General features: G+C 61.0%; 59 protein-coding genes and 1 pseudogene (1 of these 60 cut by a window edge). 40 read left to right on the top strand and 20 right to left on the bottom strand.

Translation table 11 applies throughout. The features are described from left to right. Positions 1 to 56 precede the first annotated feature (56 nt). Positions 57 to 566 (top strand): annotated as a pseudogene (locus AB5Y98_RS09730) (N-acetyltransferase family protein). An 82-nt stretch (positions 567 to 648) separates the two neighbouring features. Beyond that, the gene (locus AB5Y98_RS09735) at positions 649 to 831 is read left to right on the top strand and encodes a DUF5363 family protein (protein WP_005305116.1); all 183 of its coding nucleotides are present in this window, start codon (positions 649 to 651) and stop codon (positions 829 to 831) included. On the opposite strand, the gene tppF is transcribed toward AB5Y98_RS09735, so the two are convergent. Then, a complete protein-coding gene (gene tppF, locus AB5Y98_RS09740; protein WP_005305113.1) occupies positions 800 to 1,417 on the bottom strand; it encodes a type IVa pilus pseudopilin TppF in 618 nt (205 codons plus the stop codon). The two genes, AB5Y98_RS09735 and tppF, sit on opposite strands and share 32 nt — an antisense overlap. Before the next feature lie 38 nt (positions 1,418 to 1,455). Between tppF and AB5Y98_RS09745 the strand changes: the two genes are divergently transcribed. From AB5Y98_RS09745 to deoD, 7 genes are all read left to right on the top strand, one after another. After that, positions 1,456 to 2,244, top strand: a complete 789-nt coding sequence (locus AB5Y98_RS09745) for a TatD family hydrolase (RefSeq protein ID WP_065018779.1) — start codon at positions 1,456 to 1,458, stop codon at positions 2,242 to 2,244. Between the two features lie 213 nt (positions 2,245 to 2,457). Next, positions 2,458 to 3,732, top strand: a complete 1,275-nt coding sequence (locus AB5Y98_RS09750; protein WP_010636138.1) for a NupC/NupG family nucleoside CNT transporter — start codon at positions 2,458 to 2,460, stop codon at positions 3,730 to 3,732. Positions 3,733 to 3,856: 124 nt separating this feature from the next. Beyond that, complete coding sequence (locus AB5Y98_RS09755) at positions 3,857 to 4,027, top strand: XapX domain-containing protein (protein WP_005305103.1); 171 nt, start codon at positions 3,857 to 3,859, stop codon at positions 4,025 to 4,027. A 390-nt stretch (positions 4,028 to 4,417) separates the two neighbouring features. Continuing rightward, on the top strand, positions 4,418 to 5,191 hold the full coding sequence (deoC, locus tag AB5Y98_RS09760; protein WP_010636139.1) for a deoxyribose-phosphate aldolase: 774 nt from the start codon (positions 4,418 to 4,420) through the stop codon (positions 5,189 to 5,191). Positions 5,192 to 5,301: 110 nt separating this feature from the next. Then, on the top strand, positions 5,302 to 6,633 hold the full coding sequence (gene deoA / locus AB5Y98_RS09765; protein ID WP_139399160.1) for a thymidine phosphorylase: 1,332 nt from the start codon (positions 5,302 to 5,304) through the stop codon (positions 6,631 to 6,633). A gap of 14 nt (positions 6,634 to 6,647) precedes the next feature. After that, complete coding sequence (locus tag AB5Y98_RS09770; protein ID WP_043171436.1) at positions 6,648 to 7,856, top strand: phosphopentomutase; 1,209 nt, start codon at positions 6,648 to 6,650, stop codon at positions 7,854 to 7,856. 77 nt (positions 7,857 to 7,933) lie between these two features. Next, positions 7,934 to 8,650: a purine-nucleoside phosphorylase gene (deoD, locus tag AB5Y98_RS09775; protein WP_005305092.1), complete on the top strand. Its 717-nt coding sequence runs from the start codon at positions 7,934 to 7,936 to the stop codon at positions 8,648 to 8,650. Between the two features lie 69 nt (positions 8,651 to 8,719). Here the strand turns inward: deoD and AB5Y98_RS09780 are convergent, their stop codons facing one another. Beyond that, a complete protein-coding gene (locus AB5Y98_RS09780; RefSeq protein WP_368231823.1) occupies positions 8,720 to 10,966 on the bottom strand; it encodes a PAS domain S-box protein in 2,247 nt (748 codons plus the stop codon). Positions 10,967 to 11,026: 60 nt separating this feature from the next. Beyond that, positions 11,027 to 11,635, bottom strand: coding sequence for an AhpA/YtjB family protein (locus AB5Y98_RS09785; RefSeq protein ID WP_005305087.1), 609 nt, complete (start codon positions 11,633 to 11,635; stop codon positions 11,027 to 11,029). A 120-nt stretch (positions 11,636 to 11,755) separates the two neighbouring features. On the opposite strand from AB5Y98_RS09785, the gene serB reads away from it, so the two are divergent. Together serB and AB5Y98_RS09795 are read left to right on the top strand one after the other, a co-directional pair. After that, a complete protein-coding gene (gene serB / locus AB5Y98_RS09790; RefSeq protein WP_368231824.1) occupies positions 11,756 to 12,766 on the top strand; it encodes a phosphoserine phosphatase SerB in 1,011 nt (336 codons plus the stop codon). A 50-nt stretch (positions 12,767 to 12,816) separates the two neighbouring features. After that, the gene (locus AB5Y98_RS09795; RefSeq protein WP_017765771.1) at positions 12,817 to 13,722 is read left to right on the top strand and encodes an alpha/beta fold hydrolase; all 906 of its coding nucleotides are present in this window, start codon (positions 12,817 to 12,819) and stop codon (positions 13,720 to 13,722) included. A 115-nt stretch (positions 13,723 to 13,837) separates the two neighbouring features. On the opposite strand, the gene AB5Y98_RS09800 is transcribed toward AB5Y98_RS09795, so the two are convergent. Further along, positions 13,838 to 16,216 (bottom strand): PilZ domain-containing protein, encoded by a 2,379-nt coding sequence (locus AB5Y98_RS09800; RefSeq protein WP_368231825.1) that lies wholly within the window; start codon positions 16,214 to 16,216, stop codon positions 13,838 to 13,840. Between the two features lie 100 nt (positions 16,217 to 16,316). Between AB5Y98_RS09800 and radA the strand changes: the two genes are divergently transcribed. Beyond that, the gene (radA, locus tag AB5Y98_RS09805) at positions 16,317 to 17,681 is read left to right on the top strand and encodes a DNA repair protein RadA (RefSeq protein ID WP_005305075.1); all 1,365 of its coding nucleotides are present in this window, start codon (positions 16,317 to 16,319) and stop codon (positions 17,679 to 17,681) included. Between the two features lie 78 nt (positions 17,682 to 17,759). On the opposite strand, the gene AB5Y98_RS09810 is transcribed toward radA, so the two are convergent. Together AB5Y98_RS09810 and AB5Y98_RS09815 are read right to left on the bottom strand one after the other, a co-directional pair. Beyond that, positions 17,760 to 18,140 carry a PilZ domain-containing protein gene (locus AB5Y98_RS09810; protein WP_005305070.1) on the bottom strand — a complete coding sequence of 127 codons (381 nt, stop codon included), beginning with the start codon at positions 18,138 to 18,140 and terminating at the stop codon, positions 17,760 to 17,762. A 101-nt stretch (positions 18,141 to 18,241) separates the two neighbouring features. Further along, positions 18,242 to 18,727, bottom strand: a complete 486-nt coding sequence (locus AB5Y98_RS09815; protein ID WP_025201162.1) for an Rsd/AlgQ family anti-sigma factor — start codon at positions 18,725 to 18,727, stop codon at positions 18,242 to 18,244. Between the two features lie 97 nt (positions 18,728 to 18,824). Here AB5Y98_RS09815 and AB5Y98_RS09820 point away from each other — a divergent pair, with 97 nt between their 5' ends. From AB5Y98_RS09820 to AB5Y98_RS09830, 3 genes are all read left to right on the top strand, one after another. Further along, positions 18,825 to 19,010 carry a hypothetical protein gene (locus AB5Y98_RS09820; RefSeq protein WP_128830359.1) on the top strand — a complete coding sequence of 62 codons (186 nt, stop codon included), beginning with the start codon at positions 18,825 to 18,827 and terminating at the stop codon, positions 19,008 to 19,010. Positions 19,011 to 19,068: 58 nt separating this feature from the next. After that, positions 19,069 to 19,341, top strand: a complete 273-nt coding sequence (gene hupA / locus AB5Y98_RS09825) for a nucleoid-associated protein HU-alpha (RefSeq protein WP_005305063.1) — start codon at positions 19,069 to 19,071, stop codon at positions 19,339 to 19,341. Positions 19,342 to 19,442: 101 nt separating this feature from the next. Beyond that, on the top strand, positions 19,443 to 19,868 hold the full coding sequence (locus AB5Y98_RS09830; protein ID WP_010636148.1) for a hypothetical protein: 426 nt from the start codon (positions 19,443 to 19,445) through the stop codon (positions 19,866 to 19,868). A 75-nt stretch (positions 19,869 to 19,943) separates the two neighbouring features. Here the strand turns inward: AB5Y98_RS09830 and AB5Y98_RS09835 are convergent, their stop codons facing one another. Next, positions 19,944 to 20,093: a hypothetical protein gene (locus AB5Y98_RS09835; RefSeq protein ID WP_010636149.1), complete on the bottom strand. Its 150-nt coding sequence runs from the start codon at positions 20,091 to 20,093 to the stop codon at positions 19,944 to 19,946. A gap of 2 nt (positions 20,094 to 20,095) precedes the next feature. Continuing rightward, a complete protein-coding gene (gene dusA, locus AB5Y98_RS09840; RefSeq protein ID WP_019838911.1) occupies positions 20,096 to 21,082 on the bottom strand; it encodes a tRNA dihydrouridine(20/20a) synthase DusA in 987 nt (328 codons plus the stop codon). Between the two features lie 138 nt (positions 21,083 to 21,220). Between dusA and zur the strand changes: the two genes are divergently transcribed. The 3 genes from zur to AB5Y98_RS09855 are packed head-to-tail and all read left to right on the top strand — an operon-like array spanning position 21,221 to position 22,362. Further along, positions 21,221 to 21,679, top strand: a complete 459-nt coding sequence (zur, locus tag AB5Y98_RS09845; RefSeq protein WP_005305041.1) for a zinc uptake transcriptional repressor Zur — start codon at positions 21,221 to 21,223, stop codon at positions 21,677 to 21,679. Further along, a complete protein-coding gene (locus AB5Y98_RS09850) occupies positions 21,669 to 22,130 on the top strand; it encodes a chemotaxis protein CheX (protein WP_005305039.1) in 462 nt (153 codons plus the stop codon). Before zur ends, AB5Y98_RS09850 begins: the two co-directional genes overlap by 11 nt. 4 nt (positions 22,131 to 22,134) lie before the next feature. Beyond that, positions 22,135 to 22,362 carry a hypothetical protein gene (locus AB5Y98_RS09855; RefSeq protein ID WP_368231826.1) on the top strand — a complete coding sequence of 76 codons (228 nt, stop codon included), beginning with the start codon at positions 22,135 to 22,137 and terminating at the stop codon, positions 22,360 to 22,362. A 64-nt stretch (positions 22,363 to 22,426) separates the two neighbouring features. Here AB5Y98_RS09855 and brnQ (AB5Y98_RS09860) read toward each other — a convergent pair whose 3' ends face one another. The 3 genes from brnQ (AB5Y98_RS09860) to AB5Y98_RS09870 all read right to left on the bottom strand — a co-directional run bounded on the left by brnQ (AB5Y98_RS09860) (position 22,427) and on the right by AB5Y98_RS09870 (position 26,306). After that, on the bottom strand, positions 22,427 to 23,704 hold the full coding sequence (brnQ, locus tag AB5Y98_RS09860) for a branched-chain amino acid transport system II carrier protein (protein WP_368231827.1): 1,278 nt from the start codon (positions 23,702 to 23,704) through the stop codon (positions 22,427 to 22,429). A gap of 393 nt (positions 23,705 to 24,097) precedes the next feature. Further along, positions 24,098 to 25,405: a branched-chain amino acid transport system II carrier protein gene (brnQ, locus tag AB5Y98_RS09865; protein WP_005305030.1), complete on the bottom strand. Its 1,308-nt coding sequence runs from the start codon at positions 25,403 to 25,405 to the stop codon at positions 24,098 to 24,100. A 190-nt stretch (positions 25,406 to 25,595) separates the two neighbouring features. Next, positions 25,596 to 26,306, bottom strand: a complete 711-nt coding sequence (locus AB5Y98_RS09870; RefSeq protein ID WP_368231828.1) for a tRNA1(Val) (adenine(37)-N6)-methyltransferase — start codon at positions 26,304 to 26,306, stop codon at positions 25,596 to 25,598. Between the two features lie 128 nt (positions 26,307 to 26,434). Here AB5Y98_RS09870 and srmB point away from each other — a divergent pair, with 128 nt between their 5' ends. Then, positions 26,435 to 27,658, top strand: a complete 1,224-nt coding sequence (gene srmB / locus AB5Y98_RS09875; protein ID WP_117405567.1) for an ATP-dependent RNA helicase SrmB — start codon at positions 26,435 to 26,437, stop codon at positions 27,656 to 27,658. A gap of 176 nt (positions 27,659 to 27,834) precedes the next feature. Here the strand turns inward: srmB and yaaA are convergent, their stop codons facing one another. From yaaA to tapT, 3 genes are read right to left on the bottom strand one after another with little or no spacing between them, the layout of a single operon-like run. Continuing rightward, entirely contained in the window at positions 27,835 to 28,608 is a 774-nt protein-coding gene (yaaA, locus tag AB5Y98_RS09880; protein ID WP_117405568.1) for a peroxide stress protein YaaA, read from the bottom strand. A 31-nt stretch (positions 28,609 to 28,639) separates the two neighbouring features. Beyond that, positions 28,640 to 29,749, bottom strand: coding sequence for a type IVa pilus ATPase TapU (gene tapU, locus AB5Y98_RS09885; RefSeq protein WP_368231829.1), 1,110 nt, complete (start codon positions 29,747 to 29,749; stop codon positions 28,640 to 28,642). 28 nt (positions 29,750 to 29,777) lie between these two features. After that, entirely contained in the window at positions 29,778 to 30,812 is a 1,035-nt protein-coding gene (gene tapT, locus AB5Y98_RS09890; protein ID WP_005305010.1) for a type IVa pilus ATPase TapT, read from the bottom strand. A 39-nt stretch (positions 30,813 to 30,851) separates the two neighbouring features. On the opposite strand from tapT, the gene AB5Y98_RS09895 reads away from it, so the two are divergent. The 5 genes from AB5Y98_RS09895 to AB5Y98_RS09915 are packed head-to-tail and all read left to right on the top strand — an operon-like array spanning position 30,852 to position 33,767. Continuing rightward, positions 30,852 to 31,553, top strand: coding sequence for a YggS family pyridoxal phosphate-dependent enzyme (locus AB5Y98_RS09895; RefSeq protein WP_368231830.1), 702 nt, complete (start codon positions 30,852 to 30,854; stop codon positions 31,551 to 31,553). Positions 31,554 to 31,613: 60 nt separating this feature from the next. Then, the gene (gene proC / locus AB5Y98_RS09900; RefSeq protein ID WP_368231831.1) at positions 31,614 to 32,438 is read left to right on the top strand and encodes a pyrroline-5-carboxylate reductase; all 825 of its coding nucleotides are present in this window, start codon (positions 31,614 to 31,616) and stop codon (positions 32,436 to 32,438) included. 40 nt (positions 32,439 to 32,478) lie between these two features. Further along, positions 32,479 to 33,030, top strand: a complete 552-nt coding sequence (locus tag AB5Y98_RS09905) for a YggT family protein (protein ID WP_368231832.1) — start codon at positions 32,479 to 32,481, stop codon at positions 33,028 to 33,030. Further along, a complete protein-coding gene (yggU, locus tag AB5Y98_RS09910; RefSeq protein ID WP_011707385.1) occupies positions 33,030 to 33,329 on the top strand; it encodes a DUF167 family protein YggU in 300 nt (99 codons plus the stop codon). Before AB5Y98_RS09905 ends, yggU begins: the two co-directional genes overlap by 1 nt. Positions 33,330 to 33,347: 18 nt before the next feature. Then, positions 33,348 to 33,767: a DUF4426 domain-containing protein gene (locus AB5Y98_RS09915; protein ID WP_005304995.1), complete on the top strand. Its 420-nt coding sequence runs from the start codon at positions 33,348 to 33,350 to the stop codon at positions 33,765 to 33,767. Between the two features lie 62 nt (positions 33,768 to 33,829). Here AB5Y98_RS09915 and AB5Y98_RS09920 read toward each other — a convergent pair whose 3' ends face one another. Together AB5Y98_RS09920 and AB5Y98_RS09925 are read right to left on the bottom strand one after the other, a co-directional pair. Further along, on the bottom strand, positions 33,830 to 34,141 hold the full coding sequence (locus AB5Y98_RS09920; protein WP_005304992.1) for a hypothetical protein: 312 nt from the start codon (positions 34,139 to 34,141) through the stop codon (positions 33,830 to 33,832). A 120-nt stretch (positions 34,142 to 34,261) separates the two neighbouring features. Then, positions 34,262 to 35,866, bottom strand: a complete 1,605-nt coding sequence (locus tag AB5Y98_RS09925; protein ID WP_368231833.1) for an ABC transporter substrate-binding protein — start codon at positions 35,864 to 35,866, stop codon at positions 34,262 to 34,264. A gap of 168 nt (positions 35,867 to 36,034) precedes the next feature. On the opposite strand from AB5Y98_RS09925, the gene AB5Y98_RS09930 reads away from it, so the two are divergent. After that, a complete protein-coding gene (locus AB5Y98_RS09930; protein WP_368231834.1) occupies positions 36,035 to 36,742 on the top strand; it encodes a ParB-like protein in 708 nt (235 codons plus the stop codon). A 40-nt stretch (positions 36,743 to 36,782) separates the two neighbouring features. On the opposite strand, the gene AB5Y98_RS09935 is transcribed toward AB5Y98_RS09930, so the two are convergent. Next, the gene (locus tag AB5Y98_RS09935; RefSeq protein ID WP_368231835.1) at positions 36,783 to 37,442 is read right to left on the bottom strand and encodes a CatB-related O-acetyltransferase; all 660 of its coding nucleotides are present in this window, start codon (positions 37,440 to 37,442) and stop codon (positions 36,783 to 36,785) included. A gap of 290 nt (positions 37,443 to 37,732) precedes the next feature. Between AB5Y98_RS09935 and AB5Y98_RS09940 the strand changes: the two genes are divergently transcribed. After that, entirely contained in the window at positions 37,733 to 38,161 is a 429-nt protein-coding gene (locus AB5Y98_RS09940; protein WP_025201166.1) for a DUF2753 family protein, read from the top strand. A 3-nt stretch (positions 38,162 to 38,164) separates the two neighbouring features. Here the strand turns inward: AB5Y98_RS09940 and AB5Y98_RS09945 are convergent, their stop codons facing one another. Next, a complete protein-coding gene (locus AB5Y98_RS09945) occupies positions 38,165 to 38,914 on the bottom strand; it encodes an enoyl-CoA hydratase-related protein (protein ID WP_368231836.1) in 750 nt (249 codons plus the stop codon). 89 nt (positions 38,915 to 39,003) lie between these two features. Between AB5Y98_RS09945 and AB5Y98_RS09950 the strand changes: the two genes are divergently transcribed. The 3 genes from AB5Y98_RS09950 to AB5Y98_RS09960 all read left to right on the top strand — a co-directional run bounded on the left by AB5Y98_RS09950 (position 39,004) and on the right by AB5Y98_RS09960 (position 40,913). Continuing rightward, complete coding sequence (locus tag AB5Y98_RS09950; RefSeq protein ID WP_010636187.1) at positions 39,004 to 39,444, top strand: copper chaperone PCu(A)C; 441 nt, start codon at positions 39,004 to 39,006, stop codon at positions 39,442 to 39,444. Between the two features lie 93 nt (positions 39,445 to 39,537). Further along, positions 39,538 to 40,167, top strand: coding sequence for a TIGR04219 family outer membrane beta-barrel protein (locus AB5Y98_RS09955; RefSeq protein WP_010636188.1), 630 nt, complete (start codon positions 39,538 to 39,540; stop codon positions 40,165 to 40,167). A 65-nt stretch (positions 40,168 to 40,232) separates the two neighbouring features. Further along, positions 40,233 to 40,913: an SDR family oxidoreductase gene (locus tag AB5Y98_RS09960; protein WP_005304962.1), complete on the top strand. Its 681-nt coding sequence runs from the start codon at positions 40,233 to 40,235 to the stop codon at positions 40,911 to 40,913. Between the two features lie 92 nt (positions 40,914 to 41,005). Here the strand turns inward: AB5Y98_RS09960 and AB5Y98_RS09965 are convergent, their stop codons facing one another. Further along, on the bottom strand, positions 41,006 to 42,730 hold the full coding sequence (locus tag AB5Y98_RS09965; protein ID WP_017787582.1) for a proline--tRNA ligase: 1,725 nt from the start codon (positions 42,728 to 42,730) through the stop codon (positions 41,006 to 41,008). 135 nt (positions 42,731 to 42,865) lie between these two features. Continuing rightward, the gene (locus AB5Y98_RS09970; protein WP_368231837.1) at positions 42,866 to 44,875 is read right to left on the bottom strand and encodes a methyl-accepting chemotaxis protein; all 2,010 of its coding nucleotides are present in this window, start codon (positions 44,873 to 44,875) and stop codon (positions 42,866 to 42,868) included. 237 nt (positions 44,876 to 45,112) lie between these two features. Here AB5Y98_RS09970 and ruvA point away from each other — a divergent pair, with 237 nt between their 5' ends. The 11 genes from ruvA to tolB all read left to right on the top strand — a co-directional run. After that, complete coding sequence (ruvA, locus tag AB5Y98_RS09975) at positions 45,113 to 45,727, top strand: Holliday junction branch migration protein RuvA (RefSeq protein WP_017765794.1); 615 nt, start codon at positions 45,113 to 45,115, stop codon at positions 45,725 to 45,727. 8 nt (positions 45,728 to 45,735) lie between these two features. After that, complete coding sequence (ruvB, locus tag AB5Y98_RS09980; RefSeq protein ID WP_005304949.1) at positions 45,736 to 46,746, top strand: Holliday junction branch migration DNA helicase RuvB; 1,011 nt, start codon at positions 45,736 to 45,738, stop codon at positions 46,744 to 46,746. 935 nt (positions 46,747 to 47,681) lie between these two features. Further along, positions 47,682 to 49,238, top strand: coding sequence for a cytochrome ubiquinol oxidase subunit I (gene cydA, locus AB5Y98_RS09985; RefSeq protein ID WP_005304948.1), 1,557 nt, complete (start codon positions 47,682 to 47,684; stop codon positions 49,236 to 49,238). Between the two features lie 12 nt (positions 49,239 to 49,250). Then, entirely contained in the window at positions 49,251 to 50,387 is a 1,137-nt protein-coding gene (gene cydB, locus AB5Y98_RS09990; RefSeq protein ID WP_005304945.1) for a cytochrome d ubiquinol oxidase subunit II, read from the top strand. 14 nt (positions 50,388 to 50,401) lie between these two features. Next, positions 50,402 to 50,518 (top strand): cytochrome bd-I oxidase subunit CydX, encoded by a 117-nt coding sequence (cydX, locus tag AB5Y98_RS09995; RefSeq protein ID WP_005304933.1) that lies wholly within the window; start codon positions 50,402 to 50,404, stop codon positions 50,516 to 50,518. Then, complete coding sequence (locus AB5Y98_RS10000; RefSeq protein ID WP_041203624.1) at positions 50,505 to 50,816, top strand: cyd operon YbgE family protein; 312 nt, start codon at positions 50,505 to 50,507, stop codon at positions 50,814 to 50,816. The genes cydX and AB5Y98_RS10000 overlap by 14 nt, the downstream gene beginning before the upstream one ends. Before the next feature lie 105 nt (positions 50,817 to 50,921). Beyond that, positions 50,922 to 51,329: a tol-pal system-associated acyl-CoA thioesterase gene (ybgC, locus tag AB5Y98_RS10005; protein ID WP_005304924.1), complete on the top strand. Its 408-nt coding sequence runs from the start codon at positions 50,922 to 50,924 to the stop codon at positions 51,327 to 51,329. Beyond that, positions 51,319 to 52,008: a protein TolQ gene (gene tolQ, locus AB5Y98_RS10010; protein ID WP_005304921.1), complete on the top strand. Its 690-nt coding sequence runs from the start codon at positions 51,319 to 51,321 to the stop codon at positions 52,006 to 52,008. The genes ybgC and tolQ overlap by 11 nt, the downstream gene beginning before the upstream one ends. After that, a complete protein-coding gene (tolR, locus tag AB5Y98_RS10015) occupies positions 52,008 to 52,454 on the top strand; it encodes a protein TolR (protein ID WP_005304918.1) in 447 nt (148 codons plus the stop codon). Before tolQ ends, tolR begins: the two co-directional genes overlap by 1 nt. Before the next feature lie 5 nt (positions 52,455 to 52,459). Beyond that, a complete protein-coding gene (gene tolA / locus AB5Y98_RS10020; protein WP_017765796.1) occupies positions 52,460 to 53,617 on the top strand; it encodes a cell envelope integrity protein TolA in 1,158 nt (385 codons plus the stop codon). A 94-nt stretch (positions 53,618 to 53,711) separates the two neighbouring features. Then, a protein-coding gene (gene tolB, locus AB5Y98_RS10025) for a Tol-Pal system beta propeller repeat protein TolB (RefSeq protein WP_010636193.1) crosses the window boundary here: on the top strand, positions 53,712 to 54,076 show its 5' end (the start). The gene runs 961 nt beyond the window's last position; the window shows 365 of its 1,326 coding nt (coding positions 1-365); the start codon lies at positions 53,712 to 53,714; the stop codon falls past the right edge of the window.

Below are 54,076 nucleotides of genomic sequence, written 5' to 3' on the forward strand. Positions count from 1 at the left end.
GTCGTTTTTTTATGGCCGTGGATCGGCGCAACCACCAGGCAGGGAGAGCGAGGGTGATGATTCGTTTGGCGAGTGTGGAGGATGCGGTGGCGCTGGATCACTTCTTTGGGCAACTGGACAGGGAGACCCGCTTCATGCTGTATGAGGCGGGGGAGCGCCCCTCGGACATCGAGGGGCAGCGCCAGCGGCTCGAGGCCATGGCGGCGGCTCCCAATCAGGCCATGTGGCTGCTGGTGCTGGCCGGCGAGGTGCAGGGCTTTGCCGTGCTCATCGGCGGTGGCCTGGCGCGCAACCGCCACTGCGCCCTGGTGGTGATGGGGTTGCGGTCGAGTGCACGCGGGTTGGGATGGGGTGAGCGGTTACTGCGCACCCTGATCGCGGGCGCCGGCGAGCTAGGGATCCAGCGGCTGGAGCTGGGGGTGATGGCCCACAACGAGGTGGCGCACGCCCTCTATCGCTAGTGCGGCTTCCGGGACGAGGGGTTGCGGCGACAGGCCTATCGGCTGGACGATGGCTACGTGGACGAGATCAGCATGGGGTTGCTGCTGTCGCCCGAGGCGCCATGATGCGGCGGGCCCGGTTTGCTTCTGGCGGCGAGCGGGGATATGACGGAGCAACCGTCGACTTGATGAAGAGGGGAACGCGCGGATGAAAGGTATCTTGTTACGCTGGCTGGCTCGCTACGATGGCTGGTGCGAGGAGTGGGGGCTCACGCCGGAGAACCGGCGCTGCTGCGTGCCGGTGCGCCGGGAACAGGATGAGGCGCCGCAGGCAGAGCCGCAAGCCGAGTCGGAGCCGCTCACTGGAAATTGCGGGTCACGGCACCAGTGACGCTGTTGTAGTCGAAGGAGAGACCGTCGGGATAGGCGGGGAAGCGGCCGATGGAGTCGCGCAGGGTGTAGCGGCAGTTGCTGTGCGGCTCTCCCTCTTCATCTATCTGGTTGGCGGTCAGTTCGCTGGACAGGTAGTCGGCGTTGAGTTGCTGATCGGGATCCTGATCGACCGAGGCGACGGTGTAGCTGCTGTCCAGCAGCCCCTGAAACAGCAGACGGCAGTCTGACTGGTTGCTCACCGAGATGTAGTCGCCCTGACCTGCGACATAGGGTTCGTCGATCCCCTTGCGCCCCTGATCTTCGTCCGTACCGGCGGGCCAGCCATAGCGGTTGATGTCGAGATTGCGTTGCCCCATGCTGCCGAGATTGTAGAGCGCCTGATCCTGCGCCTTGACCGCCCAGCCGGCATGAGCCAGCTGGACCGCGCTGGCAAAGCTGGCCGCCGTTGCCGCGACCGTGCTCTTTAATGCGTCATCCTTGAGATTGATGAAGCGGGGCAGGGCGGTCACGGCCAGGATCCCCAGCACTATGATGACCAGCACCAGTTCTATCAGGGTAAAGCCGTGGCTTGTGCGTTTCATCATGATATGGACCCATTAATTACGACAAACAGGTGAGTGACATGCAATTGATCGACACCCATTGCCATCTCGATTTTCCGGTCTTCGATTCCGATCGGGCGGCGCTGCTGGCCGAGTGCCGTCAGCTGGGGGTGGGCGAGTATATCATTCCTGCGGTGGGAGAGGAAAACTGGGGTCGGGTGATGGCGCTGGCGGCAGAACATGACGGCATCTCCTATGCCCTTGGCGTGCACCCTTGGTATGTGGGCGGTCAGACGCCGGCGGTGCTGACCCGGTTGCAGCAACGGCTGGCGGAGCGCCCCCGCGGGTTGGTGGCGGTGGGCGAATGCGGGCTGGATCTGCGCTCCCACGTGCCGCAGGAGGGACAGCTCGAGATGTTCGAGGCCCAGGTCGAACTGGCCAAGGAGCATGAGTTGCCCCTTATTGTCCATTCGGTGCGTGCCAACGACACGGTGGCCAAGATCCTCAGACGTCTGCGCCCGGCCTGCGGGGGCGTCATCCACGCCTTCAGCGGCTCCCTGCAGCAGGCAGAAGCGTTCTGGCAATTGGGATTTCGGCTCGGCATCGGCGGGGTCATCAGCTTTGAGCGGGCCAACAAGACCCGGGAGGCGGTGCGCGACATGCCGCTGGAGGCCCTGCTGCTGGAAACGGACGCCCCCGACATGCCGCTGCAGGGTCAGCAAGGGGCGCCCAACACCCCTGCCAATCTGCCAATCATTGCGCAACTGCTGGCCGATTTGCGGCAGCAACCGCTGGCACATGTTGCCTCGGTGTTACATGAATCCACTCTGCGTACCTTCCAGTTGGGCAAGTCGAAAATTAACACCTGATTAACTGTTGCTAGCGACATGATAAAAAATGGGGGGAGTAAAAATCGTTTGCGGTCTAATTTGACGACCTCTAGCGCATTTCATGCTTATAAAATGTGACCAGCGTTCTACTTTGTCGCACCGTAATTAGTATAATGCGCACCCTTGATTGATGGCTTTGAGATACAAGTTGTTAACAAGCTGGAAGGTGCTACTAAAGAGGAAGTGTAAATAATGAATCTAATAATGGGTCTGGTAGGGATGGCAACGCTCGTCCTTATCGCGGTGCTGTTCTCCAGCAATCGCAAAGCAATAAGAGTGCGCACCGTTGCCGGTGCCTTTGCAATCCAAGCTGGCCTGGGTGCCTTCGTGCTGTACGTCCCGGTTGGTCGTGACATCCTGGTGGGTGTATCCGATGCTGTTTCCAGCGTCATCGGTTATGGCCAGAACGGCATCGAATTCCTGTTCGGTGGTCTGGTCAGCAACAAGATGTTCGAAGTGTTCGGTGGTGGCGGCTTCATCTTCGCCTTCCGCGTACTGCCGGTCATCATCTTCTTCTCCTCCCTGATCGCCGTTCTCTATTATCTGGGCATCATGCAGTGGGTCATCAAACTGCTGGGTGGTGGCCTGCAGAAAGTACTGGGCACTTCCCGTACCGAATCCCTCTCCGCCACTGCCAACATCTTCGTGGGTCAGACTGAAGCGCCGCTGGTTGTGCGTCCCTTCATCTCCAAGATGACCGACTCCGAGCTGTTCGCCGTCATGTGTGGTGGTCTGGCTTCCGTCGCCGGCTCCGTACTGGCCGGTTACGCCTCCATGGGCGTCAAGATGGAATACCTGATCGCCGCCTCCTTCATGGCTGCCCCGGGTGGTCTGCTGTTCGCCAAGCTGCTGGTGCCGGAAACCGAGACCCCGAGCTACGACGAGAGCAATGCCGATGGCGATCTGGAAGACAAGCCTGCCAACGTGATCGATGCCGCCGCTGCCGGTGCCTCTGCCGGTCTGCAACTGGCCCTGAACGTCGGCGCCATGCTGCTGGCCTTCATCGGTCTGATTGCCATGATCAACGGCATCTTCTCCGGTGTGGGTGGCTGGTTCGGTTATCCGCAGCTCTCTCTGGAACTGCTGCTGGGCTGGATCTTCTCCCCGCTGGCATTCCTGATCGGTGTGCCCTGGAGTGAAGCCGTCGTTGCCGGTTCCTTCATCGGCCAGAAGCTGGTGGTCAACGAGTTCGTGGCCTACCTGAACTTCGCCCCGTACCTGAAGGATGAAGTGCTGATCAATGGCGTGGCCATGTCCGACCACACCAAGGCCATCATCTCCTTCGCCCTGTGCGGTTTCGCCAACCTGTCCTCCGTTGCCATCCTGCTGGGTGGTCTGGGCTCCATGGCACCGAACCGTCGTGGCACCATTGCGAAATTTGGTCTGAAAGCCGTACTGGCCGGCTCTCTGTCCAACCTGATGTCTGCGACCATCGCAGGCTTCTTCCTGGCGCTGTCCAGCATGTAATGTCAGCCTGACTGACAGCTATAACCACGAACGCCACGGCATCTGCCGTGGCGTTCGTGTATGGAGCGGTGACAACCGTTTTCCTTTCTAAACTAATAATAAAATGAGTCAAATCGGAGGTTATATGAATGAAGTGCTACTGGCGATGGCAGCCGGCTTTATCGTTGGCTTGTTGTTTTCTTTCCTCAAATTGCCGATCCCGGCCCCGCCCGTACTGTCCGGGGTAATGGGGATCGTTGGAGTCTACCTGGGGGGCCTGGCATACTCCTGGATACTCACCCGTTTCTTCTCTTAACGCACTTTCCAGTACCGGATTTGCCAGATGTGAGGTACCTCTGAAAATGGCAAATCCGGCTTGCAAACAAGGGGTATCTCGGCTGAAATAGGCATTGCCAGCAGGGTGCTGGCATTGACTAATGCCCGATGAAATCGGGTGTTGGCGGTCAAATGGAATTGATTGGGAAGTCGGGTCAGACCTTGTCTGCCTTTCTCAAGTCTTCATGGAACCAAGTCCGCACTTTTGTAAGAAAGTGACAGGGCTCTTGCCTTATTTGCAGCCTATTGCCCGTGCAGTTGCGCTGCAATTCCATTCCCGTTTTTCCGGGAGTCGCGTCTTGCCGGTTGCGTTGCGACAGGCAGCACCATGCCCTGGAATTCGGACTACATCGAGACTTTGGAGAACAGAATGACTGATCTGAAACTGGCCGCCCAGCGCGCCCTGAATCTGATGGACCTGACCACCCTGAACGATGACGACACCGATCAGAAGGTGATCGACCTGTGCCGCAAGGCCAAGTCTCCGGCCGGCCTGACCGCCGCCGTCTGCATCTACCCCCGTTTCATCCCCATCGCTCGCAAGACTCTGCGTGAGATCGGCGCCGCCGACGTGCGCATTGCGACCGTGACCAACTTCCCGCACGGCAACGACGACATCGAGATTGCCGTGGCCGAAACCCGCGCCGCCGTGGCCTATGGTGCCGACGAAGTGGATGTGGTGTTCCCGTACCGCGCCTTCATGGCCGGCAATGAACAGGTCGGCTTCGATCTGGTCAAAGCTTGTAAGGAAGCCTGTGGCGCCAACGTGCTGCTGAAAGTGATCATCGAGACCGGCGAGCTGAAAGAGGAAGCGCTGATCCGTCGCGCCTCTGAAATCTCCATCGACGCCGGTGCCGACTTCATCAAGACCTCCACCGGCAAGGTGCCGGTCAATGCGACCCCGATCGCTGCCCGCATCATGATGGAAGTGATCAAGGCCAAGAACCCGAAAGTGGGCTTCAAGCCAGCCGGTGGCGTGAAAGACGCCGCCGTGGCGGGTGAGTACCTAGCCATGGCCGAAGAGATCCTGGGCAAGGATTGGGTATCCGCCCGCACCTTCCGCTTTGGTGCATCCAGCCTGCTGGCCAGCCTGCTGGCCACGCTGGGGCATGGCGACAAGCCGGCCAACACCAGCGGTTACTAATAGGTTGATGAGAGGGCGGACCGCTGTCCGCCCTGTTGCGCCCCACCCGTGTGGGGTGCGGGCAAGGATTCAGACTTGTGTAACGCCAGCAATGGCGGAGGGAATGAAAGATGTTTTTGCCTCAAGAAATCATTCGCAAGAAGCGCAACGGTGAAGCGCTCAGTACCCAAGAGATTCAATTTTTCGTTCAGGGCATTACCAACAACACCATCGGCGAGGGCCAGATTGCGGCACTGGCGATGGCGGTCTACTTCAAAGACATGACCATGGATGAGCGGGTTGCCCTGACCTGTGCCATGCGCGATTCCGGCATGGTGCTGACCTGGGATCACCTCAATCTGGGCGGCCCCATCGTCGACAAACACTCCACCGGCGGCGTGGGTGACGTCGTCTCCCTGATGCTTGGCCCTATGGTCGCCGCCTGTGGCGGTTTCGTGCCGATGATCTCCGGCCGTGGCCTGGGCCACACCGGCGGCACCCTGGACAAGCTGGATGCCATCCCCGGCTACCAGACCTCGGTCGACAACGACCGTTTCCTGAAAGTGGTGAAAGAGGCCGGTGTCGCCATCATCGGTCAGACCGGCGATCTCGCCCCGGCCGACAAGCGTATCTATGCGGTACGGGACATCACTGCCACTGTCGAATCTATCGCCATGATCACCGGCTCCATCCTCTCCAAGAAGCTCGCCTCCGGGCTGGAAGCGCTGGTGATGGACGTGAAAGTGGGCTCCGGTGCCTTCATGCCGACCTTCGAAGCTTCCGAAGAGCTGGCCAAGAGCATAGTTGCGGTGGCCAACGGTGCTGGCTGCCGTACTTCAGCGCTCTTGACCGACATGAACCAGGTGCTGGCCTCCAGCGCCGGCAACGCGGTGGAAGTGCGCGAAGCGGTGCGCTACCTGACCGGCGAATACCGTAACCCGCGCATCCATGCCGTCACCATGGCGCTGTGTGCCGAGATGCTGATCTCCGCCGGCCTGGCCAGCGACGACAGCGATGCCCGCCACAAACTGCAGGCGGTGCTGGACAACGGCAAGGCGGCGGAGATCTTCGGTCGCATGGTGACTGGCCTCGGTGGCCCGAGCGACTTCATGGAGCGCTACGATCATCACCTGCCCAAAGCCGCCATCGTGCGCCCCGTCTATGCCGCCAACAGCGGTTTCGTGACCGCCATGGATACCCGCGAACTGGGTCTGGCCGTGGTCGCCATGGGCGGTGGCCGTCGCGCTGCCGGTGACAAGCTTGATTATGCCGTCGGTCTGACCGACTTTATCCGCCTGGGTCAAAGTGTTGAGGCAGACAAGCCGCTCGCCCTGATCCACGCTCAAACTGAAGAGCAATTTGCTCAGGCCGCCAGCATGGTGCAGGCTGCCGTCAAGATCGGTGATACCCAACCGGAGGCGCTGCCCGAGGTTTACCGTCGCATCGGTCTGGCTGATTTGTAACAAGGGGAAGTCCCATGAAACGTACCTTTATTCTGATGATGGACTCTTTCGGCATTGGCGCAGCCGCCGACGCCGACAAGTTCGGCGATGTGGGCGCCAATACCCTTGGCCATATCGCCAAGGCCTGTGCCGCCGGCGAACTCGAGGGTCGTGGCGCCCTCAATCTGCCGAACCTCAGCAAGCTGGGTCTGGGCCACGCGGGTGAACTCGCCAGCGGCACCTTCCCGGCTGGCCTGAACAAGGACGTCGAGGTAGTCGGTGCCTACGGCTTTGCCCAGGAGCTCTCCTCCGGCAAGGACACCCCGTCCGGTCACTGGGAAATTGCCGGCGTGCCCGTGCTGTTCGAGTGGGGTTACTTCCATGACCACCACAACAGCTTCCCGCAGGAGCTGCTGGACGCCATCGTCGAGAAGGCCGGTCTGCCGGGCTATCTGGGCAACTGCCACGCCTCCGGTACCCAGGTGCTGGATGATCTGGGCGAAGAGCACATGCGTACCGGCAAGCCGATCCTCTACACCTCCGCCGACTCCGTGTTCCAGATCGCCTGCCACGAAGAGACCTACGGCCTCGAGAAGCTCTATGAGCTGTGCCACATAGTGCGCGAGCTGTTGGAGCCCTACAACATCGGCCGTGTCATCGCGCGTCCGTTCGTGGGCAGCGGCAAGGGTAACTTCAAGCGCACCGGCAACCGTCACGACTACTCCGTACTGCCGCCGGCGCCGACCGTGCTGGACTACATGAAGGAAGCGGGCGGCCAAGTGGTTTCCATCGGCAAGATCGCCGACATCTATGCCCAGCAGGGCATCACCAAGCAGGTGAAAGGCACAGGTCTGACCGAGCTGTGGGACAGAACCCTGGAAGAGGTGAAAGCGGCCGGTGACCAGACCATCGTCTTCACCAACTTCGTCGACTTCGACTCCTCCTATGGTCACCGTCGCGACGTGAAGGGCTACGCCGATGCGCTGGAGTACTTCGACTCCCGCCTGCCGGAGCTGTTCGAGCTGATGCAGGATGGCGACGTGGTGGTGCTGACCGCCGACCACGGCTGTGACCCGACCTGGAGCGGCACCGACCACACCCGCGAGTACATCCCAGTGCTGTTCTACGGCAAGCCGGTCAAGGCCGGTTCCGTCGGTCGTCGCGAGACCTTCGCGGACATCGGCCAGAGCATCGCGGCGTACCACGGTCTGCCCAAACTGGCGTACGGTACCAGCTTCCTGTAAGTTACCCGCCCGTCGCCTCGGCGGCGGGCAACCAATAAAGACAATAAAACTCAACCTAGTGTGAAGGAATCAAGAGAATGGCAACTCCTCATATCAATGCGAAAGATGGCGCCTTTGCTGACACCGTGCTGATGCCGGGCGACCCCCTGCGCGCCAAGTACATCGCCGAAACCTTCCTGGAGAACGTCGAACAGGTGTGCGACGTGCGCAACATGTTCGGTTTCACCGGCACCTACAAGGGTCGTCGCATCTCCATCATGGGCCACGGCATGGGCATCCCGTCCTGCTCCATCTATGCAAAAGAGCTGATCACCGATTACGGCGTGAAGACCCTGATCCGCGTCGGTTCCTGCGGTGCCGTGCGTGAAGACGTGAAACTTCGTGACGTGGTGATCGGCATGGGTGCCTGCACCGACTCCAAGGTGAACCGTCTGCGCTTCAAGGATCACGACTTCGCCGCCATCGCCGACTTCGATCTGGTTGCCAATGCCGTACAGGCCGCCAAGAACAAGGGCGTTGCCGTGCGCGTCGGTAACATCTTCTCCGCCGACCTGTTCTACACCCCGGACCCCTCCATGTTCGACGTCATGGAAAAATACGGCATCCTGGGTGTCGAGATGGAAGCCGCCGGCATCTACGGTGTGGCTGCAGAGTACGGTGCTCGCGCACTGACCATCTGTACCGTCTCCGACCATATCCGTACCGGTGAGCAGACCACCTCTGAAGAGCGTCAGCTGACCTTCAACGACATGATCGAAATCGCGCTGGATTCCGTCCTGCTGGGCGACAACTAATCCTCTTCGCGCATGAATAATGACAACGGCGGCCCTCGGGCCGCCGTTTTGCATTTCAAGGAGGGAAGATCAGAGGTCGAGGGCGAAGCGCCCCTTGCCGGCCTGTTTGGCCCGGTACATGGCGCTGTCGGCCCGGTGCAGCAGGTCGTCGATGTGACAATACTGGCCCGAGTGGCAGATGGCTCCGCCGATGCTGCCGGCGAGGGGCAACAGGTGGCCGGCCACGTCGGCCGGTACCGCCATGGCCGCCAGCAGCCGTTCGCACAGGGCGGGCAGCTCCAGCTCCGGCTGGCGCAGGGCCGGCAGTATGATGGTGAACTCGTCGCCGGCCAGGCGCGCCACCATGTCACCGGGGCGCACCTCGGCACTGAGCACGCCTGCGAAGCGCTGCAGCAGGGCGTCGCCGACGTGGTGGCCGAGCTGATCATTGATCTGCTTGAAGCCGTCGAGATCGAGAAACAGCAGGCCCAGGGTCTCGGCATTCTGACGCACCCGCTCCAGCTCCCGGGAGAGACGCAGGGTGAAGGCGCGCCGGTTGGGCAGGCCGGTGAGGGGGTCGTGGGCCGCCTCGTGCTCCAGCTGGTTCTGCAGCGCCTTGAACTCGGTGATGTCGCTGCCGAGGATGTAGACCCCTGGCTCGTCGCCCCGGCTCGGGATCATGGTGATCCTGAGATCCCGTGGGCCTATGGGTAGCGCGAAGCGGTTCTCGAAGCTCACCTGCTCGCCGGCGAGGGCCCGCTCCAGATGGGCGATGGCCCGGCCGTAGGCCGCGTCGCCGATCACCTCCCGCACGCTCATCTCCCGTATCCGCTCGGGATCCAGCCCGAAGTAGCGACAGTAGGCCTGGTTGGCAAACAGGTAGCGCCCCTCGGGCGAGACCATGCTGATGGTGACCGGCAGACCGTCGGTGATGGCCCGCAACCGGGCCCGCCCGCGCTCGATTTCCGCCAGCACCTGGCGGCGGGCGCTGATGTCGTGCAGGAACAGGGCGAGGCGCACCTTGCCGTCGAACTGGTAGCGCTCGGCGCTCACCTCGACCGGGACCTGGCGGCCGCTGCGGGTGCCGATGTCGCACTCCAGACGGCGCTGCGCGCGCTCGGGATGGGTCAGCAGCACCAGCAGAGGGTGAGCGCTGCCGAGCAGGGCGGGCAGGGTGCGTCCCAGCATCTCCTCGGGGTGCCAGCCGAGCAGGGTGGTGGAGGCCGGGTTCCAGCCGGTAATGACCAGCGCCTCGTCGAGCTCGAGGAAGGCGTTGCTGGTGTGCTCCAGCATGTGCTGCAGCCGGCGCTGCTCCTGCCACAGGCGTTGCTGCACGGCGCCGCGCTCCTGCATCTCTCCATGCAGTTGCTCCACCGTGCTCGACAGCTCGCGGGTGCGCTCACGCACCTGCTGCTCGAGCCCCTGCTGCAGTTGCAACAGCTCGGCCTCGACCTGTTTGCGCTCGGTGAGGTCGGCAAAGACGGCGATCATGTGGGGGGCCATGGTGCGGCTCTGGCACTGGGTCACGCTGAGCTGGACCCAGCACAGGCTGCCATCGGCGCGGATCATCCGCTTCTCCAGCCTGTAGTCCTGCCGTTGCCCCGCGAGCAGGGCGGTGAACAGGGCCAGCTCGCGCGGCAGATCCTCGGGGTGGGTCATGGCGTGCCAGGTGCGTGTCAGCATCTCCTGTTCGCTGTAACCGAGCAGTCGCTCCAGCCCCGGGTTGGCCCGCAGCCAGCGTCCCTCAACCGACGAGAGGGCCATGCCCACCGACGACTGGTTGAAGGTGAGGGTGAACAGGTGCTCCTTGTCCTCCAGCACCTGGTTGAGGCTGCGTACCTGATGGCGCCTTTCCAGATCGTGCAGGGTGTTCTCCACCAGGCGGCCGAAGTCGTCGAGATCGCGACAGGCCTCCTCGTCGAGGTGGCGCGCGGCATGATCCACCAGACAGAGGGTGCCGAGCACCACGCCGTCCAGCGCCCGCAGTGGCCGGCCGGCATAGAAGACCACGTGGGGCTCGCCCGTCACCAGCGGGTTGTCGGTAAAGCGTGGGTCGAGCCTGGCATCCTGCACCTGCATGATGTCGGGGCGCAGGATGGCGTGGCCACAGAAGGAGTGCTCCCGGCTGATCTCGCACAGGGTGACCCCGGTGCGGGCGAGAAACCACTGCCGGTTCACGTCGGTCAGCGAGACCATGGCGATGGGCAGCGAGAAATGGCGGGTGATGAGCCGGGTCAGGCGATCCAGCTGGTCGATGGGCTCGCGGTCAAGCAAGCCCAGGATTCGGAGCCGTTCCAGTCGGCTCTCTTCATCCAGAGGAAGAGGGGGGGCAATCATACAGCGCTCCTGCTGGTGGCATTGCCTAGGTTGTATACAAGGCGATGAGGTCGCACCGTCTTATTGCGGTTCAACCGGTTTGCTTTTCTTCTTGTGCTTGCGCACCCGCATGTAGTTGCGGCGCACCCCGTAGGAGATGAGCAGCCCGGCCAGCAGGGCGACCAGCAGCATCAGCCGCTGTTTCTCCTGCACCACCTTGAGCCGGGTGTCCTTGTCCGCCAGCATCTGCTGCTCCTCCAGGGTAATGCGCAGATAGCCCAGCGTCTGCTCCCCATCCAGGATCTCCTGCACGAACTGGATGCGCCCCTTGCCCTGCTCGGGGACCGACTTATTGTTGTCGCCGATGGGCAGCAGGCTGTCCAGCGGCACTGCATTGTCCGACTGGGCGAGGGGAATGCCGCGGGCATCGTAGAGGGTGACATCGAGGATCTCGGGTTCGGCGGCCAGATCCCGGGCCAGCCGCTCCAGCTCGCTGTTTTTCTCCTCCTTGATCCAGCGTTTCATGTCCCGGGCGGCATAGGCCACCAGTGCCTGGGCCCGGTTGCGCGCCTCGCTGTGCAGCGAGGCTTGGCTCTCGCCCTGCATATGAATGAGCACGGCGAGCACCCAGAGTCCGAGCAGGACACCGGCACCCAGACTGAGCACACGTTTGATGGGGAGATGACGCAAGCGTTGAGCCTTTTGCTGACAAGGAGTGGCGGGATCTTGGCGCTTGCCTGTACAAAAAGCAATACGCTACTCTGGGCCAGTTTTGTTAACCCCATGATCACCAAGGAAGGCGTTATCCCTATGTTGTTGTCCCAATTGCCCGCAGATATTTCAGAGTGGCCCGAGTGCCTGTCCGGCGCCCCCTGGTGGGAGGCGACGCCACAGGCGCTGCTGCCCGCCGCCAGTGCGCTGGATGGCGCCTGGCTGGTGCTGTTTGGTCGGGCCCTTGGCGGCCACCATCTCGGCCGGCTGGCCGGGCTGCTGGCGCGGCACGGGCTGCAGGCACGGCTCTATCCACCTGCCATGCCGGCTGGGGTACCCCTGCTGCTGCTGGGCACGGGTCGCTTCTCACCCGCTCTGGTACAGACGCTCAAGGGGGAGGAGTGGGATATCGATCTGTGTCATCTGCCGGCCCTGCCCAGCCTGGCTGAGCCCGGTCTGCTGGTGATGGACATGGACTCCACCGCCATCCGCATCGAGTGCATCGACGAGATTGCCCGTTTGGCCGGGGTCGGCGAGCAGGTGGCGGCGGTCACTGCGGCCGCCATGCAGGGCAAGCTGGAGTTTTCCGACAGCCTGCGGGCCAGGGTCGCCCTGCTGGAGGGGGCACCGGTCACCATTCTCGACGAGGTGGCGGCCAACATGCCGTGGATGCCGGGCCTGCAACTGATGGTCGACACTCTCAAGCAGGCTGGCTGGAAGGTGGCGATCGCCTCCGGTGGTTTCACCCGTTTTGCCGGCCAGTTGCAGCGGGAGCTGGGGCTGGACGCCATCTTCGCCAACGAGCTGGCGGTGGTGGGGCCGCAGCTGACCGGCAAGGTGAGCGGGCGCATCGTCGATGCCACCGTCAAGGCCGAGGTGCTGCAGCAGCTGGCCGCGGAGTACGGCATCGCCACTGGCCAGACCGTGGCTGTCGGCGATGGTGCCAACGATCTCAAGATGATGGGGGTGGCCGGGCTCGGCATCGCCATCCACGCCAAACCGCTGGTGCGGGCCCAGGCGGCGGCCACCCTCAACCACCACGATCTGGAAGGGGTGATCTGCCTGCTTGGCGCCCTGGCCTGCCGCCAGCAGCGCTGGGATAGGTGCTGAGCCCACTAGGGCTGGACTCAACCCCACGTCACGGAGGACGTAGTCTCAAAATGGAACTGCTACAGCAATCCCTGTTTATTCCCTGCGGCGAACATCGGCTGCACGTACGCCACATTCAGCCGCGGGTTGCGGTACATGGCGAGCCGATCCTGATGGTGCACGGCGCCATCGAGAACGGCCGCATCTTCTATACCGAGTCGGGCAAGGGGCTGGCCTGTTTTCTGGCCCGCCACGGCTATCAGGTCTATGTGGCCGATCTGCGCGGGCGGGGGCTCAGCACGCCGGCCATTGCCGAGCAGGCCGAACATGGCCAGCATGAGCTCATCACCGAGGACCTGCCGGCCCTGCACCGCTGGATTGCCGCCCGTCATGCCGGCTTCAAGCTGCACTGGATGGCCCACTCCTGGGGCGGCGTCATCATGGCGTCGACCCTGGTGCGTTTTCCCGAGCTGGCGGAGCAGGTGGCCAGCCTGGTGTTCTTTGGCACCAAGCGCGGCGTGTCGGTACAAAATCCGGAGCGTTGGCTGAAGGTGGATCTGATCTGGAACCGGCTGGCCCCCTGGCTGGCCAGCCGCAGCGGCTTTCTGGCTGCGCGTAGATTGAAGATAGGGGCGGATGACGAGCCGCTGCGCTACCTGCAGGAGACCATCCCCTGGGTCAAGTGTGGCCCCTGGCAGGATCCCAGCGACGGGTTCGCCTATGACGAGGCGGCCGCCCGGGTCAACTGGCCGCCGCTCTGGATGATCTCGGCCAAGGCGGACAAGGTGCTGGGTCACCCGACCGACGTGCGCCGCTTCAGCGCCGAGATGGGCTCGGCCGCACGCCATACCCGGCTCGGCCGGGACAACGGCAACCGGCTCGATTACGACCACATCAACATGCTGACTGCACCTCAGGCGCAGGAGGATCACTTCCCGCAGATCCTCGAATGGCTGCTCAACCCGCAGGCGGCCTGATGGGGGAACCCCCGGGGGGCTGGTAGCCACAAGAATGCGAAAAACAATGGCGGACCCTGGGTCCGCCATTGTTTGCTGCTTGGTGTAGCGCCGTTTCGAGTCGGCGCCCTCTTCTTTACTTGATGGGCGCCGTGATGCCGAGCCGGAACAGAGTTGCCTGGCTGGTATCGGTCAGCTCGCCAACCCCCACCACGCTCCACAGCTCCTCTTCCAGCTTCTTGGCCTTGTGAATGGCGAACTTGGCGATGTAGTCCAGCTCGTTGGCGATGAAGTTGGTATCGGGGCGACCGGTACGGGAGATGCCGACCAGCACCGAGTAGAACTCCCCCTGGCGCAGTGCCTGCTCGATGAAGCTGCGCTTCTCCGCCACGTTCTGGAAGCTGCTGGCGAGCCGGCTGGTGAAGATGGGCAGACCGGTCGCCGTCTGCAGACTGGCGATATAGACCTCCTCCTCCTGGGGTTGATCCTCGCGCTCGATGGCCCGCAGCGGGTTCATGATGAGCTGCTTGAGCAACTCCCCCTGGAACAGCGGGTAGAGGTTGTCCTGATCGCCCTGCTCGGCACAGGACTTGAGCAGCCGTGACAGGCTGCGCGGCTGCGGCGCATGGCCGACCGAGGCCGGCTTGGGCGCCCCCTTGAGCTTGTTGATGTAGACCGGGGTGCAGAAGACGTGGTGGGTATAGATGTTGCGCAGTGCCCGCGCCATGCCGCGATAACGGCGCTGCTCCTGGGCCGCTTTGAGCTTGTTCTGGTTGCTTTCGATCAGCAGCTTGAAGAACTGGCGGCCGGTGTGGCGCTCGGGATCCCCCTCGATGCACAGGTGCAGCACGGTGCGGGTCAGGTTGATGCTGACCAGCCGGTAGGGGAGGCGTTGCAGATCCATGCTCTTGGAGAGTTCCTGAAGGCGTGGCAGGGCGATGGTGACTATGTCGTCCTTCGCTCCCTCGAACGGCTCTTCCAGCTCGATTTGCATGCCGTGGGCCGAGATGTCGCGGGTCCAGCCGAGCCAGGCCCGGCCATTGTGCTTGATGGCGACGGCGGTCTTGTGGATGTAGCGAGCCTCCTTGCGCAGCTGGACATAGTGCAGCGTCTCGATCTCGAAGGGGGCGGCACTGCTGTCGTGACCGAAGCGTTGCAGCTCGTTGGCGTTGTGCTGGCTGGAGGCGTCGAACTGGAACTCTTCCCGCTGGCTGTCGAGGCCGACTTGCTGCAGCAGACCGACGTAGCTTATCTGCTTGAGCCGCTCCTGCAGCAGCATGTCCTGCAGCTGGGGGCTCTCCTTGCCCTGCTGACTGGCCAGATCGGCCTCGTGCAGATCGCAGCGCTCCAGACTGAACTTGTAGACGCGCCAGCTGGGGCGACGGGCCCCGACCTGGAAGAAGAGCGACATCAGGCCGCTTTGCAGCAGCTCCTCCCGGGTGGCGGAGAAGAAGTAGAGGTGGCTGCGCACCGAGTGGGTAAAGCAGTAGATCAGGGTCTCTTTCAATTCCCCCTTCGCCGGCAACAGGGCCTGCATGCGGGTGGCCGAGAACAGGCTGGCGAGCATGTCGCGGTTCTTGGCGTCGCGCCAATACTCCAGGATGTGCTGGTTGTTCTCGGTGCGCAGGGCGATCTCGAGGCTGGGGCTGTCGCCCGAGCCGAAGAACAGTGGCATGCCGGTCATGCGCGGCAGGTAGAACTGCTCATACCCCTTGATGATGGCGGCGGAGAGCAGGTAGTCGACGCTGACCCGGTAGCGGCTCTTGTTACTCTCGATGAAATCGTTCAGAAACTGGTCGAAGGCCGGGTGCTCGCCGGTCTTGATCAGCCTGAGCCAGTATTTCCCCTCCTTGCTCTCTTCCCCGAGGATCTGGTAGCTGACCGAATGGTGCAGGACGGGATTGGGGTGATCCCGCTCCAGCCCGGTGAAGAACACCTCGACCTGAGCGCCGGTCTGGTAGTTGGGCAGATAGGGCACCGAAACCCGGATCCCGCCTAGAGAGAGATCGGAACTCTTGGCGAACAGCTTGTCGCCATCGGCGAACTTGATCACCACGGGGGAGCTGAAGTGCATCCGCTCCTGGCGCCGGCCATAGTAGCTGGCAAAGGAGATGGGATTGACGTCGTACTGGCGAAAGGGGCTAACGGGGGGCTGGAGCTGGCCATCGTTCTTGCCATGCTGGTATTTTTGCCAGTATTGCAGCGCTTCGTAGACCCCCAGGGTGTAGTCATCCTTGTAGAGGTAGCACTGGGACTGGAACAGGCCGATGGCCTCGGCCGGCATGAAATGGGTGATCCCTTCGAACTCGTGCACCAGGCACTCATCGCCCAGCTCGTCGCGCATGTCGATGACCCGGCGGCAGGGGGTGCATTTGCGTTTGAGCTCCATCTTGATCAGAAAACGGCTGTTGCTGTTCTCGTCCTGGGTCAGGCGATTGAAGATGTCATCGAAATCCTTTTCTCTGAGCAGAGGAATAAGTTGTTCAATCAGGTGCTGTTGTTGTTCTGATTCCATGTGTTCCTGCCACGGAAAGTCACTTTTCCGATTCTGGGTTTGATCTGTCGGTCGCAAACAAGTATATCAAGCAGGAATTCATCCTGTCCCCGAGTTATCCATGGCCAAAAACAAAACTGCCTATGTTTGTACCGAATGTGGCGCCGACTTCACACGCTGGCAGGGCCAGTGCAGTGAGTGCAAGGAGTGGAACACCATCAGCGAGGTGCGCCTCGGATCGGTGACCCCGGGCAAGAGTGCCCGCTACAGCGGCTATGCCGGCGCCGTCGGCAGCCAGGTGCAGACGCTGGCGGAGATCGCCACCACCGAGATCCCCCGCTTCTCTTCCGGCTTCAAGGAGCTGGATCGGGTGCTTGGCGGCGGCGTGGTGCCGGGGTCGGCCATCCTGATCGGTGGCAACCCGGGGGCGGGCAAGTCGACCCTGTTGCTGCAGACCATGTGCGGCCTGGCCGAGCGAATGAAGACCCTGTACGTCACCGGTGAGGAGTCGTTGCAGCAGGTGGCGATGCGGGCATCGCGTCTCGGCCTGCCCACCGACAAGCTGCGCATGCTGTCGGAGACCTCGGTCGAGCAGATCTGCCTGATTGCCCAGCAGGAGCAGCCGCAGATCATGGTCATCGACTCCATCCAGGTGATGCATGTGGCGGATGTGCAGTCGGCGCCGGGGTCCGTCTCCCAAGTGCGGGAAGCTGCCGCCCTGCTGACCCGCTATGCCAAGCAGAATCACGTCGCCATTTTCATGGTAGGCCACGTGACCAAGGATGGCACCCTGGCCGGTCCCAAGGTGCTGGAGCACTGCATCGACTGTTCCGTGCTGCTCGACGGCAGCCACGACTCTCGCTTTCGAACCCTGCGCTCCCACAAGAACCGCTTCGGGGCGGTCAACGAGCTGGGGGTCTTCGCCATGACGGGGCAGGGTATGCGGGAAGTGAGCAACCCTTCCGCCATCTTCCTCAGTCGCGGTGAAGAGCAGGCGCCCGGCTCCATCGTGATGGTGATCTGGGAGGGCACGCGTCCGCTGCTGGTGGAGTTGCAGGCGCTGGTGGACTACTCCCAGCTCTCCAATCCGCGCCGGGTGGCGGTGGGGATGGATCACAACCGGCTCGCCATGCTGCTGGCAGTGCTGCATCGCCACGGCGGGTTGCAGATGGCGGATCAGGATGTCTTCATCAACGTGGTCGGCGGGGTCAAGGTAGAGGAGACCAGTGCGGATCTGGCCCTGTTGCTGGCCATGGTCTCCAGTTTTCGCGATCACTCCCTGCCCAAGGATCTGGTGGTGTTCGGCGAGGTGGGGCTGTCCGGCGAGATCCGGCCCGTACCCTCCGGCCAGGAGCGGTTGCAGGAGGCCGCCAAGCATGGCTTCCGCCGGGCCATAGTGCCGCATGCCAACGCGCCCAAGCATCCCATCGAGGGCATGGAAGTGGTGCCGGTCAAGAAGCTGGCTGATGCGCTGGAGGCGCTGTAAGCAGAACAGGGTTCGCAGACGGGCAACAAAAAGGAGCGCAATGGGCGCTCCTTTTTATTGGGTGATAGGGGCAGTGGCTCAGGGGTGAGGGTGCTCGAGATGCTCGCTCAGCAGCTGTTCCAGCTCCCGGTGCAGCAACTCTTCATCGCCGACGTTGAGTTCGATCATCCGCTTGAGATGGGTGGCGCTGTCGATATCGATATGGTGGCAATAGAACCCAAGCTTCTTGCTGGCTTCATGGGTCAGCATGACCTGCATCTTGATCTCGATGTCACTGCCGCTCAGCACGAAGCTGAGTGAGTACTCTTTGTCGTCATTGCTTTCCCAGTCATCGGGCCGGATCAGCAGGGCGCCCTGCAGGGAAATATCGACCAGCTGGGTCCGCCATTTTTTATCGCCCTGGACGAGATCGGCCATGGTCAAGTAAAGGATCCGTGAAAAACGGCGACGCTCGGACATTCTCATCTCCTGTCAGCAATAGGTACGGGTGCTATAGGTCATGACATAGAGTGTAATGCACCTTGCACATCAGGATCTTGAACTGGCTCCGAAATTGGATATCAAACCTGTTGGGCGCTGAGTGACTCTACTACCTGCAGTGCCTTGATCAACCGATCTTCCTGCTTGAAACGATCTTCCAGCACGGGGCCAAGCTGGTTCAAGTCTTCATCCAGCAGCAGCATCTGGGCCTCGTCCGCGTTGCTGTACTTGTCGTTGAACTCCAGCGCGAACTCGGTGCAGGCGCGGATATGGGGGTAGATGCGCTTGGCCAGCTCCAGCTTGTCGCCGCTGGCCTGTTCGAAAGCGGTCACCACATGGTGGTAGATCTCGAAGTGGCCGGCGCTGACGTAGTCGACCAGCTGTTCGCAGAAACTTTGCAGTTCCACATGGCCCGGGAGCGAGCGCGGCTTGCTGTTGCGGGTGGGTTTCAAGCCGGCGAGCCGCATGTACTCGACCAGCAGTGCCTGTCTGGCGTCCAGCCAGTCATCGATAGCTCTGTGCTTTCCTGCCAATGCGCGTTTGGTTTGTTCCAGTTCAGTTAACATACTCCCTCCGTGGGGCATAGGCATGGAGTGCTATCGTGACAGGCCTCCGGCCTTTTTATGGACTGACGACACCTTCCTATAACTAGGGAAAATCCGGTTGACCGTCAATAGGGGCATGGGGATATTGTTACACCGGGTGGTGTTTTGGTTACAAGGCGCCATCATTTGCTCTCCTCTTCCCGTCAATTACGATCACGAAGGGGCGAGATATGTGACTATTTCCGCAGATCTTGATGAAAACCCCAGCATTCAAGCCAATCCGGCTGATAAAGCCTTTGCCTGAGTGTTTTTTTTTGAATAGAGTGGCCCGGTGCTAAATGCCCGATCATAAAGGAAATGTTATGAACAAAGCTCAACTTGTCGATGCAATTGCAGCCAAAGCAGATCTGAGCAAAGCTCAGGCCAAAGTTGCTCTGGAAGAGATCATCAATGGTATTACCCAGAGCCTGAAAGAAGGTGATGCTGTGCAGTTGGTGGGTTTTGGTACCTTCAAGGTGAACCATCGCGCTGGCCGTACCGGTCGCAATCCGCAAACTGGTAAAGAGATCCAGATTGCAGCCGCGAATGTGCCGTCCTTTGTGGCAGGCAAGGCGCTCAAAGACGCCGTCAAGTAATCCCCCAAAACCCGGCGCCAGCCGGGTTTTTTATTGCCATCGTCAGCGGAAATTGTTTCAGATACACTCAAGATATGGCGTGCGCTGTAGTGAGGTGGATGATGGAACAGAAAAATGCCATTCGGCAGGTTGCCGTACCTTGGGCTCCGTCCCGCCAACTCCCCCCGGGCCTGGTCGTGGCCGAACTTCATCAGGATATCTGGAGCGATTCCCTCACCATCATGCTGGGCAGGGCTCGCAGCATCGATCTGCCGCCGCAGATCCTGTGCCGGGTCTATTTCCGGCATATCTTCGCGGTGCGGGTCATGGAGGATTGCGATCTGGCCGAGGGCAAGGATAGTCATGCCATCGAGGAGCAGATCCAGCTCATCACCCCGTCCCGGTTTGCCAGCTGGTTCCATCAGGAGTCGGACGGCCTGCATCTGGATGAGGATCTGCAGCACTATCGCATCTCGACCTGGGATTACTGCGCCGATGTGCTGACCTCCAGAGCGCCCGAGCTGCAGTTCGTGGACAAAGGCGATTAGCGAGGCTGAAGAGACAATAAAAAAACCGGCAACACTGAGTGTTGCCGGTTTTTTATTGGTCGATGCGGGGTGAGTTCAGCCGAGCAGCTGGTCCCGATGCAACCCCAGCACGATGAGCAGGCCGATGAAGTAGAAGGCGCTGATCTTGACGCCCAGGATGGCGAGTAGACCGGCGCAGAGTCGGACGATGGCCTTGTGCAGCCAGGAACCGGTGAAGCGGTACATGGTTACTCCGCCGCTTCGGTGGCGGCGAATTCCGGCACCTTGGCCATGGCATCCAGCACCACCTGGATATCTGCTCCTGGCTTGCAGGCATTTTCGCTCAGGTGACGGCGCCAGGCGCGAGCCCCCTGCATGTTCTGGAACAGCCCCAGCATGTGGCGGGTCATGTGGGAGAGATAGTTGCCCTTGGCCAGCTCCTGTTCGATATAGGGCAGCATCATCCGCACCACCTCGTGGCGACTCGGCACGGCGTTGTTCTGGCCGAATACTAGATTGTCCACCTGCGCCAGAATGTAGGGGTTCTGATAGGCCTCGCGCCCCATCATGACGCCATCCAGGTGCTGCAGGTGCTCGAGGGTCTGCTCCAGGGAGGTGACGCCGCCGTTGATGGCGATGGTGAGATCCGGGTAATCCTGTTTGACCCGGTAGACGCGGGGATAGTCGAGCGGCGGGATCTCGCGGTTCTCCTTGGGGCTCAGACCGCTCAGCCAGGCCTTGCGGGCATGGACGATGAAGGTATCGCAACCGGCGTCGCGCACCTGCTCGATGAAGGCCTGCAGAAATTCATAGGAGTCCTGATCGTCGATGCCGATGCGGGTCTTCACCGTCACCGGAATGTCGACCAGGTCGCGCATCGCCTTGACGCAGTCGGCCACCAGTGCGGGCTCTCCCATTAGGCAGGCGCCGAAGCGGCCATTCTGTACCCGATCGGAGGGGCAGCCAACGTTGATATTCACCTCGTCATAGCCACGCTCCTCGGCCAGCTTGGCGCAGCGTGCGAGATCGGTCGGATTGCTGCCACCCAGTTGCAGGGAGATGGGATGTTCCTGCTCGCTGTACCCCAGGTAATCCCCCTTGCCGTGAATGATGGCGCCGGTGGTCACCATCTCGGTATAGAGCAAGGTCTGGCGAGTCATCAGACGATGGAAATAACGGCAATGCCGATCGGTCCAGTCCAGCATGGGGGCGATGGAAAAACGCTGCGCCTGCATAAAAATCATCCGGGTTGGCTAAACAAAGGGGGCGGATTTTACCACAACGTGAGGCAGCCCCAGAAAATGAATTTTGTCACCGCGCCAAAGGGGGCCCTGTGATAGTATCCGGCTAATAAAAAGGGTAATTGCGTGATCATGAATCAAGACCAACTTTTACAACGAGCCGAACGACTCTGCGAACAACGCGGGATCCGCTTCACCCCTACCCGACGTCAGGTGTTCAGGCTGCTGGCTGCCCATGGCAATGCCATCAGCGCCTATGATTTGTTGGCCCAGTTGCAGCAGACAGAGGCCCACGCTAAGCCGCCGACCGTTTATCGGGCGCTCGATTTTCTGCTCGAACAGGGTTTTGCCCACAAGGTGGAGTCGCTCAACGCCTTCATATTCTGCTGTCACTTCGACCATGCCCACCCGATGCAGTTGCTCATCTGTGACCAGTGCGGCGAGGTGGTCGAGCTGCATGATCCGGCGATCGATGGCGCGTTTTCCGAGCAAGCCAAGTTGCATGGCTTTACTATTACCAATAAGACGATTGAGGCACATGGCCAATGTGCTCGCTGTACGCCCACTGTAGGAAGTCAACATGAAGGCTGATTTTGTAAACCCGTTCCTGCTCTCCCTGCTCAATGTGCTCTCCACCATGGCACAGCTTGAGCTCAAGCCGGGCAAACCCAAGCGCAAGATGGACGAGCTGGCGCGCGGTGATGTCTCCGGCCTCATCGGCATGGTCGGCCCGCAGACCCGGGGATCCCTCTCCATTAGTTTCGAGAAGGGGCTGGCACTGGAGATCATGCGCCGCATGCTGGGCGAGGCGCCGGCCACCATCAATGAAGAGGTGACCGACATGGTGGGCGAGATCACCAACATGGTGACCGGCGGTGCCAAGCGCATGCTGGGGGAGAAGGGGTATGAATTCGACATGGCGACTCCCATCATCGTCTCCGGTCTCAACCACACCATCACCCATCGTGCCGACGGCACCAAGATCATGATGCCGTTTGAATCAGATTACGGTCGGGCAACCATCGAAATCTGCTTCGAGTAACCCTATGTGGAAAGCGCTGAAATGGTTCTTCATCGGCTGGGCCCTGCTGCTTATCCTATCTGACATCGAGATCACCACCTCGCTCTACAAGTACGAAGACAACCGGGTGCTCGTGAATTTTCCGCGTTGGCAGGCAGCACAGCCCTGGGGAACCTTTGAGTGGCATGCCGGGCGAGTGGAGACCCACTGGTACGGACTGGCCGGCAAACCCAAATCGGATCCGCTGCTGTAACGGCAGACCCCGCCCAACGAAAGAGGCCAGCTGATGCTGGCCTCTTTCGTTATTGGCTGACGGGTCAAGCGGCTTCTGCCGCCAGCGCCTCGCGGGGGCGTTGCAGCATGCCGAGGCCGCAGGTCAGCAAGGTCGGCAGCAACCAGGCCAGCCCCTTGTCGAACAGCGGCAGGAAGGCGAACGCATCCATCTGCATGCCGGCAGCGCCCAGCCCGTCCAGGCAGCCGAACAGGAAAGCCACCAGCAGCACGGCGCGAAACGCCAGCCGTGGTCGACCGAAACGGCCCTGTGCAAAGGTGACCAGCACCAGCGCGATGGCGACCGGATAGATGGCGACCAGGATCGGAATGGAGAGGCTGATGAGCTGGCTCAGCCCGACGTTGGCCACCATGATGGAGACGCATCCCATCAGCAGTACCCACTTGCGGTATGTCCAGCCGGCCAGACCGTGGAAGTAGTCGGCGCTGGCGCAGAGCAGGCCGACCGCGCTGGTGAAGCAGGCCAGGGTAATGATGGTGGCCAGGATTAACTGACCGGAGTGGCCAAACAGGCTCAGCACGTAGGCGTTGACGATGGCGCCGCCATTGTCGACGCTGGTCACCACGCCTGCTGCGCTGTTGCCGAGGTAGAACAGGGAGATGTAGACCGCCGAGAGACCAACCGCCGAGATGAGCCCTGCGATGGTCAGGTACTTGAACTGGCTCGGGTAGTCTTCGATCCCCCTGCGTTGCAGCAGGCCGATGATGAGGGCGCCAAACATCAGGGAGCCGAGGGTATCCATGGTGTTGTACCCCTCCAGCATGCCCTTGATGAGCGGCGTATCCATATAGTCGCCGCTGGCCTCTGGCTGGGTGCCTTGCGGGTCAACCAGGACCCCGATCGCCAGGATCAGCAGCATCACCATCAAGACAGGGGTCATGTATTTGCCCACCGCATCCAGCAGCCTGCCTCGGTTCAGCGATACCAGGATCACCAGTGTGAAGAAGAGCAGGCTGTAGAGCAGCAGACCGTGCTGGCCGGCGTCACCCAACCAGGGCTTGAGTCCCATTTCATAAGCCACCAGGCCGGTACGGGGGGTGGCGAAGGCCGGCCCCATGATGATGTAGATGGCAATGGCCAGCGCCGTGGCTGCCCAGGTCGGCAGATGGCGGGTCATCGCCGTCCAGCCACTGCTGCCCTGTCCGGCGCTGCCTCTGGCAACGGCGACCAGGGTCAGCAGAGGCAGACCCACCGCCGTCAGCAGAAAACCGACCATGGCGGCCAGCATATGCTCACCGGCCATGAAGCCGGCCAGCGGTGGAAAAATGATGTTGCCTGCCCCTAGATAGAACGCAAACGTCATAAAACCCAGTCCGAATATGTCGGACAACTTCAGTGATTTCGTCAAACCTGACCTCATCTGCCTTATCAGCTTGTTCTTGTTGATTGCACCCACTGCCTGGCAGATAACCGGATAACAATGCTTCCCTCTCCTGTGCCATCGGAAGATTGTCACAGGAGTACCATCTTGAGCATAAAGAAGAGATATTTGATCTCAATCACACATTAATATCTTGAAACAATTTAGTTGGCCAGAATAAATCACCGATAGAACTGCAACTGGCGGAAGCGAGAGGGCAGAGCGGGAAAGGGCGTGGCTGCATGACATAGTCGGCAGGAAACCATGCCGGGCGAGATGGCACACAAACAAAAGAGCCTGCACAAGGCAGGCTCTTTGACATGGGAGGGAGCGAAATCAAGCGGCTTCGGCAGCCAGTTTCTCGCCGGAGCGTACCAGCATCCCGAGGCCACAGGCCAGCAGAGTCGGCAGCAACCAGGCCAGGCCCTTGTCGAACAGCGGCAGGAAGGCGAAGGCATCCATCTTCATGCCGGCGGCACCCAGGCCGTCCAGGCAGCCAAACAGGAAGGCAACCATCAATACGCCACGGAACACCAGGCGCGGGCGACCGAAGTAACCCTTCAGGAAGGTGACCAGTACCAGCGCAACCGCAACCGGGTAGATGGCGACCAGCACCGGGATGGAGAGGCTGATGAGCTGGCTCAGACCCACGTTGGCCACTACGGCGCAGATGACGCCCAGCAAGACCACCAGCTTCTTGTAGCTCATGCCGGTGAGGTTGTGGAAGAAGTCCGAGCAGGCGGAGATCAGACCCACGGCGGTGGTGAAGCAGGCCAGGGTGATGATGGCGGCCAGGATGAACTGACCCGGCTGGCCGAACAGGCTCAGTACGTAGGCGTTGACGATGGCGCCGCCGTTGCTGACGTCGGTGGCGACGCCGGCAGCCGTATTGCCCAGCTGGAACAGGGAGACATAGACCACGGAGAGGCCGATGGCGGAGATGATGCCGGCGATGGCCAGGTACTTGAACTGGCTACGGTAGTCCTGGATGCCTTTCTGGCGCAGCAGGTCGACGATCAGGGCACCGAACATCAGGGACGCCAGGGTGTCCATAGTGTTGTAGCCTTCCAGGATCCCTTTCACGAAGGGGCCATTCTGATAGTCACCGGAAGAGACGGGCATGGAGCCTTGCGGCGCCACGAATACACCGATGGCCAGAGTCAGTAGCAACAGCATCAGCAGCGGAGTCAGGTATTTGCCGATGGCGTCCATCAGCTTGCCCTGATTCAGAGAGACCAGAATGGCCACCCCGAAGAACAGCACTGTGTAGGCAAACAGGCCGGCTTGGCCCATGTCGCCGATGAAGGGTTTGAGGCCCATCTCGTAGGCCACCAGACCGGTACGGGGGGCGGCGAAGGCCGGGCCGATGATGATGTAGATGGCGACGGCCAGTGCGGTGGCCACGCCGGCCGGCAGCAGCTTGGTCATGCCGGCCCAGCCGTTGCCGGCCTTGGCGACGGCAATGATGGTGATGAGGGGCAGACCCACGGCGGTCACCAGGAAGCCCAGCATGGCCAGAGAGAGGTGCTCACCCGCCATGTAGCCGGCCAGCGGCGGGAAGATGATGTTACCGGCGCCCAGATAGAACGCGAAGGTCATGAAGCCCAGTCCGAGCACGTCGGACAATGTGAGTGATTTCGTCAAGTTCAACCTCGTCTGTCTTGTAAACTATTGCTTGTTATAGTTTTTTATTGGTCGGTGACCGGCGTTGTTCAGGGGTAAAAAAAAGAGCCCCGCTTGTTTTTTCATCGCAACCAGTGGTTTGAGCTGGTCTGGAGCGGGCGCTCGTTTAGGAGTCAGCATAATGGCGTGAAAAAATAGTTCAAGACGAAATTTACATCTTCAAATAGAAGGGGCTGGTCAGTTGGATATATCTGTCGGAATAGGTTCCCTCAGCAGAATGGATCACAATTTCACCCCTATCACACCTGTTTAATCCTCTGCCAAGTAGCAATAAAACACGATTTGCCTCTTTTCCCGCCCTGGTGATAACAGCTGTATAACAAACGGCATGCAGATCATAATCCGCCGAAATGCATAAAATTTCATCGGCCATGACCGTCGGCACGACCAGTGCGACCTGACCATCGGGGGTCAGCAAGCGGTCGCAGGCGGCCAGCAGAGCATAGCTGTCGAGGGCGCCGGTATGGCGGGCCATCGCCCTGGCCGGATCGCGAAATGACTGGCCCGCCACGAAGTAGGGGGGGTTGGCGACGATGAGATCGTAAGGGTCGGCCTGATACCCCTGAATGGCGCTCTCTATGATGGTGACCCGCCGCGGCCAGGGGGAGGCGGCTGCGTTCTCGCGGGCCTGCTGCGCCGCATGCTTATCCAGCTCCACCGCATCGATGCGGCAGTCGGCGTGGCTGCGTTGGGCCAGCATCAGGGCGATGAGGCCGCTGCCGGTGCCAATGTCGAGGATCCGGCGGGCCTTGCCGAGCGGTGCCCAGGCGCCCAGCAGAATGCCGTCGGTGCCCACCTTCATGGCGCAGCGATCGTGCTCGACGTGAAACTGTTTGAAGGTAAAACCGCTGTTTCGTGCCATCCGACTCCCGTTCTGTACCCGCCTCGCAGAAAATGGTCGGCGATTATAGCGGCTAAGGCACAGTCACCATAGGAGCCGACGACATAATCGCCTATAATCTGCCGTTTCCTTAATGACCGAGTATTGCCATGAGCCAGTCCTTTGATGATTTCGACCTGAATCCAGCCCTCAACCGGGCCTTGGCCGAGATGGGTTTCACCCGCCCCACCACCATCCAGCAGATGGTGCTGGAGCCAGCCCTGGACGGCCGCGATATTCTGGCATCCGCCCCGACCGGCACCGGCAAGACCGCCGCCTTCCTGTTGCCGGCGCTCCAGCATCTGCTGGACTTCCCACGCCGCAAGCCGGGCCCCTGCCGCATGCTGGTACTGACCCCGACCCGCGAGCTGGCGCTGCAGGTGACCGCTCACGCCAAGGCGCTGGCGGCCCACACCAACCTCAGCATCGAGACCATCATCGGCGGCGTCAGCCACGAAGAGCAGCTGCCGGCCCTGACCAAGACCACCGACATAGTGGTCGCCACCCCGGGCCGTCTGCTCGAGTACATCGAGAAAGAGGAGTTCGAGAGCCACGACATCGAGGTGCTGGTGCTGGATGAAGCGGATCGCATGCTGGACATGGGCTTCATCAAGGACGTAAACCGCATCGTGGAAGAGGCGCGCTATCGCAAGCACACCATGCTCTTCTCCGCCACCCTGGAAGGGGCTGGCCTCGAGAAGTTCGCCAACGATATCCTGAAGGACCCGGTGGAGCTGCACGCCGAGCCGCCGCGCAGCGAGCGTCGCCCGATCACCCAGTGGGTTCACCTGGCCGACGACGCTGCCCACAAGCTGGCCCTGCTGGTGCACATCCTGAAGAACCCGGAAACCCAGAAGGCCATCATCTTCGTCAAGACCCGCGAGCGGCTGGCAGAGCTCTCAGGCCAGCTGCAGGCGGCGGGCGTGCCCTGCGCCTGGATCCGTGGCGAGATGGAGCAGGCCAAGCGCATCGAGTCGATCCGCAAGTTCCATGAAGGGGAGGTGCCCTTCCTCATCGCCACCGACGTTGCCGCCCGCGGCATCGACCTGCCCAACGTCAGCCACGTCATCAACTACGACATGCCTTACGGCGCCGATGTTTACGTTCACCGTATCGGCCGTACCGGCCGCGCCGGCAACCGCGGTTGCGCCATCAGCCTGGTGGAGGCCCACGACATGGCCATGGTGGCCAAGATCGAACGCTACACCGAAGAGCGCCTCAAGCGCCGGGTGATCGACGAGCTGCGTCCCAAGCACAAGGAGGCGCGGGTGCCGGTGAAGAAGAAAAAGCCGAAGGACGACAAGAAGAAGTCTGCCAAGAAGAAAAAGAAGTAAGCCTGCCCGCCACAACGGCCATCCCCGGATGGCCGTTGTGCTTTTTGGCGTTTGATGGGCCGAATGTCGGGCAGAAAAAAGCCGACGCATAAACGTCGGCCAATAAAAAGTGCTTACAACAGAGGATTCACCTATTCAGACTGGAGGATCCTGAAATTGGTTCCCTCGGGTCGTAATTAATTTTCAGCGCGTTTGAACATCAGGGTGTTGGCATCGGACTCTTCCGGTACGAAGTAGTAGCCATCGCTGTTGAACCCGGTCAGCTGTTCCACCTTGGTGAGTCTGTGCTTGATGATGTGACGGGCCATCATGCCGCGTGCCTTCTTGGCGTAGAAGCTGATGATCTTGAACTGTCCGTTCTTCTCGTCCTTGAACACCGGCGTGATGATGCGCCCCTGCAGGGCCTTGGGGCGTACCGACTTGAAGTACTCGTCGGAGGCGAGATTGATCAGCACCTCGTCCCCTTGGGCGGCCAGCGCCTTGTTCAGGTGTTCGGTGATGATGTCGCCCCAGAACTGATAGAGATCCTTGCCGCGCGCGTTGTCGAGCCGAATGCCCATCTCCAGCCGGTAGGGCATCATCAGATCGAGCGGACGCAGCACCCCGTAAAGGCCAGAGAGCATGCGCAGGTGGGCCTGGGCGAAGTCGAGATCCGCCTCGCTGAAATCTTCCACCGCCAGCCCCGTGTAGACATCTCCCTTGAAGGCCAGCAGTGCCTGACGGGCGTTGGCCGGGGTGAAGTCGGGTTGCCAGTCGGCAAAACGGGCGGCGTTGAGGCCGGCCAGCTTGTCGCTGATCTTCATCAGGCTGGCGATCTGGTCCGGGCTCAACTGGCGGGCGCGGCCGATCAGTTCGGCGGAGTGGTCCAGCAGCTCGGGTTGAGTGAAACGGGAAGTCACCAGCGGCGACTCGTAGTCCAGCGTCTTGGCCGGGGAAACCACAATCAGCATAACGATCCTTTATAGCGGTGACGCACGCCCCTCATTCATCCAGGGTGACGTTGTCGAGTGTGCCTGAACCCAGCTGCTCTCGGCCCGACAGCTTGATCAGCAGTCGCAGGTCGTTGGCGGAGTCGGCATGGGCAAGGGCCTCACTGTAGCCAATTTGGCCGGCACAGAACAGGGCGAACAGCGCCTGATCGAAGGTCTGCATGCCGAGTTCGGTGGACTTGGTCATCACCTCCTTGAGCCGGTGCATCTCCCCCTTGCGGATGATGTCGGTGATGAGCGGGGTGTTGAGCAACACCTCGAAGGCGGCAAAACGACGCCGTCCATCCGGGCTGGGCAGCAGTTGCTGGGCCACGATGGCACGCAGGTTGAAGGAGAGGTCGAACAGGAACTGGCGGTGTTTCTCCTGGGGCACCAGGTGCAAGATGCGATCCAGAGCCTGGTTGGCGTTGTTGGCATGCAGGGTGGCGAGGCAGAGGTGACCGGTCTCGGCAAACTGCAGGGCAAACTCCATGGTCTCCTGGCTGCGGATTTCGCCGATCAGGATCACGTCCGGCGCCTGGCGCAGCGAGCTCTTCAGCGCCACGTCGAACGACTCCGTGTCTATGCCCACCTCGCGCTGGGTGATCAGGCTGCGGCCGTGCTGATGCACGAACTCCACCGGATCTTCCACTGTCAGGATGTGGCCGTCCACATGCTGGTTGCGATAGCCGATCATGGCCGCCTGGGTGGTGGACTTGCCGGCGCCGGTGGCACCGACGAACAGCACCAGTCCGCGCTTGGCGAGGGCGATCTCCTGCAATATGGGGGGCAGTGCCAGCTCGTCGAAGGTGGGGATGCGGGTCTCGATGCGGCGCAGCACCATGCCCGGCAGCTCCTGCTGCCAGAAGGCGCTGACCCGAAAGCGGCCAAGCTCCTCGCGGTGGATGGCGTAGTTGGCCTCCTTGGTGCGCAGGTAGCGTTCGAAGTGCTCCGGGCTCAGGGTCTCCTTGACCAGCGCCAGTGCCCTTGCCTTGTCGAGGGGCGCTTCTGCCAGTGACTGCAGGTGGCCATTGAGCTTGAGGGTCGGCGGCGTGCCGACCGTGATGAACAGATCCGAGCCTTTGCGGGCGACCAGCTCGGTCAGCAGGGCATCCAGATTCATAACGACTCCTTCCCTAGATTCGTCGTGGTTAGATGGTGTTGGGATCGACCGCCTTGGCCTTGGCATCCAGCGCCGCCACCATGCCGCGACTCACCAGCTGCTTGAGGCTCTGATCCATGGTCTGCATGCCGTGGGTCATCCCGGTCTGGATCACCGAGTAGAGCTGGGCGATCTTGTCCTCCCGGATGAGGTTTCGCACGGCAGGAATACCCATCATGATCTCGTGGGCCGCCACCCGGCCGCCACCGATGCGTTTGAGCAGAGTCTGGGAGATGACCGCCCGCAGCGATTCGGAGAGCATGGAGCGCACCATGTCTTTTTCCGCACCGGGAAAGACGTCGATGATCCGGTCGATGGTCTTGGCCGCCGACGAGGTGTGCAGGGTGCCGAACACCAGGTGGCCGGTCTCGGCCGCGGTCATGGCAAGGCGAATGGTCTCGAGGTCACGCATTTCACCCACCAGTATGATGTCCGGGTCTTCCCGCAGCGCCGAACGCAAGGCGTTGCTGAAGCTCTTGGTATCGCGGTGCACTTCCCGCTGGTTTACCAGGCAGCGCTTGTTCTCGTGCACGAATTCGATGGGATCCTCGATGGTGAGGATGTGGTGATGAAAGTTCTCGTTGATGTAGTTGACCATGGCCGCCAGGGTGGTGGATTTGCCCGAGCCGGTCGGACCGGTCACCAGCACCAAGCCGCGGGGGTATTCGGCAATCTTGCGAAAGATCTCCGGGGCATCCAGATCTTCCAGGCTCAGCACAGTGCTGGGGATGGTCCGAAATACCGCGCCGGAACCGCGCGCCTGCTGGAAGGCGTTGACCCGGAAGCGAGCGAGGTTCGGCACCTCGAACGAGAAGTCCACCTCGAAGTTCTCTTCCAGTTCCTTGCGCTGGTGGTCGTTCATGATGTCATAGATGAGGGCGTGTACTTCCCGATGCTCCAGGGCGGGCAAATTGATCTTGCGAACCTCGCCATCAACCCTGATCATCGGGGGAACCCCGGCCGAGAGGTGTAGATCCGAGGCTTTATGTTTTACACTGAAAGCCAATAACTCTGTGATATCCATAGATTTGTCATTCTCCCATCACTAGATCACGAACGAAACATGAGCCAGATTGCCGAGCACCTGCTTCAGGTAAAGGAACGTATTGTACAAGCCGCCAGCCGGGCTGGCCGACGCGGCGATCACATCCAGCTGCTGGCGGTCAGCAAGACCAAACCGCTGGAGGCCGTTTGCGAGGCCTATGCCGCCGGTCAACGCCGCTTCGGCGAATCCTACGCCCAGGAAGCGGCCACCAAGATAGATACCCTGCGTGAGCAGGGGACCTGTACAGACATAGAGTGGCACTTTATCGGCCCGCTGCAATCGAACAAGTCCAAGCTGGTGGCCGAGCGGTTCGACTGGGTACAGAGCGTGGACAGAGAGAAGCTGATCGAACGCCTCAACAACCAGCGCCCGGCCGGGCTCGCGCCGCTAAATATCTGTCTGCAAATCAATATTAGCGGAGAGAGCAGCAAATCCGGAACGTCGGAGCAAGAGATTTTCCGTCTGGCCGAACTGGTCTCCCGCTGCGAACGGCTGCGGCTGCGCGGTCTGATGGCCATTCCGGAGCACACCAGCGACGAGGTTGTGCTGGCCGCCCAGATGGCGCGTATGCAGACTCTGTTCACCGAGCTTGCGCGACAATACCCGGGCGTGGACACCCTCTCGATGGGGATGACCGAGGATCTCGAACTGGCGATCGACCACGGCAGCACCATGGTGCGGGTCGGTACCGCCATCTTCGGTGCCCGCGACTATTCATGAGCAGGAGCCCGTGATGCGGTGCGTGCGGGCTCTGCTTTCTTCAGATCACAGGAGTGTTTGATGCAGTACAGAACCCTCGCCTTTATCGGGGCTGGCAACATGAGCCGCAGCATCATTGCCGGCCTGGTCCAGGCGGGCTACCCGGCTGACCGGATCATTGCCGCCAACCCAAGCCGGCCCAAGCTGGATGCGCTGGCTGGCGACTACGGCATTCGCGTCACCCAGGACAACGCCGAGGCGGCCCGGGCGGCCGAAGTCATCGTGCTGGCGGTCAAGCCGCAGCTGATGGCGGCCATGCTGAGCGCGCTGGTGACGGCGCTGGGCACGCTGGAGGGCAAGCTGCTCATCTCCATCGCCGCCGGCATCAAGGTGGCACGGCTGGCGGAGATGGCGGGCGGCCACGGCCGAATCATCCGCACCATGCCGAACACCCCGTCTCTGCTGGGGCTGGGCATGACCGGGCTGTACGCCCCGGCCGGCATCGAGCTGGCCGATCGTGAGCTGGCCGAGCAGATGATGCAGGCGGTGGGCAAAACCCTCTGGGTGGAGCAGGAGTCCGGTATCAACGGCGTCATCGCCGCGGCCGGCAGTGCGCCTGCCTACTTCTTCCTGTTCATGCAGGCCATCGCCGAGGAGGCCGAGGCCATGGGCTTCTCCCCCGAGCAGGCCCGCCTGCTGGTGCAGCAGACCGCCCTTGGCGCGGCTGCCATGGTCGAGCAGAATCCCGAGCTGTCGCTGCAGACCCTGCGCGAGCAGGTGACCAGCAAGGGTGGCACCACCGCCGAGGCGATCAAGACTTTCCAGCAGCAGGGGCTGATGCCGCTGACTGCGCAAGCCATGCAGGCGGCCGTTGCTCGGGCCGGCGAAATGGAAACCCTGTTCTGAACCCGATTTTCGTTACTCTCAGTTGCAACCTGGAGCCCAGATGAACACTGCTTACTTTCTGATTAATACAATTTTTGACCTCTATCTCATGGTGGTGCTGTTGCGCGTCTGGCTGCAGTGGGCCCGTGCCGACTTCTACAACCCCATGAGCCAGATGGTGGTCAAGCTGACCAATCCGCTGGTGGTGCCGCTGCGCCGGGTCATTCCCGGGCTGGGCGGGCTGGATCTGGCCTCGGTGCTGCTGGCGCTGCTTATCGCCTTCTCCAAGCTGGCGCTGCTCAAGAGCATGAACGTGCTGCTGGCCGACTGGCTCACCCTCAGCCTGTTTGCCGCCCTCACCGTGCTGAAGAAGGCCGGCTCCATGATCTTCTGGGTGTTGCTGATCCGTGCCATCCTGAGCTGGGTCAGCCAGGGTCGCAACCCCATCGAGTACGTGATGCACCAGCTGACCGAGCCCTTCCTGGCCCCTATTCGCCGCATTCTGCCGGCGCTGGGCGGGCTGGATCTCTCCGTGCTGGTCGCCTTTATCGGGCTGCAGGCCATAAACTATCTGTTGGGGGATCTGTTCGGCCAGCTGTGGTGGATGATTTGATGGCAGCCGTCCTGCGGGAAGGGGATGAGCTGATAATGCATCTGATGATCCAGCCCAAGGCGAGTCGGGATCAGATCGTCGGATTGCACGGAGAAGAGTTGAAAGTGGCCATCACGGCGCCGCCGGTGGATGGTCAGGCCAACAGCCACTTGATCAAGTATCTGGCCAAGCAGTTCAAGGTGGCCAAAGGGCAGGTTCGCATCGTGCGGGGGGAGCTGGGACGGCACAAGACGGTCGCCATCGAGGCGCCCAGGCAGATCCCCGCCGAGGTCAGTGCTCTGCTGGACAATCAGGGTTAACACGAGAAGGATGACACCATGAAAACAGCCTGGATAAGCTGCCTGTTGGCACTGTTGCTGACCTTGCCCCTGCGGGCCGAACAGATGAAGGAGCTGGGCCCCTGGCAGGTGCACTACAGCGCCTTCAACTCCAGCTTCCTCACCCCCGAGGTGGCCAAGGCCTATGGCCTGGAGCGCAGTCGCTACAACGGCATCGTCAATATCGCTGTGCAGAACAAGCAGGGGGTGGCCCAGGCGGTGGGGATCACCGGCGAGGCCAAGAACCTCACCGGCACCATCCGCAACCTGACCTTCCAGGAGGTCAAGGAGGGCAACGCCATCTACTATCTGGCGGTGCTGCCCTATCGCAACGAGGATACCTACCAGTTCACCCTGAAGATCATGGGGGAGGGGCAGCAGCAGACGCTGACCTTCCAGCAGACCTTCTACGTCGACTGATGCCGGCACCCGCCATGCCCTGAAAAAAAGCCCCGAACGCAGGTTCGGGGCTTTTTATGACGTTATGACGGCGAGTCGGTCGGCGGGGTGAAGTCGTGGATCTCCCCCAGTCGCGGGGTGAAGCGAGGATCCTGATCCCGGTTGTGTTCCACCCACTCCATGGCCTGGCAGAAGCTCTCCCGCTTCGAGAACTCGCTGCGCACCTGGTCGATGGCCCGCTCCGCGCTGCGCCGTTCCATCTTGCTGGCCTTGCGGTCGCTGAACTGTTGCTGCTGGGCCAGCATCCATTCGGTGAAGGCCTGGCGGCACTGTGTTTCGCTGGCCGCCTGGGCGGGCAGGGTCAGCAGCAGAGAGATCATCAATACAAAACGCATAACAAACCGGTGATTGAGGGGGTGGTTGCCTGAAAGGGCGGCATTTTATGCCGAAAACTTGAGCATGAACAGAGGGCGATGGCAGAAGATTGGGGCCGGCATGGCCGGCCCCGGGCAGGATCAGTGCTTGACCAGGTAGAGCTGGCGGCTGTAGGCCACGTCTTCCGGATTGTTGATGGGGTAACCCTTGAGCCAGGGCTTTATCAGCCGGGCGTTGGTGTACTGATAGATGGGGGCGATCGGCGCCTCCTCCAGCAGTACGGCCTCGGCCTCATCGAACAGCCGGGCCCGTTCACGGGGATCCTGACTGTTGGCCGCCTTGGCCAGCAGGGCATCGTAGCCGGTGTTGGCGAAGCGGGCCATATTGCCGCTGTGGTGGGAGCCCCACAGGCCGAGGAAGGCTGATGGATCGTTGTAATCGGCCACCCATGAGGAGCGGATCACCTCGAACTGGCCACTCTGGCGGCTGTCGAGATAGCTTTTCCACTCCTGGTTGGTGAGTTCGACTTGCGCCCCCAGCTTCTGTTTCCACAGGTTGGCGATGGCCAGCGCCATCTTTTTGTGCACCTCGGCCGTGTTGTAGAGCAGGGTCAGCTTGAGCGGGTTGGCCGGGCCGTAGCCCGCCTCCTTGAGCAGGGCTCTGGCCTTGTCGTCGAGGACCCGTTGACTGCTGCTGGAGAGCAGGTTGGCCTTGGGCTCGAAGCCGGCGACCACGTCCGGGGTGAAGTGATAGGCCGGTTTCTCACCCGTACCCAGGATCTTGTTGGCGATGAGGCCCCGATCGATGGTGTAGGAGAGCGCCTTGCGCACCCGCACATCGTTGAGAGGGGCGCGCTGGGTGTTGAAGGCGTAGTAGTAGGTGCCGAGCTGATCCGGGGTATAGACCTCGCCCGGGATCTGCTGCATCAGCTTGTGATACTGCTCCTTGGGGAAGGACTCGGTGATGTGCAGGTCACCGGCCAGATAGCGGTTGGTGGCCGCACTCTCCTGGTTGATGGGCACGAAGGTGACCCTGGTCAGCACGGTATGGGCACGATCCCAGTAGTAGGGGTTGGGGGTCAGCTCCAGCTTCTCGTTCACCACCCGGTGACTCAGCACGAAGGCGCCGTTGCCGACCAGCTTGCCGGGCTGGGTCCACTGGTTGCCGTATTGCTCCATGCTGGCGCGATGCAGCGGCGACAGGCTGGGGTGGGTCAGCAGGCTCAGGAAGTAGGGCACCGGCTGGGAGAGGGTCACCTGCAGGGTATGCTGGTCGAGGGCCTTCACGCCGAGTTCCTCGGGGGGCAGCTTGCCGGCCACTATGTCGTCCACCTTGTCGAAGCGGGCCAGCTGGGCGAACCAGACAAAGGTGGCGGCCTCTTTGGGATCGACCAGTTTGCGCCAGCCGTAGACGAAGTCGGCGGCCTGCACGGGATCGCCGTTCGACCAGCGGGCGTCCGGGTGCAGATGGAAGGTGAAGCGCTGATTGCCCTGGTTGTCCCAGCTGGCGGCCACCCCAGGCAGTACCTTGCCGTCCGGCCCCTGGGTCAGCAGCCCCTCGTAGAGATCCCGCAGCACCTGCAGTTCGGGCAGGCCGACCAGCTTGAGCGGACTCAGGCTCGCCGGTTCGTCTTTCAGATGACGCACGACGGCCTGTTCGGCGGCGAGCTGGGTGCCGGGCGGAACATCGGCAGCCTGGACACAGGCACTGCCCAGCAGGGCCAGCAGAAGACTCCATCCTTTCATGGTTAATCCTTCAAATAGTGTGAAGCGGGGAGAAAACTCGGCGATAAGTGGTCGCCGACAGACGGGAAATCATGATATCCCGTTTGCTGGTCAGACCGCCAGTATGAGTCCCTCGGCAGGGGACGTTGGCGCCCACGTTGACTCCCAATCCGGGGAGAGGAGCAAGCGATGAGAACATGGATCCTGTTGGCCCTGGCCATCAGTCAGGGGGCCTGGGCGCTAGCGCCGTGCGAGCGGCAGAGCCAGGTCGGCAGCTGGTGCGAGGCAAACATTGCCGCGCTGCACCCCACCCAGGGAGGCGTGGGCCAGATCCAGGTCGACAACACCCAGGCCGAGCTGACGGGCAAGAGCGCAAAACAGCTCGACAAGGTGATGAAAAAGAAAGAGATCCCCATCGTCATCGCACCCGATGGCGGCTACTGGCTGGTGGACAGACACCATCTGACCAAGGCGCTGTGGCAACTCGGGGTGAAGCAGGTTCGGGTCAAGGTGATCGCCAGGCTGCAGGACAAGGCCAGCTTCTGGAGCCAGATGCAGGGCAATCATTGGGCCTGGCTCAAGGACGAGCAGGGGCGGCCCCTCACGCCGGAACAGTTGCCGAGCCGCATCGACTTGCTACCCGACTACCCCTATCGCACCCTGGCCGGGTTGCTGCAGGATGCGGGCTATTTCGACAAGCGGGAGCAGGTCTACTTTGTCGAGTTCGCCTGGGCCAGCTGGCTTGGCCGGCAGATGGACTGGCTGCCGATCGACAGCGCCAACCTGGCGGATCGCCTCTATCAGGCCAAGCGACTGGCGTGCAGCAACAAGGCGGCCGATCTGCCCGGCTACCCCGGCAAGCAGTGCTGGGTCAATCAGCCCGATAGCGGCAACTGAGCGACAGGATGAAAGCGGGGGGCCATGGCCCCCCGCTGCATCATGGTCGGGTCTCTCCCCAGCGGGCGGCAGCCTGTTCCAGCAGGGCCACCTCGCCTTGCTGGATCAGTGGCAGCAGGGCCTGCACCTGTTCATCTGGCCACTCCCACCAGGCCAGCGCCTGCAGACGGGCAATCTCGTCCTCCTCAAAGCGCATCCTGATCACTCGGGCCGGGGTACCGGCCACCATGGCATAGGGCGGCACATCCTGATTGACCAGGGTTCGTGCCGCTATGATGGCGCCGTCGCCGATGGTGACCCCCGGCATGATCATGGCGTCCATGCCGAGCCAGACATCGTTGCCGATACGGGTGTCGCCGGCCGGGCGGTAGCTGCGCCGGAGCGCCTCCACATCTGAAAACGGATAGGTGCTGATGAAGGCCGTGTTGTGGGTCTGGTTGCCACCCATGATGATCTTCACCCCGGCGGCTATTTGTACATAGTCGCCGATATGGAGCTGATCGATGTGCCAGAGCGGCTCCCAGCCGGTCTCCGGGTTGCGGCTGAAACGGTCGCCGTGCAGATAGCGCACGGCATGCTCTTCAAAGGGGCCGTCCCAGGCGCCGGAGTAGTAGCTGTGGCCCCCCTTCAGGTGGATGTTGGGGTTGCTCACCGTCAGATGCAGGTACTCGACCTGCGACCAGTGTTGGCAGGGTTTCATGGCTGTTTCCTCGTTCAAATGGATAGGGGTGGATGACGCGAGGAGCGCAGCTAATAGATCCAGACCAGCAGGCGGGGCACGCACAGGGTCGAGCAGCCCAGCGCCTGGGGTAAACGGGGTCGCAGCATGGGAAGAGGGATCCTGAAAGATGAGCGCCCATGGTAAGCCATGCCGGGGTGGGAGCCAAGCCGTGCACCGCCAGCTGGTTAGAACCTGCACAAAATATCGGGTTGATATTCATTCTCAACTGGGCATGATAAAAGTCCCACCCATCAACCTGGGAGATCGGCATGACCCATCAAATCTGGCAGCGTTACATGCTGGAGGCTGAAAACGCGCTGGGCGCCGGCGCGCTCGGCGCCGCCATCTGCCTCTATCAACAGGCCCTCGCCGAGGTGTATGAACTGAGTGACGGCGATCTGGATGAACTGGCCAGCATGCGGGTGGCGACCTGCCACCGGCTGGCCGATTTCTGGCGCGCCATGGAGGAGCCTGCCTACGAGCTGCGCTACCTCAAGCTGGCCTCCGAGCTGGTCACTGCGCTGGTGCCCCAGTGTCCGAACCGGGAGTGTGAATCCCTCATCAGTGAACTGGGCTGCTGCCGGGCGGCGCTGCTCTCTTTCCTCAAGCGCCACCCCAATCCAGACATCGCTCGCCTGATCCAGTTGCAGGATCAGGTGCAGGGCTGCGAGCTGATCGGCCGTTTTCGCCTCAACTGAGGATCATTTACGGCCCTTGAGGCGCTGGGCGATCCGCGTCTGCGCCTCTTCCCCCTGCAGGGCGAGGGAGAAGGCGCGCGCCTCCAGATCGATGACGAAGTGCACCGCCTGCCTGAGCTCCTGCTTGAGCAGCGCCTTGCTCTTTTGCAGCGCCCTGGGCGCTTTGGCCGCCAGCTTCAGACCCTGCTCCCTGGCAAAGGGGAGCAGGGCTTCGGCCGTCAGCACCCGGTTGGCAAGGCCGAGTCGCAGCGCCTCGTCGGCATCGATGGCTTCGGCCAGCAGCAACAGCTCCGCTGCCTTCAGGTGACCCACGCTGCGCGGCAGCAGCAGGCTTGAGGCAAACTCCGGCACCAGCCCCAGCTCGACGAAGGGCAGTTGCAGACGAGCATTGTCGGCCAGATAGACCAGATCGCAGTGCAGCAGCAGGGTAGTGCCGATGCCGACCGCGGCGCCGCCGACCGCGGCGATCACCGGTTTGGGGAAGTCGGCCAGGGTATGCAGAAATTGCAGGATGGGGTCGTCGGGATCCAGCCCCGTCTTGCCCATGAAGTCGGCCAGATCATTGCCGGCGGTGAAGCAGTCGGGCTGTCCCTGAATGAGCAGGGCATGGATGGCGTCATCCGCCGTCGCTTGCCGCAATGCCTCGGTGAGCGCACGATACATGACGGTATTGAGGGCGTTGCGCTTGTCGGGGCGATTGAGGGTCAAGGTGAGCAAGCCATCCTGCTGCTCGGCAATGATAATGGGGTCCATGTCTAAATCCTTGTTATTGCTGGCTGTCAAAGGCTTACCGCTGCGGTAAGCTTTGTTGCGTTTAACAACATCATAAAAGGATTTCAACCATGTTTAAACGTGCGTTCTATTCCCTGCTGGCCCTGGGACTGGCCGCTCCCGCCCTGGCCAAGGTCGAGGCCGTCGACGGTTATGTGCGCCTGCTGCCGCCGGGCTCTCCCAATACCGCCGCCTTCCTGGTGCTGAAGAATGATGCCGATCAGCCGGTCAAGCTGGTGGCTGCCGCCTCGCCCGAGGTGGGCCGTGCCGAGCTGCACACTCATCTGCACGAGAACGGCGTGATGAGGATGCGCCAGGTCGAGAGCATAGAGGTGCCGGCCAAGGGGGAAGTGGCGCTCAAGCCCGGCAGTTTCCACATCATGCTGTTCGAGGTGCGTGAGCTCTCCCAGGGCACCCCTTTCCCGCTGACGCTGACCATGGATGATGGCCAGCAGCTGGAGCTGAGCCTGCCGGTGAAGCCGGTTGAACCCATGGCAGGCATGCAGCACTGACATTAATGGACGCTTGTTCAGCTTTTTACACTGTGTATTCCCGTCGCTCTGGGTAAAATGATGGCCTTTCCAGTCCAACAAGAGAGTAACGTGATGAAGAAGACCTTGATTGCCGGTTGTGTGCTGGCCCTGTTCAGCCAGGCTGCCATGGCTGCCGATGACTGGCGTTTTGCCGCCGGTGCCGATGTATGGAATGCTCAGGGCAGCGGCCAGATCAACGGTGTCGGGGCCAACGGCAGCTACGACGAGAACTACAACTGGAGCGGCTACCTGCAACTGGAGCACGGTATCATCCTGCTGCCCAACGCCAAGTTCGAGATCTCCGATTTCGGCACCAGCGGCGGCGCCCTCAACAACGATCTGATGGCCTATGACCTGAGCCTTTACTATCGCCTGTTCAACAACGATCTGTTCCAGATCGACCTGGGTCTGACCGGTCGTCGCTACGATGGCGATTTCAACACCCAGCACTACTCCTATGACAAGGACGTGCTGATGGCCTACACCGGCGCCGAACTGCGTATCCCGGGTACCGGCTTTGCTGCTTTCGGCGATGCCCGCGTGCAGGATGCCGACAACTACGACTACCGTCTGGGTGGCTCCTACAAGTTCGCGACCGTACCGCTCAAGGTGCGTGCCGGCTGGCGTGATGCGAGCATGGACTTCGATCGCGTTGACCAGCGGGTAGACGGCTGGTTCATCGGCGGCGAATTCACCTTCTAAATACTGGCAATCTCTGGTGACGATGCCCTCATCATCCCGATGGCGGCATCCGGCGAGGAACGAACATGGGTCATATCATAGTGACGGGGGCGGGATCCGGCTTGGGCCGCGCCTTGACCATAGGTCTGGTTGAACGGGGCCATCAGGTTTCCATGATGGGGCGTCGTTATCAGAAGCTGCAGGAGCAGGAAGCCTTGCTCGGCAAGGCGGTGATTGGCATTGCCGCCGATCTGGCGCACCATGAGGAAGTGGATGTCGCCTTTGCCGCCGCGGTGGAGTGGGGCGGCCTGCCCGAGCTGGTGCTGCATTGCGCCGGCGTGGGCGAGTTCGGCCCGGTCGGCGTCTATACCGCCGAGCAGATCCGCCGGGTGGTGGAGAGCAATCTCATCTCCACCATTCTGGTGGCCCAGCAGACGGTGCGCCTCATCGGCGACAAGGGCGGGGTGCTGGCCAATGTGCTCTCTTCCGCCGCCCAGGTGGGCAAGGCCAACGAGAGTCTCTACTGCGCCTCCAAATGGGGGATGCGCGGCTTTCTCGAATCCTTGCGGGCCGAGCTGAAGGGCTCGCCGCTGCGGCTGGTGAACCTCTATCCGAGCGGGATCCGCAGTGAATTCTGGGACAACTCGGATCACGTGGACAGCAGCGGCTTCATGACCCCGGAAGATGCCGCCGCCTACATGCTGGATGCACTGGAAGCCAGAAGCAGCTGCCACGTGACCGATCTCTTTATCGGTCGCAATCCCTGACAAAAGGCCGCCGTCATCCGGTTGCCATCGTCAGAATACAGAAACAAAAAGCGCGCCATCGGCGCGCTTTTTTATACCTGCAAGGGGCGGGATTAACGGCCCAGCTTGGCCTTGAGCATGGCGACGATGTCGCTGATGGCCACTTCCTGCTTCTCGCCGGTGCGGCGGCACTTGTACTCCACCACGCCGTTGTCCATGCCGCGCTCGCCGATGACGATGCCGTGCGGCACGCCCAGCAGCTCCATGTCGGCGAACATCACGCCCGGACGCTCTTTACGGTCGTCGAACAGCACGTCGACACCGGCGGCCTTCAGCTCGGCGTAGAACTGCTCGGCCAGCTCGGCAACGCGCACGGACTTGTGCATGTTCATCGGTACGATGGCCACTTCGAACGGGGCGATGGCGTCCGGCCAGATGATGCCGTACTGGTCGTTGTTCTGCTCGATGGCGGCAGCCACCAGGCGGGAAACCCCGATGCCGTAGCAACCCATCTCCATGGTGACGGACTTGCCGCCTTCATTCAGCACGCTCGCCTTCATGGCTTCGGAGTACTTGGTACCCAGCTGGAAGATGTGGCCCACTTCGATGCCGCGTTTGAGCAGCAGCTTGCCCTGGCCGCACGGGCTCGGGTCGCCTTCCACCACGTTGCGCAGGTCGGCAACTTCATAGGTGGTGATGTCGCGATCCCAGTTGGCACCGGTCAGGTGGAAGCCGGTCTCGTTGGCGCCACAGACGAAGTCAGCCAGGTGGGCGGCGCTGCGATCGGCGATGATGCGACCGGCAAAGCCGACCGGGCCGATAGAGCCAGCATCACAGCCGGCGGCTGCCTTGATCTGCTCGTCATTGGCGAAGGTCAGCGGGTTGGCGACACCCGGCAGCTTCTCGGCCTTGATTTCGTTCAGCTCGTGGTCGCCACGCAGCACCAGCGCGATGACGGCCTGGTTGCCGTGCTCGTCCGCTTCACCCAGCACCAGCAGGGTCTTGGCGACGGTGCTCGGGGCCACGCTCAGGAAGGCGGCCACTTCATCGATGGTGTGGACGTTCGGGGTCGCAACCTTGGTCAGGGCTGCGGTGGCAGCGGCGCGCTCGCCAGCCGGCGCCAGCGCCTCGGCCATCTCGATGTTGGCGGCGTAATCGGAGCTGTCGGAGAAGGCGATCAGGTCTTCACCGCTCTCGGCCAGCACCTGGAATTCGTGGGAGCCGGTACCACCGATGGAGCCGGTATCGGCCTGCACCGGACGGAAGTTCAGACCCATGCGGGTGAACGCCTTGCAGTAGGCGGCGTGCATCTTCTCGTAGGTATCGACCAGGGAGGCCTTGTCGATGTGGAAGGAGTAGGCGTCCTTCATCAGGAACTCGCGGCCACGCATCACGCCGAAACGGGGACGAACTTCGTCGCGGAACTTGGTCTGGATCTGGTACAGATTCAGCGGCAACTGCTTGTAGCTGTTCACTTCGTAACGGATCAGCGCGGTGATCACCTCTTCGTGGGTCGGGCCCAGTACGAAGGGACGGTTGTGACGGTCGGTCAGACGGCACAGCTCGGGACCGTAGTCATCCCAGCGGCCGGACTCCTGCCACAGCTCGGCGGGCTGAACCACCGGCATGGAGACCTCGATGGCACCAGCATTGTTCATCTCTTCGCGAACAATGTTCTCGATTTTTTTCAGAACCCGCAGACCGGACGGCAGCCAGGCATACATGCCGGAGGCCAGTTTGCGGATCATGCCGGCGCGCAGCATCAGCTGATGGCTGATGATCTCGGCGTCGGACGGGGTTTCCTTGAGAGTGGAAAGCAGATATTGGCTGGTACGCATCGCGGTAGACCTTAGCTAAGACGGGCGGCGGGGCCCTGGATAATTTCAAGAGCGGAATTTTAACAGGACGGGCCCTGCGGCCCAAGGGCTAAATTCGTACGATGGGAGAAAGCGGGGGCATCGCCCCCGCTGCGGTCAGACCCGAAATTGCGACAGCAACCGCTGTTGCAGCAGGCTGGCCTGATGCAGGGAGGAGGCGAGCTGCAGACACTCCTGCGCCTCCTGCTCGCCAGTCTGGGCCTGCTGGCTGATGCCGGAGACCTTGTCCGAGGTGTGGCTCAGGGTATGGGAGAGCTGGCCGGTGGCATCCGCCACCTGCTGTACCATGTCCGCCAGGTGGTCGATGGCGCCCTCCACCTTGAACAGGATCTGCTTGGTGTTGTCGGAATCCGCCATGCCCGACTCCACCGTCTTCAGGTTGCGCTGCATCATCAGGTAGGCGGTTTCGGTCTGCTGCTGGATGCTGTTGATCACCTCGTTGATCTCGGCGCTGGAGGAGGCGGTGCGATTGGCCAGGGTGCGCACTTCGTCGGCCACCACCGCAAAGCCGCGGCCCATCTCGCCGGCCCGGGCGGCCTCGATGGCGGCGTTGAGCGCCAGCAGATTGGTCTGCTCGGAAATGCCGCTGATGGTGGAGATGATCTGGCCTATCTGGCTGGCCTGCTCCTTGAGGGCGTTGATGGCGGTGGCGCATTCGCCCACCTCCATCACCACCCGCTGCATGCCCGCGCTGGCGGAGGAGACATACTGACTGCTCTCGGTGGTGAGCTGGCGCACCTCGTTGGCATTTTGCGCCGCTAGGCTGCAGTTGTCCGAGATGGTGGTGGCCACCTGCACCATCTGCTCGCTGTCATGGTGCAGCGCCTGGGCATGTTCGGCCGTCTGGCGGCTGCTCTGGCTGATGGCCTGAACCCGGTTGACCGAGGTGTGCACGTGCTCGCTGATGTGCTGGTTGTTGTCCATGGTGGAGCTGATCATCTTCTGCAGCTTCTCGATGAAGCGATCCACGCTGCCGGCCAGCGAGCCGATTTCGTCGTCACGCCTGAGGTTGATGCGGGCGTTGAGATCCCCTTCACCGGCTGCGATGTCCTGCATGCGCCGATTGACTTGCAGCAGGGGCCGCACGATGGCGCGCACCAGCCAGAAGCCGCACAGGGTCACGATCAGCAGGCTGAACAGCAGGCCGCCCAGGATCAGACTCTTGGTATGGTTGATGATGGTGTTGAGCTGACCCACCTGATCCTCGACCGTGGCATCGCCCTTTGCCTCCACCTCGACCAGCAATTTCTTGAGCTGATCGGCGCTGCGCTCATAGCTGGTCAGCTGGCGTTGATACTCGCCAAGGGCTGCCATCCACTGCACCATCAATTGCTGAACCTCGGTTTCCTGCGCCCGATACTGGGTTGCCAGCGACTGGCCGGCAAACTCCCCCTCAGCGGGCACATCAAACAGTCCGCTGGCCAGCATGGCGTCGACCGCCTCCCGGTAGAAGCGGGTCGCCTCCTCCATCTCGCTCTGGATGGCGGGGGTGAGCCCTTCGCTCTGCATCTTCTCCAGCGCATAGAGCTGACGCAGGAAGCCTATGTTGGCCTCCATGCCGCCATCGGCCGCGTGCCAGCGGGTTGCCAGTCCGCCATTCCAGCTGATGGCCTGATCCGGTGACTGGGTGAGGCTCTCGACCGCGCCATCACCCACCACCTCGAGCTGGGTCGAGAGGCGGGACATGCGTTCAGAACTGGCGCGCAGCGCCTGATCGAGGCGGGTAAACGTCTGGTAGAGCGCCAGCAGCTGTTCCTGCTGCTGCTGGTAGACCTGATGCTGCTGGTTCATGGTGTTGATGGCGGCGTCATCGATGAGCCGACCTTCGCCCACCCGGCGCATGGCGTCGGTGGTGGCGGTTCTGGCCTGCTGCAGCTCCTGCTCGTCGAGGGACATGCCTCTGAGCATCTTCTGGATGTAGAGCGACTGGTTGCCGAGCTCGATGGAGCCCTCCATGGCGCCGTCTGCAGTCTGCCAGGCGGCACCCAGCACATAGGAGAGCAGATCCGCCAGCCGCTGACTGCCATACCAGCCGACGACGCCCATGCCCAGCGTGCAGCTGAGCAGAATGGCCAGCCCCAGGTTCGATGTGGTGACGATTTTCATGATTAAGGACCTTCCTTGGCTCCAAACAAACCCAATTTAGTGTTTTATCAGTGGCAACAAAATGCCATGCCAGATGGAAAATAAAGTTGTTGCCCGGCTCGGATCCAAGCATGGCTTGGAACGTGCGAATGTGCCGAAAATCCGCTGCGGTCCCGCCGCCCTATGCTGGATACTTATCCAGTTATTCTTTATGCTATGAGCCAATTTACAGATAGCTGGTTTGGCGAGGAGAGAGCCGTGATTGGTCGCTTGAGAGGCGTAGTCATTGAGAAACAACCCCCCGAGGTATTGCTGGAGGTCGGGGGCGTGGGCTATGAGGTGCACATGCCCATGAGCTGCTTCTATGATCTGCCCGAGATCGGTAAGGAAGCGGTCATTCACACCCATTTCGTGGTGCGGGAAGACGCCCAACTGCTGTACGGCTTCAATCACAAGCAGGAGCGGGCGCTGTTTCGCGAGTTGATCAAGACCAACGGGGTCGGCCCCAAGCTGGCGCTGGCCATCCTCTCCGGCATGACCGCCACCCAGTTCGTGCTGAGTGTCGAGCGCGAGGAGATAAGCTCCCTGGTCAAGTTGCCAGGGGTTGGCAAGAAGACCGCCGAGCGACTGGTGGTGGAGATGAAGGACAGGCTCAAGGGCTGGGTCAGCCACGATCTCTTCTCGCCGGCCGAGATCAGTCTGCCTGCCAAGGAGAGTGCCCTGCGGGCGCCGGATTCGAGCGAAGAGGCCGCCAGTGCGCTGGTGGCACTCGGTTACAAACCGCAACAGGCCAGCCAGATCGTCAGCAAGGTGGCGGTGGATGGCATGTCGGTGGAAGATATCATCCGTGAAGCGCTGCGCAGCCTGGTGTGAGGTAGAGAATGATTGAAGCGGATCGCCTCATTTCCGCCGCTGGCGGGCGTGAGGAAGAAGTCATCGATCGGGCCATCCGGCCCAAGCTGCTGGCCGATTACACCGGCCAGGATCCGGTCTGCGAACAGATGGAGATCTTCATCGCGGCTGCGCGCCAGCGCGGCGAGGCGCTCGATCACCTGCTGATCTTCGGCCCGCCCGGGCTTGGCAAGACCACGCTCGCCAACATAGTGGCCAACGAGATGGGGGTCAACATCAAGACCACCTCCGGTCCCGTGCTGGAGAAGGCTGGCGATCTGGCGGCGCTGCTCACCAACCTCGAGCCGAACGACGTGCTGTTCATCGACGAGATCCACCGCCTCAGCCCTGTGGTGGAGGAGGTGCTCTACCCGGCGATGGAGGATTACCAGCTCGACATCATGATCGGGGAGGGGCCGGCGGCTCGCTCCATCAAGCTTGACCTGCCCCCCTTCACCCTGATCGGCGCGACGACCCGGGCCGGTTCTCTCACCAGCCCTCTACGGGATCGCTTCGGTATCGTGCAGCGCCTCGAGTTCTACAACGTCAGGGATCTGACCGACATCGTCGCCCGCAGCGCCCGTTGCCTCGGGCTCGACATGACGGAAGACGGTGCGCTGGAGGTGGCGCGTCGCTCGCGCGGTACGCCGCGAATTGCTAACCGTTTGTTGCGCCGGGTGCGGGATTTTGCCCAGGTGAAATCCGACGGCCGGATTGACGGACCCATAGCGGCCCGAGCCATGGACATGCTGGACGTGGATAACGAAGGGTTCGACTTCATGGACCGCAAGCTATTGTTGGCTGTCATAGACAAGTTTCTGGGGGGGCCGGTGGGGCTCGACAACCTGGCTGCGGCCATCGGCGAGGAGAAGGACACCATCGAAGATGTGCTCGAACCCTATCTGATCCAGCAGGGCTTCCTGCAACGTACACCCAGAGGGCGGATCGCGACACCAAGAGCTTATGCGCATTTTGGCCTGCAAAGGCCAGATGAAGGGTAAAAACAGCTGATTGAACAAAAAACCGCCTTCAAGGGCGGTTTTTTGTTATCCGGGCAAAAAAAAGCCCACTGCGGATGCGGTGGGCAAAGACAATTCAGGATGGATGTTCACAGACAGTGAGTGCGTCTGGAGACAGACCGGTAAAAAACAGAGTGAGCCGTCGCGAGGCCTCAGAGTCGGTTCATTTGATAGAGCTGAACGAACGAAAGCTTGTAGTAACGGATGGTTTTAGCAACAAACTTTTTCATCTTTAATTCCAATAGACAGGTTCGAAATGTTCATCGAATACGTACCGGGAACCCAGATTGACCGGCCTGTATCCAAGGGTATGCCCTCACTGCGAGGCGCATTGTAGGAGCTCTGTCTGACTCGGACAAACAAGAAAAATTACCCATCTCAGATTAGATTAACTAATCATTTTGTGGCCTTGTCGAATTAGCATGGATATGCGTTTTTATTGGTTTTTAATTAGTTTTATTCTGGCTGGGGACAAGCGAGGGAAACATGATGAAAACACCCTTGAGAGTTGTTTTTTAACAGAAGCATTACTTATTTGCTTCAAGATTAAAGTTGATTTAAATCAATGATTTGCGATTTTTATTTTTTTGTGACCCAGCTCTCTAAAATAAATGGAAAGGGTCGTGAAAATGCCTTTGAAAGGCATGTATTGATGGTGGTTTTACATTGATTTCAATCAAATAAAGGTGATATAAAACTCAGGTCATTATGGGCGGGAATAAAGCAAGCTTGATTGTTTTGCAATTGTTAAACATTAGCTTTTTTTGTTCCCTATTATTGCCTTGTTGTTAATGTGGTGGCAGTCGAATCCGGTCGTCAGTGCAAAACTGGAACATGACCGATAATTCGGGGACTTCCAACGGAAGCTTTGTCTTAAAACTTAAAATAGCCGTGCCAATAATCGGTGAGGAAACATCATGATTGCTGAGCATGTGGTAGACCTATCGCGGTTCCAATTCGCTGCGACGGCCCTTTATCACTTCCTGTTTGTGCCCTTGACGCTCGGAATGGCCTTCATTCTGGCGATCATGGAGTCTGTCTATGTGATGACCAACAACCCTGTCTACCGGGACATGACCAAGTTCTGGGGCAAGTTGTTTGGTATCAACTTTGCCCTCGGGGTCACCACAGGGCTGACCATGGAGTTCCAGTTTGGTACCAACTGGGCCTACTACTCCCACTATGTCGGCGATATCTTCGGGGCCCCGCTGGCCATCGAAGGTCTGATGGCCTTCTTCCTGGAATCCACCTTCGTCGGTATGTTCTTCTTCGGCTGGGATCGGCTCTCCAAGCGTCAGCACCTGGCTGCGACCTGGTTGATGGCGCTCGGGACCAACCTCTCCGCGCTCTGGATCCTGGTTGCCAACGGCTGGATGCAGAACCCGGTCGGTGCCGAGTTCAACTTCGAAACCATGCGCATGGAGATGGTGAGCTTCGCCGATCTGGTGTTCAACCCGGTTGCTCAGGTGAAGTTTGTCCACACAGTGGCGGCAGGCTATACCACTGGCGCCATGTTCGTGCTGGGCATCTCTTCCTACTACCTGCTCAAGCATCGTGACGTGGCCTTCGCCCGTCGCTCCTTCGCCATCGCGGCCGCATTCGGCATGGCGTCCATCCTCTCCGTGCTGATCCTCGGTGACGAGTCCGGCTACGAGACGGGTGAAGTGCAGAAGGTGAAACTGGCGGCCATCGAGGCCGAGTGGAACACCGAGCCTGCGCCTGCTTCCTTTACCCTGTTCGGCATCCCGAACCAGGAAGAGATGCGCACCGACTACGCCATCAAGATCCCTTATGCCCTCGGCATCATCGCCACCCGTTCGCTGGACGGTCAGGTGACCGGTCTCAAGGATCTGAAGAGCGAGCACGAGCTGCGCGTGCGCAACGGCATGACCGCCTACGACCTGCTGACCAAGCTGCAGTCCGGCGACAAGTCTGACGATACCCGCGCCCGCTTCGACGAAGTGAAGCAGGACCTGGGTTACGGTCTGCTGCTCAAGCGCTATACCTCCAACGTGACCGATGCCACCGACGAGCAGATCAAGGCCGCCGTGGATGACTCCATCCCGCAAGTGCTGCCGCTGTTCTTCGCCTTCCGCATCATGGTTGCCTGCGGCATGCTGATGCTGGTGCTGATTGGCCTGGCCTTCTATGACAGTACCCGTCACAAGATCGGCGAGCGCAAGTGGCTGCTCAAGGCGCTGCTGTACGGCATCCCGCTGCCCTGGATCGCCATCGAGTGTGGCTGGTTCGTCGCGGAATACGGTCGTCAGCCCTGGACCATCGCCGAAGTGTTGCCGACCTCGGTCTCGGCCTCCAACGTGCCGGCCTCCGAGATCTGGTTCTCCCTTATCGGGATCTGCCTGTTCTACACCGTACTGCTGATCATCGAGATGTACCTGATGTTCAAGTACGCGCGTCTGGGCCCAAGCAGCCTGAAGACTGGCAAGTACCACTTCGAACAGAGCAAGGCATAAGGAGAGCAACCCATGTTTGATTACGAAATGTTGCGCCTGGTCTGGTGGGTGCTGGTCGGCGTCCTGCTGATTGGCTTCGCCATCACCGACGGCTTCGATATGGGGGTGGGCGCACTGCTCCCCTTCGTCGGCAAGAAAGATGTTGAGCGTCGGGTGATGCTCAACACCATGGGCCCGCACTGGGAAGGGAACCAGGTCTGGCTGGTGACCGCCGGTGGTGCCCTGTTTGCAGCCTGGCCCATGGTGTATGCGGCAGCCTTCTCCGGCTTCTACATCGCCATGATCCTGACCCTGATGGCACTGTTCTTCCGCCCGGTCGGTTTCAAGTACCGTTCCCTGCGTGAAGATGCCAAGTGGCGCAGCAACTGGGACTGGGCACTGTTTGTCGGTAGCGCGGTACCGCCCATCGTGTTTGGCGTGGCGTTTGGCAACCTGCTGCAGGGCGTGCCGTTCGACTTCAACCAGTTCATGATGCTGACCTATCACGGCAACTTCTTCGGTCTGCTCAATCCGTTCGGCCTGCTGGCCGGTCTGGTGAGCCTGTTCATGCTGGTCACCCAGGGCGCTACCTGGCTGATGATGAAGACCGACGGTGAAGTGCTGGCCCGCTCCCGCACCGCCGCCATGATCTGCTCGCTGGTGACCCTGGTGCTGTTCGCACTGGCCGGTTTCTGGGTCAGCGGCATGGAAGGCTATGTGGTGGTCAAGGCGGCCGCGACCGATGCCGTCTCCAATCCGATGAACAAGGAAGTGGTGCGTCAGGCCGGAGCCTGGATGAACAACTACAGCCTCTATCCCTGGATGGTTGCAGCACCCGTGCTGGGTCTGGCGATGAGCCTGCTGACATCGCTGTTTGCCAAGCTGAACAAAGGCTGGCTGGCGTTCACCTGCTCCTCCCTGGCGATTGCCGGCGTGATCCTGACTGCCGGCTTCTCCATGTTCCCGTTCGTGATGCCCTCAAGCCTTGAGCCGTCACTGAGCCTGACCATGTGGGATGCCACCGCTTCTCTCAACACCCTGCGGGTGATGACGGTAGCGGCCGCCATCTTCGTACCGATTGTGCTGGGTTATACCCTGTGGACCTACATCAAGATGTTCGGCCGGGTGACCAGCAAGCACATCGAAGACAACCAACAATCGCTCTACTAAGAAGGTGCACTGATATGTGGTATTTCACCTGGATCCTGGGTCTGCTGCTGGCTTGTGCATTCGGCATCATCAATGCGCTGTGGCTGGAACACACCGAGAACATGGATCGCCAGATCGATGAGAACAAGTGATCGACTCGCCCGGTTGGCCGCTCCCCTGGAGCGCCAACCCTGGCAGGGGTTGATGCTGGTAGCGGCGGCCCTGTTGGCCGTCGCTATTTTACAGGCCCCCAACCTGGTGGCCGCCAACACCAGCGAACACGGCCTCTGGCTGGCGCCCTGGTTGATGTGGGCGGTCTGCTGCGGGGTCATGCACGGGCTGGGATTCCATCCCCGCAGCCTCGTCGGTCGCGTGCTGTTTTTCCCCTGGCTCGCCTTGCCCAGTTTGTTGTACGGGCTCTGGCTGACCCAAGGCTATTTCCTTTCATAAAAAACGGGGGGAGGCAGGATTTCCCTGCTTCCCCCTGCTTCTTTCCTATTCAGCCCTGCGCTATGATAGCCCCCCATCTGACTGTCGTATGGATCACAGATTGTTATGGGGGAAGTCTCTGAGTTTCCGGTGCGTGTCTACTACGAAGACACCGATGCCGGGGGCATCGTCTACAACGCCAATTATCTCAAGTTTATGGAACGTGCTCGCACCGAGTTCCTGCGTGCTGGCGGCATCGAACAGGATGTCCTGCTGGGCGCCGGGTACGCGTTTGTGGTGAGTCGAACAGAGATCGATTTCCGCTCGGCGGCCCGTTTTAATGAGCTTTTGACTGTATTGACGCAAGTGACCGAAGTGAAACGCGCCTCCATGCGCTTCTCACAACGGATACTGGCGGCTGATGGACGACTGATCACCCAGGCCATGGTACAGATAGCCTGTGTCAGTCATCCGCATATGAAACCTGTTGCAATACCTGAAAATGTGAAGGGAGTGCTGTTAAGTGCACGCTGAAATTTCGTTTATTGGCCTGTTTTGGCAAGCCAGCCTGTTGGTAAAACTGGTCATGATGACCCTGATGGGCATGTCGGTTGTCTCCTGGGCGCTGATCATCCAGCGTTCCAAGGCCATCAAGGCAGCCAATATCGCATCGGAGCAGTTTGAAGACAGATTCTGGTCCGGGGTCGACCTCAACCGTCTCTACCAGGAGTCCTCTTCCCGCCGCGACGACATCGAAGGCATGGAAGACATCTTCTACTCCGGCTTCAAGGAGTATGCCCGTCTGCTCAAGGCCGGCGCCCGTGGTCAGGATGCGGTGATGGACGGTACTTACCGTGCCATGCGCGTCTCCCTCTCCCGCGCGGTGGACGATCTCGAGTCCAACCTGCCGATCCTGGCGACCATCGGCTCCATCAGCCCCTATATCGGTCTGTTTGGTACCGTCTGGGGGATCATGAACGCCTTTATCGCCCTGGGGCAGGTGCAGCAGGCCACCCTGCAGATGGTGGCCCCCGGTATCGCGGAGGCGCTGATCGCCACCGCCATGGGTCTGTTTGCCGCCATCCCGGCCGTTATCTTCTACAACCGCTTCTCCAACAAGGTCGAGCGGCTGGAGAACGCCTACGCCAACTTCATGGACGAGTTCACCACCATTCTGAACCGTCAAATTGCTCAGCAGCAGGGTGATCAGTAATGCAAACCTATCAGCGGATCCGGCGCAAGAAGGTGGCTGAGATCAACGTGGTTCCCTATATCGACGTCATGCTGGTGCTGCTTATCATCTTCATGGCGGTGACGCCCGTGATCACGCAAGGGGTCAAGGTTGACCTGCCGCAGGCGGAGTCCGAGCAACTGCCGGAGGATGCCAAGCCGCCCTTCATCGTCAGCGTCAATACCGAAGGCGAGTACGTCATCAAGGCCGGTGAGGCCGAAGACGAACCCGTCCCGAGCGGGACGCCCGAGGCGATGCAGCAGTACATCACCGAGAAGGCCATGGGTTACCTGGCCATCAACCAGAACGCCCCCGTGGTAGTGGCCGGTGACAAGTCGGTGCGCTACGAAGAGGTGATCCTGCTGATGGTGGCCCTCAAGAAAGCCGGTGTGCCTCAGGTCGGCCTGATGACAGATCCGGTGAACTGACGGAGATGGATGTGAAGCGTGGTATTTCCGGTTATCTCATCGCGTCGCTTCTGCTGCACCTGATCATCGGCATCATCCTGTTTGTCGGGCTCGACTTCAGCAAACCGAAGCGACCCGAGTCGAAGGGGCAGATCGTCAATGCCGTCATGCTCGACGAGAACTTCCTCAACGAGCAGGCCAAGCAGATCCAGCAGCAGAAGGCTCAGCCCAAGCCGCAGAAGGTAGAGAAAGAGAAGGATAAGGAAGACACGGACATCGCCAAGCGCGAGCTGGCCCAGCAGCAGGAACGGTTGCGGATTGCAGAGGCCAAGCGCAAGGAGGCCGAGGAGGCCACCCGCAAGGCCGAAGTAGAGAAGCAGAAGAAGCAGGCCGAGCAGAAGCAGGCGGAAGAGAAGGCCCAGAAGGCCGAGGAAGCCCGCAAGCTCGAAGAGCAGAAGGCCAAGAAGGCGGAGGCCGAGCGCAAGGCCGCGGAAGAAGAGAGCAAGGCGCTGGCGCTGAAGAAGAAAAAGGAACAAGAGAAGAAAGAGGCCGAAGAGAAGGCCAAGGCTGAGGAGGCCAAGGCCAAGAAAGCGGAAGCCGAGAAGAAAGCCAAAGCCGAAGCCGAGAAAAAAGCGAAGGCAGAAGCGGACAAGAAAGCCAAGGCGGAGGCCGAGCAGAAGGCCAAGGCTGAAGCCGAGAAGAAAGCCAAGGAAGAGGCGGCCAAGAAGGCAAAAGCTGACGCAGAGAAGAAAGCCAAGGCCGAGGCCGACAAGCAGGCCAAGATCGCGGCTGAACGCAAGCGCAAAGCGGCCGAGGAGGCCAAGCTGCAAAAAGAGATGGAAGACATGATGCAGCAGCAGCTGGCGGCTGAGGCCAATGCCCGCAGTCAGGCGGCATCGGCGGCGGCCAAGGGTGAAGTCGACAAATATGCGGCGCTTATCAAGGCGACTGTTGAGCGATATATGATTTTGGATCCCACCATGCGGGGCAAAACATGTACTATCGGCGTACGTCTTGCGAGCACTGGCTTTGTCATCTCGGTAGATAACGGCCAGGGTGACCCGGCGGTATGTCGTTCCGGCAAAGCAGCCGTACTGAAGGCCAACCAGTTGCCGGTACCCAAGGATCCTGCGGCATTCGAGATGTTGAAGGAGTTCAACCTCAAGCTGGAACCTAACATCTAGCACTGATGGCGAGGGGATCGAGTAAGGTGGTTGGCAGCGTCTTGCCGAGAAAGGAAGTTAATCTCTCATTATTTTGGAACCGAGTGTTTAAGCCATGATAAGAAAAGTGTTTTTTGCTTTGGTTGGCTGTTTGTTGCTGGGTCAGAGCGCCCAGGCGGCCTTGGACATCGTCATCACCGGCGGTATCGACAGTGCACGGCCGATTGCCGTCGCCCCCTTCAAGTGGGAAGGCAATGGCCAGCTGCCGCAGGACATCGCGGAAGTGGTCTCCAACGACCTGATGCGCAGTGGCAAGTTCAGACCGCTGGCCCGTGGCCAGATGCCGCAGACCCCGAGCTCCAGCGGTGAAATCAACTTCGCACCCTGGGCCTCCCAAGGCGTCGAAGCCGTGGTGGTCGGTTCCATCGCCGCCGTCGGCGACGGTACCTACAAGGTCAACTTCGAGCTGGTCGACGTGCT

Origin of the sequence: Aeromonas sp. s3 (assembly GCF_040907805.1) — a bacterium.
GTDB lineage: Bacteria > Pseudomonadota > Gammaproteobacteria > Enterobacterales > Aeromonadaceae > Aeromonas > Aeromonas dhakensis.

Coding starts and splice junctions, on each gene's coding strand:
- AB5Y98_RS09735 (WP_005305116.1), top strand. CDS start 649: ATGAAAGGTATCTTGTTACGCTGGCTGGCTCGCTACGATGGCTGGTGC.
- tppF (WP_005305113.1), bottom strand. CDS start 1,417: ATGATGAAACGCACAAGCCACGGCTTTACCCTGATAGAACTGGTGCTG.
- AB5Y98_RS09745 (WP_065018779.1), top strand. CDS start 1,456: ATGCAATTGATCGACACCCATTGCCATCTCGATTTTCCGGTCTTCGAT.
- AB5Y98_RS09750 (WP_010636138.1), top strand. CDS start 2,458: ATGAATCTAATAATGGGTCTGGTAGGGATGGCAACGCTCGTCCTTATC.
- AB5Y98_RS09755 (WP_005305103.1), top strand. CDS start 3,857: ATGAATGAAGTGCTACTGGCGATGGCAGCCGGCTTTATCGTTGGCTTG.
- deoC (WP_010636139.1), top strand. CDS start 4,418: ATGACTGATCTGAAACTGGCCGCCCAGCGCGCCCTGAATCTGATGGAC.
- deoA (WP_139399160.1), top strand. CDS start 5,302: ATGTTTTTGCCTCAAGAAATCATTCGCAAGAAGCGCAACGGTGAAGCG.
- AB5Y98_RS09770 (WP_043171436.1), top strand. CDS start 6,648: ATGAAACGTACCTTTATTCTGATGATGGACTCTTTCGGCATTGGCGCA.
- deoD (WP_005305092.1), top strand. CDS start 7,934: ATGGCAACTCCTCATATCAATGCGAAAGATGGCGCCTTTGCTGACACC.
- AB5Y98_RS09780 (WP_368231823.1), bottom strand. CDS start 10,966: ATGATTGCCCCCCCTCTTCCTCTGGATGAAGAGAGCCGACTGGAACGG.
- serB (WP_368231824.1), top strand. CDS start 11,756: ATGTTGTTGTCCCAATTGCCCGCAGATATTTCAGAGTGGCCCGAGTGC.
- AB5Y98_RS09795 (WP_017765771.1), top strand. CDS start 12,817: ATGGAACTGCTACAGCAATCCCTGTTTATTCCCTGCGGCGAACATCGG.
- AB5Y98_RS09800 (WP_368231825.1), bottom strand. CDS start 16,216: ATGGAATCAGAACAACAACAGCACCTGATTGAACAACTTATTCCTCTG.
- radA (WP_005305075.1), top strand. CDS start 16,317: ATGGCCAAAAACAAAACTGCCTATGTTTGTACCGAATGTGGCGCCGAC.
- AB5Y98_RS09810 (WP_005305070.1), bottom strand. CDS start 18,140: ATGTCCGAGCGTCGCCGTTTTTCACGGATCCTTTACTTGACCATGGCC.
- AB5Y98_RS09815 (WP_025201162.1), bottom strand. CDS start 18,727: ATGTTAACTGAACTGGAACAAACCAAACGCGCATTGGCAGGAAAGCAC.
- hupA (WP_005305063.1), top strand. CDS start 19,069: ATGAACAAAGCTCAACTTGTCGATGCAATTGCAGCCAAAGCAGATCTG.
- AB5Y98_RS09830 (WP_010636148.1), top strand. CDS start 19,443: ATGGAACAGAAAAATGCCATTCGGCAGGTTGCCGTACCTTGGGCTCCG.
- AB5Y98_RS09835 (WP_010636149.1), bottom strand. CDS start 20,093: ATGTACCGCTTCACCGGTTCCTGGCTGCACAAGGCCATCGTCCGACTC.
- dusA (WP_019838911.1), bottom strand. CDS start 21,082: ATGCAGGCGCAGCGTTTTTCCATCGCCCCCATGCTGGACTGGACCGAT.
- zur (WP_005305041.1), top strand. CDS start 21,221: ATGAATCAAGACCAACTTTTACAACGAGCCGAACGACTCTGCGAACAA.
- AB5Y98_RS09850 (WP_005305039.1), top strand. CDS start 21,669: ATGAAGGCTGATTTTGTAAACCCGTTCCTGCTCTCCCTGCTCAATGTG.
- AB5Y98_RS09855 (WP_368231826.1), top strand. CDS start 22,135: ATGTGGAAAGCGCTGAAATGGTTCTTCATCGGCTGGGCCCTGCTGCTT.
- brnQ (WP_368231827.1), bottom strand. CDS start 23,704: ATGACGTTTGCGTTCTATCTAGGGGCAGGCAACATCATTTTTCCACCG.
- AB5Y98_RS09870 (WP_368231828.1), bottom strand. CDS start 26,306: ATGGCACGAAACAGCGGTTTTACCTTCAAACAGTTTCACGTCGAGCAC.
- srmB (WP_117405567.1), top strand. CDS start 26,435: ATGAGCCAGTCCTTTGATGATTTCGACCTGAATCCAGCCCTCAACCGG.
- yaaA (WP_117405568.1), bottom strand. CDS start 28,608: ATGCTGATTGTGGTTTCCCCGGCCAAGACGCTGGACTACGAGTCGCCG.
- tapU (WP_368231829.1), bottom strand. CDS start 29,749: ATGAATCTGGATGCCCTGCTGACCGAGCTGGTCGCCCGCAAAGGCTCG.
- tapT (WP_005305010.1), bottom strand. CDS start 30,812: ATGGATATCACAGAGTTATTGGCTTTCAGTGTAAAACATAAAGCCTCG.
- AB5Y98_RS09895 (WP_368231830.1), top strand. CDS start 30,852: ATGAGCCAGATTGCCGAGCACCTGCTTCAGGTAAAGGAACGTATTGTA.
- proC (WP_368231831.1), top strand. CDS start 31,614: ATGCAGTACAGAACCCTCGCCTTTATCGGGGCTGGCAACATGAGCCGC.
- AB5Y98_RS09905 (WP_368231832.1), top strand. CDS start 32,479: ATGAACACTGCTTACTTTCTGATTAATACAATTTTTGACCTCTATCTC.
- yggU (WP_011707385.1), top strand. CDS start 33,030: ATGGCAGCCGTCCTGCGGGAAGGGGATGAGCTGATAATGCATCTGATG.
- AB5Y98_RS09915 (WP_005304995.1), top strand. CDS start 33,348: ATGAAAACAGCCTGGATAAGCTGCCTGTTGGCACTGTTGCTGACCTTG.
- AB5Y98_RS09920 (WP_005304992.1), bottom strand. CDS start 34,141: ATGCGTTTTGTATTGATGATCTCTCTGCTGCTGACCCTGCCCGCCCAG.
- AB5Y98_RS09925 (WP_368231833.1), bottom strand. CDS start 35,866: ATGAAAGGATGGAGTCTTCTGCTGGCCCTGCTGGGCAGTGCCTGTGTC.
- AB5Y98_RS09930 (WP_368231834.1), top strand. CDS start 36,035: ATGAGAACATGGATCCTGTTGGCCCTGGCCATCAGTCAGGGGGCCTGG.
- AB5Y98_RS09935 (WP_368231835.1), bottom strand. CDS start 37,442: ATGAAACCCTGCCAACACTGGTCGCAGGTCGAGTACCTGCATCTGACG.
- AB5Y98_RS09940 (WP_025201166.1), top strand. CDS start 37,733: ATGACCCATCAAATCTGGCAGCGTTACATGCTGGAGGCTGAAAACGCG.
- AB5Y98_RS09945 (WP_368231836.1), bottom strand. CDS start 38,914: ATGGACCCCATTATCATTGCCGAGCAGCAGGATGGCTTGCTCACCTTG.
- AB5Y98_RS09950 (WP_010636187.1), top strand. CDS start 39,004: ATGTTTAAACGTGCGTTCTATTCCCTGCTGGCCCTGGGACTGGCCGCT.
- AB5Y98_RS09955 (WP_010636188.1), top strand. CDS start 39,538: ATGAAGAAGACCTTGATTGCCGGTTGTGTGCTGGCCCTGTTCAGCCAG.
- AB5Y98_RS09960 (WP_005304962.1), top strand. CDS start 40,233: ATGGGTCATATCATAGTGACGGGGGCGGGATCCGGCTTGGGCCGCGCC.
- AB5Y98_RS09965 (WP_017787582.1), bottom strand. CDS start 42,730: ATGCGTACCAGCCAATATCTGCTTTCCACTCTCAAGGAAACCCCGTCC.
- AB5Y98_RS09970 (WP_368231837.1), bottom strand. CDS start 44,875: ATGAAAATCGTCACCACATCGAACCTGGGGCTGGCCATTCTGCTCAGC.
- ruvB (WP_005304949.1), top strand. CDS start 45,736: ATGATTGAAGCGGATCGCCTCATTTCCGCCGCTGGCGGGCGTGAGGAA.
- cydA (WP_005304948.1), top strand. CDS start 47,682: ATGATTGCTGAGCATGTGGTAGACCTATCGCGGTTCCAATTCGCTGCG.
- cydB (WP_005304945.1), top strand. CDS start 49,251: ATGTTTGATTACGAAATGTTGCGCCTGGTCTGGTGGGTGCTGGTCGGC.
- cydX (WP_005304933.1), top strand. CDS start 50,402: ATGTGGTATTTCACCTGGATCCTGGGTCTGCTGCTGGCTTGTGCATTC.
- AB5Y98_RS10000 (WP_041203624.1), top strand. CDS start 50,505: ATGAGAACAAGTGATCGACTCGCCCGGTTGGCCGCTCCCCTGGAGCGC.
- ybgC (WP_005304924.1), top strand. CDS start 50,922: ATGGGGGAAGTCTCTGAGTTTCCGGTGCGTGTCTACTACGAAGACACC.
- tolR (WP_005304918.1), top strand. CDS start 52,008: ATGCAAACCTATCAGCGGATCCGGCGCAAGAAGGTGGCTGAGATCAAC.
- tolA (WP_017765796.1), top strand. CDS start 52,460: ATGGATGTGAAGCGTGGTATTTCCGGTTATCTCATCGCGTCGCTTCTG.